Origin of the sequence: Arcobacter sp. CECT 8989, from assembly GCF_004116715.1 — a bacterium.
In the GTDB taxonomy this organism is placed as follows: Bacteria; Campylobacterota; Campylobacteria; order Campylobacterales; family Arcobacteraceae; genus Halarcobacter.
Genome location: NZ_PDKE01000004.1, coordinates 1 through 57,671 on the forward strand (window position 1 = coordinate 1; position 57,671 = coordinate 57,671).

Consider the following 57,671-nt stretch of genomic DNA (forward strand, 5'->3'; position numbering starts at 1 on the left):
AGTATATCCATTTGAGAGTTGTGATGGGACAAAAGGGTATTTGTCTTGTAGAAGAAAACCATCAAGAGAAGAAATAGCTGATGCTGAAGCTTTATATGCTCAGTGGAATAAAGAAGAAGGAAGGTAAATCTTTAACCTTCTTCAATATTAATTGGTAAAATAATAGTAAACTTTGCACCCTTGTAACTTTGCGTATCGTGTTTCATCTCAGAATTTTCAACATTAATAAAACCTTTTAGGTGTTTATTGATTATTTCATAGGTCATATAAAGGCCAATTCCCGTACCTTGACTTTTATATTTTGTTGTAAAGTATGCTTCAAATATTTTATCAATATGCTCTTTAGCAATTCCTCCAGCATTATCTTGAATAGTAATTGTAATATAGCCTTCTTTACCTTGAGAACACTCTTTTATATCACAATTTGGCATTTTACATTCTTTTTGAAATTTAATATCAAATTTGATTATTCTGTTTTTAATCTCTTTATTTTCAAAAGCATCAATGGCATTATTTAGTATGTTCATTAAGCCTTGAAGAAGTTCATTTTCATATGTTACAAAAACTGTACTATCAATATCAGACTTAAGTTCAATCTCTTTTGAAGTAAGTCTTGACGAGATAAGTTGAATAGCTTTATTATATATAACTTGAGTATCAACTTCTTTTTTTACTCTATTTGGATTGAAAAACTCTCTAAAATCATCAATTGTTTGTGAAAGGTGTTTTGTAGTTTTTACAATAGTTTCCATTCCCTTATCAAACTCTTTATCATCAAGCATTCCTAGCTCTTTTTGGATTTTAGTTCCAGAAGCAATAGTTGAAACAGAAGATAAAGGTTGTCTCCATTGGTGAGCTATATTTCCTAACATCTCACCCATTGAAGCCATTTTTGATTGTTGATATAAAACCATATCTTTTTTTCTATTTTCTTGGATTTCATTTTCGATTCGCTCATGATATCTTGTGAAAAAGTTTTTTAATATATTTGAAATATAAAAAGCAAGGGCGATTAAAATGGCACTAAGAATTAAACTTATAATAAGAGTCTTTTTTAGAGACTCATTATTCATAGCTCTTAATTCTTTTTTCTTAGCTTCTAAGTACTTAAGCATATCAAGATTATAAAAGCCAGAACCAATAGCCCAACCCCAATCATCAACACCTCTAATATAAGTTGTTTTATAGGCAGGTTTTCCAGTTTCAGGCATAATTGAACCAATATAACTAATAAATCCTGGTTCTTTTTTTGCTTGTTTTATAATCTCTTTTGTAATCATAAAACCATTTGAATCAACTAAATCAATTCTTTGTTTACCAATATACTCTTTTTTTACGTGTGCAAGTTGGTAACCGTCATAATCAAAAATAAAAATATAGCCATTTTTCCCATATCTTACATTTTGAATGTGTTCTCTTATTATATGGTTTTTTATTTCATTGTTGAAGTCTTCTTTGTATTCCCCTGTACCAATTATAATATCAAGGGGTTTATATAGTTTTATATATGTAACTTTCTCAAACTTCTTATTACCCATATTTGGTTTTACAGCTTTAAGTTCTCCAAAGTACTCTTCTTCAGTTTTAAAATGGTCAATTATCTCTTTATACAAGTAGTTTCCAAAACTATCTTTTAACTTTGATACATCATTGTTTTCATATTCAGGAGTGATAGGATGAAGAATACTAAATCCATTTTTCTTAGCTATATAAAAATAGCCCCTTCCATCATTAAACCGAATAGTTCTAATACTCTCTTTTATAATATTTAAAAGCTCTTTCTCTTCTAAATGAGAGTACTTTTTATGTAAGTTTTCAACTGTTAGATAAACTTCTTGAACTCTTGTTTTTAGTCTATTTTCAAGTCTATGTTCTAGGTTTTCTCTTTCTCTTTGAATATCTTTATAAGCTTTTTCTACTTGAAACTTTGTAAGTCTTTTATTTGATTCTATATAGTTTTTTTTATAAATCTCTAAATCTTTTTCAAAATTTTGTTCATTTTGAATATAGATTAGAGAGTTAATTAATATTGCAATTAATGTAATAATAATTATTGGTGAGTATTTGATAAAGTTTAAAAGTTGTTGTTCACTTTTTATAAGCAACTTATTTCTCCAAATACTCAATTAGAAGAGTTTTTGCTCTATTTGATAAAATATTTTTATATAAAGTTTTATTTACTTTATAAATATTTTTACTTTCATTTTGAATTAAAGTTGCAACAAAATCAGAGTCAACAGATAGTTTTACAAAAAGTCTATTATCTTTACTTAACCAAGAATTTTTAATCTTACTTTTTGCTACTGCTTTTAAAGATATTTGTTCTGCAATATTTTTTAAGTCTTGATCAAAAGTCATAGGGTTATCTAGCTTTTGTTCATACTCTTTATAATACTCAATTGTTTTTAAATAGATTTTCTTACTAAGTTTATTACTTGCAATTAATAGAGTTCTTTTTTTATCAAACTCTTTAACATCTGCATCTTTTATATATGAAAAGGCAACAATAGAAATAGAGTTTTTTTCATTTATTTCTTTTACCCAGATTGGAGCATCTTCAGGCATTTTTGTAGGTTTAACTTCTTTTACTATTTCCTCATCATCACTAAAAGGGTTAAGTGATGATAGAGAAAAACAACCACTAAAGATAAATGTTAAAGATATGATTGCTAAAAGGTTTTTAATCATTATTTATCGCTGTAATTTTCAATAAGCTCTCTTGCTTGTTGTAATGCTTTATCACTACTATCTTTATCAAATGTTAATGCAACTGCCATTCTTCTTCCTTCATGGCTTTGAGGTTTACCAAATACTCTTGCATATGAAGTAGCTGTAAAGGCTTCATCTTTTACTTCTACAACTGGATTAAAAGTATCATTTTTAGCTTTATAAGCTGCACTTGCACCTGCTCCATAATCAATAAAGTCTAAAGGTAATCCTAAAACTGCTCTTACATGAAGTGCAAACTCACTTTGAGATTGAGTAATCATAGTTACCATACCTGTATCGTGTGGTCTTGGGCTTACTTCTGAGAAATAAACTTCATCACCTTTAACAAATAATTCAACACCAAAAATACCTCTTCCGCCTAAACCATCAGTGATAGTTTTAGCTACTTCTTGAGATTTTCTTTTTGCTTCTTCACTCATGTTCATTGGTTGCCATGAGAAAATATAGTCACCATCTTGTTGAATATGTCCAATTGGTTCACAAAATACAGTTTGAGATTCATTTCTAGCAGTTAACATAGTGATTTCATAATCAAAAGTGATAAACTCTTCAACGATTAATTCACTTGCATCACCTCTTGCTTCTTTTGCAAGTTCCCAAGAGTTTTGTAAGTCAGCTTCACTTCTAGCGATACTTTGACCGTGTCCTGAACTACTCATTACAGGTTTGATTACACAAGGGAAACCAATGTTTCCTGCTGCTTTTTCTAAACCTTCAAAAGTAGTTACAAACTCATATTTACTAGTTGGAAGGCCAAGCTCAACAGCTGCAAACTCTCTAATGTTTTTTCTATTCATAGTTTTGTTTACTGCATCTGCATTAGGAATTACATGGCAACCTTCTTCTTCTGCTGTAAAAAGTGCTTCAATATTGATAGCTTCTACTTCTGGTAAAACATATGTTGGGTTTTCTCTTCTAATTACATCTAAAATCTCATTTTTATTTTTCATATTGATTGTATAAGATTTGTTTGCAACTAGTTGTGCAGGGGCATTATTATAAGAATCAACTGCAATAGTCTCTATTCCTAATCTTTGTGCTTCAATAATAACTTCTTTACCTAACTCTCCACTTCCAAGGAGCATAATCTTTATAGAGTCTGATTTAAGAGGCGCTGTAAAATTCATTTTTATTTTTCCTTATTTATTTGTTGTTTTTTCGTAAAATTTTTTATCAAGTTCAGTTAGCTTATATTTTCTAATAATAGATTTTAGGATTTTTACATATTCATAGCCAATAGCAGAGTATTTAGTCATATCTTCACTTAAGATATATCCATTAATAAATTTTCCATCTTTTCTCATTTTTGCTCTGTTTGTTCTAAAGTTTTTATAAGCTCCTGTTCTATTTAGGTTTCTCATATATACTGCAATAGAAGACTCTAAATTAGGGAAGATTCTAACCATATGTTTTTTCCCTGCTTCTCTTCTAAGTGGAACCATTCCTATTTTTTTGTCATAAGTCCAATGTCCAAAAATATTGTTTGCTTGTCTAATAAATCTACTTTTTCCCCAAGCACTCTCAGTTGCAGCTTGTGCAATAGCAAGTGAAGTAGGAATAATATCTACTCTTGTTAAAAATGTTTTATAGTCATAGATGTTTTTAACTTTATATTTTTTTTGTAATCTTTCAAGCTCTTTATACTCTTTTGAATCTTTAGTTAAATCTTTTTTTCCATCTAGTGAAAGAATAAAGTTTCTCTCTTTTAGGATTTTAAGATTTTCAATTTCAACTTTCTTTTCTAAAAAGTTAAAAAAGTAGTCTTTTGCTTTTTGACCATGAAGCTTATAATACTCTTCAGGAAAACCCTTATTTGAAGTGTTTGCTATAGAAAGAGTGCAAAAAAATGCACTCAATAATAAGATTTTAAATAGTTTCATTTGAAGCCTTTAAATTGTAGTTGTGAAGACTTTTTTAACTGCACCTTTAAAATAGATTTTTCCATCTATTTTAGAGATAGTTAGCTCTTCTTGACTTTTTGGATAAACAAGAGCTTTTTCATCTACAAGGTTTAAATCAAGAGCTCTTAAAAAACAAGCAACCATACCTGTTCCACAAGCTTTTGTTTCTCCTTCTACACCTCTTTCATAAGTCCTTACATAAAGTTTTTTATCTTCTACTTTTACAAAATTTACATTTGCATTATGTTCATATCTCATTTTTGCACAAATATCATGGTCATATGCTTTCAAATCATCTACAAGTGCAACTAAGTGAGGAACGCCTGTATCTATTAAGTACCAAGTAAAACCTTCTTGTTCAAAAGGTTCTTTAATGACTTTTGGTTCAGTCATTTGAGTTTGTACAATATTGCTTTCTACAATTGATTCAATAAGTCCAGCTTGTGTTAAAAATTTCATACTAGAAGGCGCAAGACCATTATTATAAGCATAGTGTGCAACTGCTCTTGTTGCATTTCCACACATTGAAGCAACGCTTCCATCACTATTGTAAAACAACCATTTAAAATCTGCTTCCGTACTTGGAACAAGTGCTACTAAACCATCTGCTCCGATTCCTTCTGTTCTATTACATAGTTCAACTGCTTTGTTTGAAAAATCTTGTTCAACAAAAGTGTGAAAAATCACAAAGTCATTTCCACTTGCAGAGTATTTTGTATATGTCATATTATTTCCTCAATAATTCTTTCAACTTCATCTTGTAAGTTTTTTAGATTTTTAGAGTTATCAATTACCATATCAGCTAACTCTTTTTTCTTTTCTATATCCCATTGATTTGAGATTTTTACTAGTGCTTCTTCTTCACTAATATTGTCTCTTTTCATTAGTCTTTGAACTTGTAAATCTTTTGGTGTATAAACAACTAAAGACCTAGGAATAGGGTAGTGCATTTTTTCAAAAAATAGTGGAATATCTATGAAATAAGGTTTATCTTGACTTTCAAATAGTCTTGACCTTTTTACAATTTCATCTTTGATTAGTGGATGAAGTAAACTCTCTAATTTTAGTTTATTATCTTCATTTGTAAAGATGATTTTTCCAAGCTCTTTTCTTAGAACTTTTCCATTTTCAACATATTGACTACCAAACATTTCTGCAATTTTTGCAGAGTTTTCATCAAGTAGTTTATGTGCAATTTCATCTGCATCAATTATTAGAAACCCATGAAGTTTAAAAAGGTTACAAACTGTACTTTTACCTGTAGATATTCCGCCAGTAAGGGCGATTGCATTTTTAAATAAATCATTACTCATAGTAGATATTTTACTATAAAAATGATTTATTTATGATTATTTAATGAGAGATTATCTTCTTGCGATACCAGTTAAAGCTCTGTATTGAGCAGCTGGGAATACAAATGAAGCGTGGTGGATTTCTGTTGAATAGTATTCTAAGTCAACTAATAAATCTGACCTTTGTAAAATAATATCAGCAGTTGGGTGATATTTTTTAGAAGCTAAAATTGCAGTTTCATGTCCAAATTTATATGGCATAGCAATCCAGAAGTTTTGACCAACTAAACTTAAGTCATCTTTTAACTTTTGTTCATCAGATGAGAAACTTGAAGTAGAGAATGAAATAACACCATCATTTTTTAATACTCTTTCAATATTTGCTAAAAGCATTTCATCAAGATTTACGTCAGTAAAAATTATTAAGTCAACATTTTTTTCATCTTTAGAAGTTAAAATTGAAGTGTCACCATACTCAACATTTTTTAGGTTATGTTTTTCAACCTCTTTTTTTAGTTCATCATTTACAGACCCAATTACTAAAACATTTTCTGGTTCTTTATGCGTACAGATAGGAGTATGCACCATCATTTCATTAAAGGCTTGATTATTTTTCATTTTTATAAGTCCTTATATTTTATAAAATTTTAGGTATAATAGCAAAATACTATTAAACTTAATAAATATATCTTTACGGCATAAAAAATTAAGCTGATATTTAACAGATATATTTAAAAACAAAAATAAAGAAGGAAAATAATGTCAACAGTAAGTTATAAAGATGCTGGTGTAGATATTGATGCAGGAAATCAGTTTGTAGAAAATATTAAGCCACATGTTAAATCTACTTTAATCCCAGGAGTACTTGGAGGAATTGGTTCATTTGCAGGTGCATTTGAATTACCAACAGGTTATAAAAACCCAGTTTTATTATCAGGAACTGATGGAGTAGGTACAAAACTTAAACTAGCGATTGACTCGAAAAAATTTGATACTGTAGGAATTGACTTAGTTGCAATGTGTACAAATGACTTACTTTGTAATTTTGGAGAGCCATTATTTTTCCTAGATTACTATGCAACTGCAAAACTAGAAGTTGATGCTGCAACTGATGTTGTAAAAGGTATTGCAGAAGGTTGTATTAGATCTGAGTGTGCATTAGTAGGTGGTGAAACTGCTGAAATGCCTGGTATGTATAAAGAGGGTGATTTTGATTTAGCAGGTTTTTGTGTAGGTATTGCAGAAAAAGAAGAGTTAAATAGAATTGAAAAAATAGAAGAGGGTGATGTATTAATCGCACTTCCATCTTCAGGTGTTCACTCAAATGGTTTCTCTCTTGTTAGAAAACTTCTTTTAGAAAAACTTGGAATGACTTTAGAAGATGAGTTTGATGGAAGAGTTTTAAAAGATGTTTTATTAGAGCCAACTAGAATTTATGTAAAAGAGTTCAAAGCAAATAAAGACAAAATCAATGCTTTAGCACATATTACAGGTGGTGGTATTACTGAAAACTTACCAAGAGTACTTCCAGATAACTTAAAAGCAGTTGTTGATAGAAGTAAAATCAAAGTACTACCAATCTTTGATTATATGGGACAGTTTGTAGAGCAAGAAGAGATGTATAGAACATTTAACATGGGTGTGGGTATGGTTCTTGTTGTTAATCCTGCAAATGTAGATTCTGTATTAGAAAACACTGATGGTTATGTAATCGGTGAAATCAAAGCTGGAAAAGCAGAAGTAGAATATATCTAATCTTTAAAGTTTCAATTATTTAAAAGGCAAGTTTAAAAGCTTGCCTTTTTTTGTACATAATATTTTAAAATCTCAATTGTTTTTGAGGCATATCCCCACTCATTGTCATACCAAAGTAAAAACTTAATCATTTTCTCTTTTTTTACATCTGTATATCTGTGGTCAATAATAGTTGTATAGGCTTGTTTTTTGAAATCACTAGAAACAAGAGGCTCATAGTTATTTAAAACTATAGGATAGTTTTGCTTTTCCTCAAACTCTTCAAAAAGTTTTATAACTTCTTTTTTAGAAGTTTTCTTTTCAATAAATAAGCATACATTGATAGCTCCAACAGTATCTGTAGGAACTCTTAATGAGTTTGAAGAGATTAGTTCATGATTAACTTTGGATTCTACAAAAGAACAAGCTTTTATAGTAGTTGTATTATTTGGAATAATATTTTGTGTAGCAGATCTTCCAAATTCGAAGTTATAATCTACATCTCTAGTTGCACTTCCCACAAAACTTCCATCTAAAACCCTTTGATGATTTAGTAAAGGGTGTATAGTTGAAATATCACCACAAATGATTTTTTTACTTTCATCAATTATCTTTAAAGCAGGAAGTAGTGCCGTTGCATTACAAGAGCTAGTTGAAATAACTTTGTGTTTATTGGTATTAAGTTCTTGTTCATTTACTCCAAGAATAATATTTTTATGGGCATTTTCATTTGCATGGGTCAAAAAAATTGCTTTTACATCAAGTTTTTCAAGGCTTTTTATATCGTGTTTGATACCACTTGCATCAATGATATAGTCAATCTCTTTTAAGTCTATATCAAAGATATTTTGATGGTTTAGAATTTTGATTTTTGTTTTAGAGTTTTTTATAAAGTTTTCATCTTCTATTACAAATCTATCTTCGATATTTCCATATGTTGAGTCATGGTTAATAGAGTAAACAATATTTTTGATATAAGGGTTTATTTCATTTATTGCAACAACCTCAAAGTCTGAATCACTAAGAGATTGTCTAAGAATAGCTTTTCCTATTCTTCCTACTCCATTTAAAAGTATTTTTTCTTTCATTAAGTTAAAGCCTAAAGTTTTTGTTTATTTTATCATATTAACTTTTAGGCAAGTAGTTAATTAGTGACTTTACTCTTAATAAGTTTTTAGATTAAGGGATTTTTCTCTTTCTAGATAGGAAAATTAAATAATTTTCTTAAATGTGTAAATCTTTGTGTATTTATTATAAATAAGTTACAATTGATACACTTATCAATAATTAGGATATAAAATGGATATTTTAAATAGAAAAACAAAAATTTACTTATCAATTTCAGGTGTATGTGCAATGATATTACTTATTTATGCGTATTTTTTGAGTACCAGTATTTTAAAGAAGTCTTATAAAAATCAGATCGAAACACATTATGAAACGACATTATTAAAATTAGAAAGATTTGAAAAAGATAAATACAACCTTTTATATACCATAGTTAATGATAAGAATATTAAAAATATCTTCCAGAATAAGACAAATGATATCTTAGATAATTTCTTGATAAATCTTGTAAAGTCCAATACTTTAATTACGCAGTTAAGAGTTTTAGATTTAAAGGGTAATGAGGTTATTCGTATTAATCAAAAAGGAAGTAGTACATATTTTGAAAAAAAAGAAAATTTACAAAATAAGTTACATAGAGATTATTTTAAAAATTTCTTGAATCTAAAACAAAATGAACTAGGTATTTCAGAGCTTAATTTAAATGTAGAAAACAATAAGATTGAGAGGCCTTTTCTTCCTACATTAAGATTTTCAATGCCTATTTTCAAAGAGCATAAAAAGATAGCAATTCTAATTATTAATTATAATATGAGAAATATTATAAATGACACTTTTAGTTCTTCTTTTTTTGATATATACTTCCTTGATAAAGAGGGATATTTTATAAAACATAGATTGAATAAATATAATTGGTCAAAATATACAAGTAAATTAAAAAAAGATAACTATTTTCGTAGTTCAGAAAAAAAAGAAATTTTTGTTAAGAGTTTAAATCTTTTTGGAGATAAGTATTCACTCATCTATAATCTAAATAATAATTTAGGTATAGATTCATTATTTGACTACTCAATTAAAATAGGTATAATTCTTTTTATAGCAATTAGTTTTTTAATAACTCCTTTACTTTATATAGTTTTTAGAAACTTTAATCAACTAAAAAAACTTAATCAAACTCTTTCACAATCACAAAAAGAAGTTGAATTAATATTTAATAATACTTCTGATTCCATAATTTTAATCAACGATAAGGGCATAATAAAAAAAGCAAATTCTGCCACAGAAAAAAACTTTGGTTATAAGCAAGAAGAATTATTGAATAAAAATGTAAATATATTAGTTCCTCAGCCTCATCACTCTCATCATGACGAGTATCTTAATAAGCATGATGGTAGTATGAAAAGGAAAATAATAAACCAAAATCGTGAGTTATATGGATTGAAAAAAGATGGTTCATTAATTAATATATCTTTAACTGTTACAAAGGTAATAATTTCGGAGAAGGTTTATTTTATCGGTACGATTCAAAATTTAACAGAACAAGAAAAAAGTAAAAAGCTTTTTGAAAATGTTTTTAATGCAACAACAATTGGAGTAGCACTAGTTCTGAAAGATGGTAGTTTTTGGAGACTAAATAGAAAGTTTGCTGACATTATAGGTTACACAGTAGAAGAATTAACAAAACTGACTTTTCAAGATATAACTTATAAAGAGGATTTAGAGAAAGATCTTTCTTTGGTATATAAAATATTAAATAAAGAAATAGATCATTATTCAATAATAAAAAGATATGTAAAAAAAGACAAAGAATTAGTTTGGGTTAAGTTAAATGTGAAAGGTGTTTTTTTAGATAGTAATAATGAAGAACTTGATTACTTTATTGCAACTATAGATGATATCACAAAACAAATTCAGTTGCAGGAAAAATTATCAGAGGCAGAGAGAGTATCTCAATTAGGGCATTGGAGCTGGAATATTAAAACAAATTTCTTATTCTGGTCTGATAATATGCTTGAGCTCTTTGGAAAAACAAAAGATAGTTTTAATAATTGCTATGAAGATTTTATTAATACAGTTATAGAAGAAGATAAAGATTTAGTAAATAATAAAGTTAAAGAGAGCCTTGATAATAAGGCACCTTTTGATATTACCTATAGAATAAAAGCTAATAATAAAATAAAATATATTAGCGCAAAAGGAAAAATTAAATACCAAGGTGGCATTCCTATAGAGTTTTTTGGGACATGTCAAGATATAACTTCTAGGAAGAAACTTGAAGATGAGAAAAAGCAAAGAGATACCCTATTAATGGAGCAATCAAAACTAGCATCAATGGGTGAAATGGTTGGTGCAATTGCACATCAATGGAGACAACCATTAAACTCAATTGGTTTTATTGTTCAGGATATGGTGTCAGCTTATAAACATAATGAGTTAAATGAGGAGTATATTAATGAGATAAAGAAAGAGATGATGGAGCAATTACAATATATGTCAGACACAATAGATGAATTTAGAACTTTTTTTAAAAAAGATGAACCATTAAAAGAGTTTAACTTGTTAAATACTATATTAGAAGTAGAAAGATTATATAAAGCACAATTAACTGCTCATAAATTAAAACTAAATATAAAGGTTTTAAACAAAAGTCTTAACACAATTTCTAAAGAAGAAAAACTTCTATTTAATATAAAAGGTCAAGAAGGCCAATTAAAACAAGTTATTATAAATTTAATTTCAAATGTTAAAGATATAGTAGAATCAAATAAAAATTTAAGTTCAGTACAGAAAGAGATTCTTATTGGGTTTGATTTATTAGAAAATGAATTTAAAATTTATTTTGAGGACTTAGTGGGAGGTATTCCCGACTCAATTATGAAAAGAATATTTGAACCATACTTTACAACTAAAGATATGGGAACAGGACTTGGTCTATATATTTGCAAAACAATTTGTAATAAATCATTAAAGGGAAAAATAGAATATAAAAAAAGAAAAGTGAAAGTAGATAATACAAATTATTTAGGTTCTACTTTTATAATTACACTTCCTAGAAATTTATTTTAGGAGGTGTTTTTTGATAAACTTCTAATTATAATTGTAAATTTTGCTCCCAAATAGGTATGGTCATTTATCTTAATCTCTTCATTTGATACATTAATAGAACCACTAAGATGTGCTTCAATAATTTGTTTTGACATATGAAGACCAATACCTGTGCCAAACTCTTTCTTTGTAGTAAAGAAAGGTTCAAATACTTTATCTTTAATATTTTCAGGAATACCACCTGCATTATCATGAACTGTAATTATAATATCTTCATTCTCTTTTATGGCTTTTATATTAATAGTTTTATTTTTAATATCTTTTTTTTCGAATTCATCAATAGAGTTTTTTAGGATATTAATTAAAACTTGAATTAATTCATTTTGATAAGAACATAAATTAATATCATCAATATCATAGTTTGCTTGAACTTGATAATTAATACATTGTGAAGATGTTAATTTTTCTACTTTACTAAAAGTGTCCTTTAAATAAAAACAACTTTCTAGTTTATTAGGTTTTAAATAGTTTTGAAAATCTGTTATTGTTGTACTCATATATGATACTGAGTTTAATATATTATCAACCATTGAATTTAAAGTATTGTTTTTATCATCAATATTACCCATTTCTTGTTCTAATTGAATATTTGTAGAACAAATGGAAATAGTGTTTAATGGTTGTTTCCATTGATGAGCAATATTTGCTAGCATCTCTCCCATTGCTGCCATTTTTGACTGCATTCTTAACATTCTTTCTCTTTTAATAGATTCTTGAGTATTTGAAAGTTCTGTTTCAAATTGTTTTAGTTCTGATATTAAATCTTGAAGATCAATAGGTTTTACAATAAAATTTTTTACTTTTAATTTAATTGCTTCAATAAAATATTCTGGTTCACTAAATGCAGATGCTAAAATTATAGGAATGTTTATATTTAAATTTTTAAGCTCTTTATACATATCAATACCTGTCATTTCTGGCATTGATATATCAGATATAATAATGTCTGGCTTAAGTTTAGGTATGTTTTTTAAAGCTTCTAAAGGTTCTTTAAATGTGTAAACATTTGTAATTTCTCTTTCTAAAACTTTCTGGATTTTTTTTAATAAGAACTCCTCATCTTCAACAATCACTACAGATAAATTAATCATCTCATATCCTATTTATAATTATATTTATATTATAGTTTTATAATTTTTAAGATAAACTAAAGATAATATCTTATAAGGAAATCTAAAATTGGAAGAAAAATTTTTAGAGAATATAACTATACTTTTAGTAGAAGATAATAAAAACGATCTTGAGATATTAAATAAAACTTTAAGTAAATACTTTAAAAGAATTTATACAGCTTGTGATGGAGAAGAAGCTTATAAAATTTTTAAAGAAAACAAAGATATTGATATAATAATTTCGGATATTGAAATGCCAAAAATGTCTGGACTAGAATTTTTAAAACTAGTTAGACTCTCTAATTTATATATACCATTTATTATAACATCCGGAAAAATAGAAGTTTCATTTTTGCTCGAAGCTATAAATTTAAATGCAAGTTCTTTCTTATCTAAGCCAATTAGTATTAAATCTCTTTTAGAGAAGGTTGATATTTTATGTGAAAAAAAACTTTATGAAACAAGAATAAAATTAAAACAAAATGAAATTGATAAATATCTAGCTTCAGTAGATAAAGTGGCAGTTATTTATAAAATGAATTCGCTTGGAGAGATTTTATACATGAATTCTGCAATGAGAGAAATCTCAGGGTACTCAAAAAATGAATTAAAAGGTTTAAAATTTCAAGATATTATTCATCCTGATATTCCTAGTAAGTATTTAGATAATGCTTGGGATGTTGTTAAAAATGGTAAACTTTGGAAAGGAAATACAAAATTTATTAGTAAAGATAAGGAAACTTTTTATTTAACAAATACAGTATTTAGATTGGATTCAAAAGAAGATGAGTTTATTACAATTGCTTTTCTAACAACTCAAGAAAATTTAGAAAAAAGAAATTTCCATAAAAAACTAATTTCTACATTAAAAGATTTTAATATTAGAGAATACAATTATAAAAATAAAATTGATATCTTAGAAAAAGATTCTAATAGCTTTTCTCAAGTTAGAAATGAAAATGAAGAGCAAATTCAAAACTTAAAAGCAAAGCTTAGAAAGCTAGATTCACAAGTATCAGAATATGAAAATGAAAAGATACAAGACAACATAAAGTATAGTTCAATGTTGCAAAATAAAAAAGAAGAACTTGAAAGGTATGTAAATCTAATTCAAATAGAAAAGGCAAAAGCAGAAAAGTTTGAAGAAGAAAATTATCATTTAAAGAGTGAACTTAAAAAGAATAAAGAACAAGTTGAAGATTTGAAAGATGAAACTTTTAAACTTTATAAAAGAATAAAAGATTTGAGGGAAGTATTTAAAGAAGATTCTCTAAAAAAGTAATAAACAATCAATTATTGAAGTTAAACTTTAATCATTTCAATAAAAAGGAAATGTGAGTTTTCTAAAGCTTTTATTTCAAGGTTTCTCTCTTCAGTAATTTCCATTGCATCACCTTCATTTAGCTCAATATCATTTACTAAAGAACTCCCTTCAATTTGTGCAAAATAGATTTGACGATTTTCATCTATTTTAAAATCTAAAGTTATATTTTTATCTAACTCACTTACATAAAGATTTACATCTTGATGAATTTTTATAGGAGCATTACCATCTTTTGAAGAGACAATATTTAAAAGCTTATTTTCCCTTTGCTCTTTTTTAAATTTTTGTGAACCGTAAAGTCTATTTAGACCAATAGTTGGAGGGATAATCCAAATTTGTAAAAGCCTTAAATCTTCACTTTTATGCAGATTATGTTCACTATGATAGATTCCATTTCCTGCACTTAGATATTGAACTTCACCACGTTTTAAAGTCTCTTCATTTCCCATTGAGTCTTTATGTGTAATTTCACCTTTAACTATATAAGAGATGATTTCCATATTATGGTGAGGATGTTTGTCAAAGCCACTTTTTGGATGAACTATATCATCATTTAAAACTCTTAATACTCCAAAGTTTATATTATCTGGATTTCTATATTCTGCGAAAGAGAAATGAAACCTTGACTCAAGCCAACCAAGATTTGATGTTCCCATATTCTCTTTTTTTAGTTTTTTTAGCATTTTTAGTCCTTTAAATCAAAGGCAAAACATTCCATTGAGATATTTGAATACATAAATTCACTATTAAAGGATTTGCCTTTTTTATTTTTTGCACTTCCAAATATAATAAATAGAGGTAAGAAGTGTTCATCACTTGGATGATTCTGTTTGTAGTTAATAGTTTTTGTTATTTCTAGTAACCTTTTTTGGTTACCACTATGTATTATATTTATTACTTCATCATTAAAATTTTTTGCATAAGTTTTAATTGAATCGCTTACTTGCATATATGAAAGATTATGTGTTAATCCACCACTTCCTATAAGTAAAGCTTCATCTTTAAAGATAGCTAATTTTTCACCTAGGTTTATTAGTTGTTCTTTTGTATATGAGCTTGGAATAGATAGTTGAATAACTGGAATATCAAGCTTTTCATACATCATTGAAAGGCAACTCCATACACCATGGTCATAGTTAACTCTTGTATTATCTATAGAAATATCAATGCCATTTTCTTTAAGATGATTTACAATTTTAAGGCTTATACTCTTATCACTTTTTATTTCATATTCGTACTCATATAACTCTTTTTCAAAACCATAAAAATCATATAATAAATCATTGTTTTCAAAGTTTATGATTTTTAAGTCATTTGTCACATAGTGTGCAGAAAAAATGATTATATATTTAGGTTTTTTTAAACCCTTAGCAAAGCTTTTTATATTTGCTTTACTAAGAGAGTTTTGAAGAATAATATTTGGTGCTCCATGTGAAATAAATAGTGACGAGTACATTTAAATCCTTATTTTTTTAGAATACCTTCTAATTCAACTATTAGTTTTACTTTTTCACCAACTGCTACTCCACCAGATTCTAATACAGAGTTATATTTAATTCCATAATCCATTCTATTAATTTTACCTTCAAGAACTAAACCAGCTCTTGTATTTCCCCAAGGATCTTTAATAGTTCCATTTGTTTCAACATCTAAGATAACATCCTTAGTAACACCTCTCATAGTCAGTTTTCCATAAGCTTTATCATCTTCTACTTTGTTAAGATCAAAAGTAATTTGTGGGTATTTTTCTGCTGCAAAGAAGTCTGATTCTTTTAAGTGTTTGTCTCTTTTTTCATTTGCAGTATTTACTGATTTTACTTCTACAACACCATTTAATGATTTTAAAGTATTTGTTTTTTCATCATATTCAAATGAACCATTGAAGTTATCAAATTTACCAGTAACATTTGAAATCATCATATGTTTTACTTTGAAACCAACATTTGAGTGACTCTTATCTACGTTATATGTTCCACCAAATAGTGCACTTGCTGTTAAAACTGAAGCTAATCCTAGTTTTACTAATTTTGTCATTGTTATTCCTTTTTATTAAATTATTACTAGTTAGTAATATAAATGTAAAATTTTTTTAGTTTGCTTTATAGACCTTATTTAAAAGTTCATATAAAGTATCAAGCTCTTCATCACTTAAAACTTCAAGTGATTTTTTTAGGTTTTTTGCGTGATTTGGAAATACCTTTTCAATTACTTCTATTCCTTTTTTAGTAATAGTTAAAATAGAAGCTCTTTTATCTTCTGGGTCAGAAATTGTTGTAATCCATCCATCTCTTTTAAGATTTCTTACTACAACAGTTATATTACCAGGAGTACTCATTGTAAGCTTTGTAATTGAACCAATATTTAAATCACCTCTGTGATAAAGTACTTCTAGTACTTTAAACTGGTTAAATGTTAAGTCAAATTCATTTAAATAGTTCACTAATCTATTATGAAACTTTGATCTAATTCTCTCTATTCTAATAATAGTTTTCATAGATTTATCTGTTCTTTTTCCATAACTTTTCAGTGATTTTGTATTCATGTATTTAACTCCTTGAATGAAAGTATATTACTAATTAGTAGTAAATGTCAAGTTGCCAAGAGCTTAAAGTAGTACTAGTTAGTAGTAAAATGCTAATAAAAGTTCTATAAAAAGGGCTTTTATAAAATTTGAAAATTTATTAAGCTCTTTTTGTTGTACTCATAAATATAGCTGCCAAAATTAAAAAACTTCCAGTAATTCTATTTTGTACTTTCATAGCTTTTACATCTTTTATTAAAAATTTTAATTTAGATGCCATTGATGAATAACCTGTCATTACAAAGATATCAATTACACATAAAGTTAAGCAAATTATTCCAAATTGAACCCATAAAGAGTACTCAGGATTTAAAAACTGAGGAATAAATGCAACTAAAAATACAGTTGCTTTAGGATTTGTTAGATTTATTAAAGTTGCACTAATAAAGGCTTTTTTTGCACTATATGCTTTTAAGTGTTCTTCTTCATCTATAGTCTCTACTTTCTCAAAGATTTTTGAAAGACCTAAATAAATAAGATAAACAACACCAATCCATTTGATTATATTAAAAAGCATAACTGATTTTGCAATTAATGCTCCAAGTCCAATTACTACTACAAAAGTTTGTATTAGTAATCCAGCTTGTAAACCAAAGATTGCAGCATATGATTTTTTTAGTCCATATTTAATTCCATAGTTCATAGAAACAACAGCTCCTGCTCCAGGTGAAACAGAAATAGCAATAGTAGCAAGTAATAGTGTTAACCAAACATTTAATTCCATAGTGATTCTTTAATTTTAAGATTGTAGAAGATTATATAAAAAGTTTTATTAATAAAAAAAGGCAGTTGGGAAACTGCCTTTTGGAGGGAATAAATTTAATTACTATGCAGCTTTTTTAGCAGCTTTTTTAGCAACTTTCTTAGCCGCTTTTACTTTAGTTGGGTTAGTTTTTAAAACTTTTTTAGTAACTTTCTTTGCAACTTTTTTTACGTCTTTTTTCTTAGCTACTTTCTTAGCTGCCTTTTTAGCGATTTTTGCAACTTTTTTTTCTTTTAATTCTTTTGCCATTTTAAATGTCCTTTAATTGTAAAATTATCTATTACTTATTGAAAAAAGTAATATAATATGGGGATTATATATTAAAAAAACAATAATGTCAAGTGTTATAACTAAAAGAAAGCTTAAAAAATGTTTTTCTTTTGTTTAACCATTTAATTATAAACACTTGGATATAATATCGAGTTTTACTAAAAGCTTATAAGGAAATTATATGTTACTAACACCAGGACCAACGCCTGTACCAGAATTTGTAAGAAAAGCTATGGCAGATGTTACTATTCACCATAGAACACCAGAATTTGAAAAAATATTTGAAGAAACAAGAGAACTATTATTTGAATTATATGGAATGGATGAAGTTGTAATGCTTGCATCTAGTGGCTCAGGTGCAATGGAAGCTTGTGTTACTAACTTAACAAAGAAAAAAGCATTAACTGTTAATTCAGGAAAATTCGGTGAAAGATTTGGAAAAATTTGTAAAGCTTTTGACATCGAATATACTGAAATCAAAAATGAATGGAATACACCTGTTAGTGTAGATGCTATTTTAGAAGCAGTTAAAAATGACAGTGAAATTGATGCAATATTTATTCAACTATGCGAAAGTGCAGGGGGATTAAGACATCCTGTTGAAGAGATTGCTAAAGAAGTTAAAAAACTAAATAAAGACATTACAATAGTTGCGGATGGAATCACTGCTATTGGTGTTGAAAAGATTGATACTACAAACTTAGATGCTGTAATTACAGGAAGTCAAAAAGCACTTATGCTTCCTCCTGGTCTTGCAGTAATTGGTTTATCAAATGATGCAGTTTCTAAAATTGAAGAGAATGCAAAAGGTTTTTATTTTAATCTTGCAACTGAGATTAAAAAACAAAGAACAAATACTACAGCATGGACTGCAGCAACAACTTTAATCATTGGGTTAAAAGAGATTTTAGCACATATTAAAAACAATGGTGGATTTGATGCACTTTATGAGAAAACAGCATTAAGAGCAAAAGCTACTAGAGAAGCTTTAACAGCAATTGGATGTGAAGTTTTCCCTGCAACTCCTGCAAATGCGATGACTACTATCTATACTGAAAATGCACCAGAGATTAGAAAAATTTTAAAAACTAAATACAATGTTAATATTGCTGGTGGACAAGATCATATTAAAAAATTAATCTTCAGAGTAAACCATATGGGATTAGTTGAAGATTTTGAAGCTACATGGGTAGTAAATGCAATTGAGTTAGCAATGGATGAATTAAAACTTAGAGACTTTGATGGAACTGCTTCAAAAGTATTTTCTCAAGCGATGTTTAAAGGAAATTAATAGTTATGGTTTTTGAACACGAAATACCAAAGGGCTCAAGACTATATTTTGGAAAGTTAGCTAAGGCTAAGAGAAACTTAGAAAATAGAGTATGTGAAATTCTTGATTCAAAAGGTTTTGAAGAGATTATCACTCCTAACTTTTCTTACTCTCAGCACCAAGCAATTGAAAATGATAGAAAGCTTATCAAGTTCTCAGATGAAGCAAATGAACAAGTTTCATTAAGAGCTGATTCAACACTTGATGTTGTAAGAATTATTACAAAAAGACTTGGTAGAGCAACTTCTCATAAAAAATGGTTTTATGTTCAACCAGTATTTTCATATCCATCAACAGAAGATTATCAAATTGGATGTGAATGGATAGACCATGATAATATCGTTGATTTAGTAAATATTACTGGAAATATTTTAGATGAACTAGATATAAATCCAGTATTACAACTGTCAAATATCAATATTCCAAAACTTATCTCAAAAGAGTTTAATATAGATATTGACTACTTCAAAAATGGTGAAATAGCAAAACTATTTGAAATTGATGAAGCTTGGTTAAACTCACTTATCAAAGTAAAAGATATCAAAGACTTAGAAAAAGCTATGAAAATTTCACCAGAAGTGATAAAAGCAGAACTTGAAAAACTTTTAGAAGCAGCTAAAAATGTTGAATATAAAAACTTAGTAGTTGCTCCACTTTATCATGGAAGTTTAAAATACTATGATGATGTATATTTTAGAGTTATTCAAGATAATTTTGTAATTAGTAAAGGTGGGAAATATAGTTCTGATGGAATTTCTTCATTAGGTTTCGCACTTTATACAGATAGTTTATTAAAAATTTTAGAGGATTAGGGAAAAGATGAAAGCAGATTTAATAGTTGGTATTCAATGGGGAGACGAAGGAAAAGGTAAGATGGTTGACATGCTTGCCCAAAATTATGACATGGTTTGTAGGTCACAAGGTGGTCACAATGCAGGTCATACTATTTGGGTAGACGGTGTTAGATACGCACTTCACTTAATTCCTTCTGGTGTTTTAAATCCAAAAGCTGTAAATGTAATTGGAAATGGTGTTGTTTTATCACCAGAATCTATTATCAAAGAGATGGAACAATTTGATAATTTAGAAGGAAGACTTTTCATTTCTGATAAAGCACATTTAAACTTACCATATCATGCACAAATTGACCAAGCTAAAGAGAAACTAAAAGGTGACAAAGCTATTGGTACAACTGGTAAGGGAATTGGACCTGCATACGCAGAGAAAATTGCAAGATCAGGATTTAGAGTAGGTGAATTATTAAACCCTACAAAATTAGCTACAAGTATTATTGAGTTCTTTGAGCAAAATAGAGCTATCTTTGATGTATTAGAGATTGATACTCCTTCAAAAGATGAATTAGTAGCACTACTTGAATCATATAAAGAAAAGCTTGCTCCATATATTGCAAATACTACAAACATGGTATGGAAAGCATTAGATGAAGATAAAAAGATTTTATTAGAAGGTGCTCAAGGTACACTTCTTGATATTGACCATGGAACATACCCATATGTTACATCTTCAAGTACAGTAAGTGCTGGGGCTTGTACTGGTCTTGGTATCTCTCCAAAAGATATTGGAGTAGTTACTGGTATTGTTAAAGCATATACTACTAGAGTTGGAAATGGTCCTTTCCCTTCAGAAGACTTTACTGAAGAGGGACAAAAAATTGCTGACATCGGAAAAGAAGTTGGTGTTACAACTGGTAGAGGAAGAAGATGTGGTTGGTTTGATGCAATTGCAGTAAAACACGCAGCTAGATTAAATGGTTGTGACCAACTATCATTAATGAAACTTGATGTTTTAGATGGTTTCCCAAGAATTAAAATCTGTGTTGCTTATGACTTAGATGGTGAAATCATTGATTATATGCCAACTGATTTAGAAAGTGTTAAACCAGTTTATGAAGAGATTGAGGGATGGGATAGTGTAGTTGGATGTAGAGAGTTTGATGCACTACCAGAAAATGCAAAAAAATATATTGAGAGAATTGAAGAATTAACAGGTGTAAAAGTTGGAATCGTATCAACATCACCAGAGAGAGCAGACACAATTATAAGAGGATAGCCCTATGAGAATGAAATTACATCATACGCCATATATCTCAAAGAGAATTTCAAGAGATTTAGTTAATTGCGATTTTGTAGAGATTAGAAAAACAAAAGATGAAATCAGTGCTGAGATTGAAAAAATCTTAGATGCTGATATTGAGCAAGAGCATGAGTTAGATGAAAAAGTTCATGAGTTACTAGATGCACAAGAGGATGAGATTGAGTTCCTAAATGCAGATAGAAGACAACTATTTTGGCTAACTAAGAAAAGACTAGCTAATGACTTTGGTGTAATATTAAACAATGAAGATAGATTTTCTGATATTGCTCATAAAGTATTAGACTATTTATGGGAAGAAGATTATATTCACTATACTTGTTCAGATAACCAAGTTAAGAATGTGATTTTCTCATCTATTGATGAGTTTTTAAAAGGGTTTGAAAAAGCTGACGATGCTGTAATGGAAAAGATTAAACATTATAAAAGAAAGCTTATTGCTGGAACTGAAGAGTATGATATTGTGTATCATAGATTATACGAAGAAGAACTAATTAAAAGAGGGTTAATGTAATGCAAAAAGTATGGATTTATTTAGAAAATGGGACATTTTTAGAAGCTAATTCATTTGGTGCAACTGGTACAACAGTTGGAGAAATTGTATTTAATACATCATTAACAGGATATCAAGAAATCATTTCTGATCCAAGTTATGCTGGTCAATTTGTAACTTTTACAATGCCAGAAATTGGAAATGTAGGTGTTAATGCAGATGATATGGAAAGTAAAACAGCTTACTGTAAAGGTGTTTTAGTTAGAAATTATCACCATGAACACTCTAACTACAGATCTGAAGGTGATTTAGATTCATTCTTAAAAGAGCATGGAGTTCTTGGAATCACTGCAATTGATACAAGATACTTAACAAAGATGATTAGAGATGAAGGTGCAATGATGATGATTGCATCAACTGAGATTTCTTCTAAAGAAGAGCTTGCTGCTAAATTAGCTGAAAGTCCAAGAATTGAAGATATCAACTATATCAAAGAAGTATCTACAAAAGAAGCTTATGTTCATAAAAATGGTGCATGGAACCATGAAAAGAAAGCTTATAACAAAGCTGTTATGAGTGATAAAAAAGTTGTAGTAGTTGACTTTGGTGTTAAAAGAAATATCTTAAATGAATTAGTTGAGTCTGGACTTGAAGTAGAAGTTGTACCTTCAACATTTAAAGCTGATGATTTAATTGCAAGATTTGAAGCAAATGAAATTGGTGGTATCTTCTTATCAAACGGTCCTGGTGATCCACTAACTTTAACAGAAGAAAAAGAACAAGTTCAAAAACTGATTAATGCAAATATCCCTATGTTTGCTATTTGTTTAGGACACCAAATGTTATCTATTGCTCATGGACATGATACATATAAATTACCATTTGGACAACATGGTGGTAACCACCCAGTTGCAAACCCAGAAACAATGATTGTAGAAATCACTGCACAAAACCATAACTACAATGTTCCAGATAGTATTGAGCAAATTGCTGAGATTACTCATAAAAACTTATTTGATGGAACTATTGAGGGTGTTAAATATAAAAATAAAGAGATTTTCTCTGTTCAACATCACCCAGAGGCTAGTCCTGGGCCACACGAAAGTAAATATATTTTCGACGAATTTGCAAAAATAGTGAAGTAATTCACTTTTTTTGCCGAATCTCGGCGTTAAAAACTTCAAATACTTGTAAGCTCCTTACTATTTAAACCTTTTGCCTTGACCTTACAAAAAACAATCACTTTTTTTACAATCTTATAATTAAATATCTCTAATTGTATATTTTGACTATAATAAAGTTTACTTATTTGAAATGGTAGATTAAAAAATATTGATGTAGAGTTTTGTAAAACAAACGAATTTAATCGTCTGTTTTAGATAATAGGTAAGATGTATTTTTCTATTAAGAAGTAAGTTCCACTAGTAGCAATACCAGCAGCAAGTCCAGCTACGATGTCATCACCCATAACACCCCAACCACCTTTTACATTTTTATCGATTCTTCCTATAACAGAAGGTTTCCAAATGTCAAAGATTCTAAAGTATACAAAAGCAATAGGAGCTAAGTAATACATGTTTTCAGTTGTAATACCACAAATAGAAAGGGCAATCCACATACCAGCAAGTTCATCAATAACAATCTCTTTGCTATCATGTTCACCAACTTCTTTTTCATACTTATTTATTTCTCTTACAGCTATAACTGAGATTAAAAAGGCAAGTAAAAACATAGTTGATTCTGGAATATATTGTAATAATAAAACACCTAAGATAAGAGCTACAAAGCTTCCTACTGTACCAGGTGCTTTTGGACTTAAACCACTATAAAAAACAGTTAAAAATAGTTTTCTCATTATTTTTTCTTCTCTATTCCAAGTTTCTTTCTCTTTTCCCAAAGAGATTTTCTTGAGATACCAAGTTTTTTAGAAAGTTCAGTATCAGGGTATTTTGTTTGATATGATAAAACCATCATTTTTACATAATCATTTATTGTCATAATATTGTTTGTCATAAGAAGACTATCTTCTTTTTCAAACTCTAATTTAGTATAAGGGAACTCTTCTTCTTTTTCTAAAGATACAATAATACATTTCTTGTCTTCAATAAGCTTGTTTAGGTTCTCTTTTGCACTCTTTTTAAGACTATGGTAGTCAGTTAAGTATAAAACTCCACTAAACTTTTCATTTACTCTTTTTTGCCAATTATCAGAGCTAAGAGAAACAAATTTCATTTGTAAATCAAGTTTTCTAACTAATTCAAAAGCTAGTTTATCAGCACTAATTTGTGAGTTAGTTTCAATAAGTGTTGGAAATGATGTTGGCAATACATGGCTACTAGTATCCACTTCTTCAAATTGGAAGTTAAGATAGTCTCTTAGTGTTTGCAGCTCTTTTCTAATAGATTTACACTCTCTATAGTGATAGATTTTTCTTACAAGCTCATCCATAATAAATGGCTTCATAATATAATCTTTCGCACCCTCTTTGATTGGGTCAGTAACAGTTTCGTCTGAAATATATGATACAAGAAGTAAAATAATTGAGTCGCTATATCTTCTAATGATTGTTTTACATAAAGCAGCAGGTAGTGAAGTAGAAAGTAAAATAATATCGTAATCTTTTGTAAGATTATCAATGTTTGGTGATTCTACAAAATCACAATTATGTCCGTCATCTAATAGTCTAGAGACAACTTTTTGGGCGAGGTAAATTTCGCTTTCAATAATCAGTATATTCATTTTTTCGTCCAGTCATAGTATTTTAAAGTTGCAATTGATTGTACTGCAACTCCTTCTTTTCGTCCTATAAATCCAAGTTTTTCAGCAGTTGTTGCTTTTATATTCACAAATTGCTTTTCTAAGTTTAGTAAAGAGGCAATAGTTTTTTTGATTTCATTTTTATATGGATTTATTTTTGGTTGTTGAGCAATTATTGTTAAGTCAACATTAACTATCTCATATCCTACATTATAAATAAACTTTACAATCTCTTGCAAAAGAATTTTTGAGTCTATATCTTTAAACTCTTGGTCTGTATCCGGGAAAAATTCACCTATATCTCCAGCTCCACAAGCTCCTAATAGAGCATCAATAACAGAGTGAATTAAAACATCTCCATCACTATGTGCTTTAAAACCATATGGAACATCAATATTTATTCCACCAAGATACATTTTTTTGTTTTCTTCAAAGGGGTGAATATCATATCCAGTACCAGTAAAAAAGTTTTGGCTTGGTGCTTTTAGACATGATAACTCTTTTAAATCATCTCCAAAAGTTAGCTTTTTACTTTTTATTGAACCTTCTACATAAAAAACAGAACCACCATTAGCTTTTATAGCTGAACTATCATCTGTAAACTCCTCTTCTGTTTCTAAAGCAGCTTTTAGAACAGTAGTTTTTGATAGTTGTGGTGTTTGGATAAGTTTAACATTATCTCTATTTATTGTTTCTTCATTATAGATAACTGTATCACTTACTTTTAAAGTAGGCACTATACAATCAGCTTTTTCTTTTGAATCAATTAATGAAGTAATAACATTTTCTGGAATACAAGCCCTAGCCACATCAGTAACCATCACATATTCAGAATCAACATTCTCAAGAGAGTTTTTCATTGATTGTTGTCTAGTGTCTCCACCTGCAACAAACTCATAATCATCACTAAAGTTTTGCATATAATTTAGTTCATTTTTAGAAGACGTGATGATTACCTTATTAAATTTATATAGATTATCGAGTCTTTTTGTAACAAAAAGCCAAAGTGGTTGATTGTCTATTCTAAGCCACTGTTTTTTTGTTTGAAGCCCGAATCTTGTGGAGTTCCCAGCACATAATACTATAAGCGTTACATTCGACACAAGGCCCCTTTGAGTAAAAAAGTTACAAATTATACTTTAATGTAACTTATGAAATCTTAAAGATCATTTTCTAGTTTATATTTAATAGATTCGATTGCTTTTTCTAAAGTTTCTGACTCAAAACCATACTCTTCTGCTTTGTTTAAGGCTCTTTGGATATTAGAGTCTGAAAGAGGATTTTTTATATCAGCAAGTATTTTTATTATCTCTAATATTTTTACTTTTTTAAGATACTCTTTTGGGCAGTTTTCTAAGTCTTCTACAAAACCAATAGAGAAAATAAGGTTATGACTTAAGTTCCAGTGTTTAAAAATATTTGCAGTAATTCTTGCACATGAGTAACCAACAAACTCTTTTTCTACACTTGATAGGTTTTTTGTTATAGCAATTTGTTCTTGGAACTCTTCTTTTTGTTTATTTTCTGTTATAATATCAGAAATAATAAACTTTCCAGTCTCTTGTAAAAATGCTGGTAATAGTAAATCTTCTTTTAAGTCTTTGTCAATTTTCGCAACCCAAGTGTTAATAAGATTTGAAGCTAAGTTACATGAGAACATAAAGTCATCAGTAGAAACTTCATAAGCACTAAGATCAGTTTGGATTAAGTTTTGAATAACAGAACCTAAAGCAATAGAGATTGTAAAATTAACACCTAAAAGTGAGATAGCACGACTAGGTGTTTCTACTTCACTTACAAATCCAAACATTGCAGAGTTTGCAACTCTTAAAACAGTAGTGATAATTAACGGGTCTTTTTCTATTATTTTTAGTAAGTCTAGAGGCTCTTTACTTGGCATTTTTCTAAACTCTTCTAATTCTAAAACCGAATTAGGTAAAGGTGGCAAAGAGTCAATTTTGTCTACTATTAACTGTTTCATTATCAATCCTGGAAATCAATTTTTTTTATGATATCAATTAATTGTTTATACTCATCTGTATCAAGTTCCAATAAAATCAACTTTTCTGTGAGTAAATTATGGTTTGTTATTTTTTTAATATATTTATTACTATCTATAAAATCCCTTAAAAGTAGACTTTCAAGATTTTTAATAGTATCTTTTTTAGTGTCTTTTTCTGTAGAAAAATTATCAGTATAAAATTTAATAATATTTTTAAATTTATTATTCTCTAAATCATCAAAACTCTTATATTTATAAATTTTATGAATAAGTGTAAGAATTAAAAATGAAGCATTGTTCTTTAAAATAGCTAATTCTATGTCTTTATTTGTAAACTCTTTATGTCCAAAATCAGAAGATAAACTTAAATCATAACCATGGAACATCTTTTCTAGATTTAGAAAATATTTTTCAAAAGTATAATCTAATGGATAGGCATTAATATCATGGTAATGAATATGAGAGAAATAGTAAAGTTGTTCTCCTATTAGATTATTTAAGATATTTATATGCTTAACGTCTAAAGGAATAGTTAGTTTTAACATGTTTTTCGATTCTTTTAGAATTTGAAAGAAGTTATCTATATTAGGAATCTTATTCTTATCATTTATAAAAGTATTGCAAAGCTCTGTAAAAACTTTTATAAGTAAGGTATAAAGCTTAAACTCTAGCTCAAATTTTTCTTTATCTTCATTAAAACTTTTTTTCAATAACTCTTCATAAAATCTAAATACCTTAGCTATTTCATCTAAGTTATAATCATCAATCTTTTTAATTGAAAAACTATTATCAAATGTAAGCTTATCTATTAATTCTAAAAGTTTTATATCATCGATAATAGGACTATTAAGTATAGTTTTAAGGTTTGCTTTTGAATGTTCATAAAGTGTTGTTAGATTTTCGCTACTTTTCATGTTAACCTTAAATCGTTAGTTGGATTATTATAATCAAATACACCTTACATAATTAATAAATTAAAATAGTTGTTTTAATTAAGTTTCTATAATATAAATTTGATATAATCACCCTAAATTATTACATAGGATTTTTATATGAGAGACTGGTTAGACAATCATAAAGATGATGAAGTAAGAACACAGATGTATTATGCCAAAAGAGGTATTATTACTCCAGATATGGAGTATGTAGCAAAAGTAGAAAAAATTGAACCTGAACTTGTAAGAGATGAGATTGCAAGAGGAAGATTAATTATTCCTGCAAATATTAATCATAAGCATTTAAAGCCAATGGCTATTGGTATGGCTTCTTCATGTAAGATTAATGCAAATATTGGATCATCTGCATTAGCATCAGATATTGCTGGTGAGATTGAGAAAGTTGATGTATGTCTAAAACATGGTGCAGATACTATTATGGATTTAAGTACAGGTGGAGATTTAGATTCAATTAGAAAAGCTGTTATTGAGCACTCAACAGTTCCAATTGGTACAGTACCAATTTATCAAATCTTACATGATGTAAAAGATAAAATTGAAGATTTATCTATTGATGTTATGTTAGATGTTTTAGAAAAACAAGCACAACAAGGTGTTTCATACTTTACAATTCATGCTGGTTTCCTTTTACAGTTTATGCCACATATTGCAAAAAGAAAAATGGGAATCGTTTCAAGAGGTGGTTCTTTAATGGCTGCATGGATGATGCACTACCATAAAGAAAATCCATTCTATGATGCATTTGATGATATTTTAGATATTTGTAGAAGATATGATGTATCTTTATCTTTAGGTGACTCTTTAAGACCAGGGTGTCTAGCAGATGCATCAGATGAAGCACAATTATCTGAATTAAAGATTTTAGGTGAATTAACACTTAGAGCTTGGGAAAAAGATGTTCAAGTTATGATTGAAGGACCAGGTCACGTTCCATTAAATCAAATTGAAAGAAATATGAAACTTGAAAGAGAGTATTGTCATGAGGCACCTTTCTATATCTTAGGACCACTTACAACTGATATTGCTGCTGGTTATGACCACATCTCTTCTGCAATTGGTGCAGCTGTTGGTGGATGGCATGGAGCTAGTATGCTTTGTTATGTAACTCCAAAAGAGCACTTAGGATTACCAAATGCAAATGATGTTAGAGAAGGTATTATCGCATATAAGATTGCAGCTCACTCAGCAGATATTGCAAGAGGAAGAAAAGGTGCAAGAGATATTGATGATGAAATGTCAGATGCAAGATATGCCTTTGATTGGAATAAACAGTTTGAATTATGTTTAGACCCTGAAAGAGCAAAAGAGTATCACGATGAAACTCTTCCTCAAGATGTATTTAAAGAAGCAGAGTTCTGCTCAATGTGTGGACCAAAGTTTTGTTCATATAAAATCACACAAAAGATTGTAAAAGATCATGGTGATAAGATTGAAGCAACTGCTACAGCTTAGTATTTTTTAATAAAATATGAGATATAAAAAAGGTCAAGTTTTTTTTACTTGACCTTTTTTTATTAATGATTTCAATTAAGACAAAAATTATCCTATTTGAAATATAATATCGTGAAAATTTAAGAAATAAAAATTAAGGTTCCTAAAAAATAGGGGCTATTTATAAGGAAAATATATGGCAAATATAGCTGATATAAAAGCAGAGTTATCAAAAGTTATATATCCAGGTTTCCAAAAATCAATTGTTGATTTTGGTTTCGTAAAAGATATTCAAGTTGATGCTGATGATGCCTGTACAATACTTTTAGATATTACTTCAAGTGCAGAAGATGTTTCTTCTAAACTAGAAGAAGATATTTCAAAAGTTTTAAGTGCAATTGGTGTTACAAATGTAAATTTAAAAATTTCTAAACCAGAAGCTCCAAAACAACAAAGTAATAGTACAAGTGGAAGTAATATCGCTCCACAAATCAAAAACTTTGTAATGGTAAGTTCAGGAAAAGGTGGAGTTGGTAAATCAACTACTACTGTAAACTTAGCAATTGCCGCTGCAATGCAAGGTAAAAAAGTTGGTATCTTAGATGCTGATATTTATGGACCAAATATTCCTAGAATGATGGGTGTAAATGGACTTGAAGTTGAGGTAGTTGGAAATAAAGCTAAACCTTTTAATGCCTTTGGTGTTGCTGTAATGTCAATGGGTTCTTTAATGGAAGAAGGTCAATCTCTAATTTGGAGAGGGGCTATGATTATGAAGGCTATTCAACAACTATTAAGAGATATTCTTTGGGAAGATTTAGACATTTTATTTATTGATATGCCTCCAGGAACTGGTGATGCACAATTAACTCTTGCTCAAAGTGTACCTGTAACATGTGGTATTAATGTTACTACTCCTCAACATGTTGCCCTTGATGATTCAAGAAGATCTTTAGATATGTTCCAAAAACTTCATATTCCTATTGGTGGAATTGTTGAAAATATGAGTGGATTTATTTGTCCTTCATGTAATACAGAATCTGATATCTTTGGACAAGGTACTTGTGAAGATTTAGCAGACCAATATAATACTCAAGTATTAGGATTACTTCCAATTGAACCTGCAATTAGAGAAGGTGGAGATGCTGGTAAACCAGTAGTTTACTTTAATCCTGAATCTGAATCAGCAAAAAGATATATGATAGCTGCAGAAAAACTAATTAGCTTTGTAGATGAAAATGAAGATAAAGCAGAAAATGCTTCTATTCAACCAACTACAAATGGTGTATCTGCTTGTTCTACAAGTGGTGCAGCCGCTTCTCAAACACAAACTCAACAACAATCATCTGGTGGATGTGGAACAGGTTGTGGTTGTCACTAAATAAAAAGAGCTTTTGCTCTTTTTATTCTTTCTTGTCGTTTTTATACAATTAATTAACTTCCTCTTTTTATATACTTCTTAAAAAAGGAGTTTATATGAAAAAAATACTTGTACTACTAGCCCATGATGATTTAGAAAAATCTCTTGTAAATAAAAGAATCAAAGAAGAACTAAGCTGTGAAGAAAATGTTCTTTATAAAGATTTAAATGAACTATATCCTGACTATAATATTGATGTTAAAAAAGAGCAAGAAGACTTAAAAGATATCTCAAAAATTGTATTTCAATTTCCAATGTATTGGTATAGTGCACCAGCACTAATAAAAAGATGGGTTGATTCTGTTTTAGAGTATGGTTATTCTTATATCATAAATGAAAAAGGCGATTTTGAAGCCTTAGCTTTAAAAGGTAAAAAGTTTCAAACTCTTGTTTCAATGGGAGCAAAAGAGGAATCATTTTATGGTGAAGATAGATTGAGTGTGAAAGAGTGTTTAAACTCATATTTTTATACAATGGAAATGTTAGGTACAAAAAAAATAGAACCTTCATTTATCTATGGTTTAGGTTATGGTGATATTGAAGAAGAAAGACTTCAATCTTATATTCAAGAAGTAAAAGAAAAGGTATTAGAAAACTAGTGGCATATTTTAATAAAGAGTTAGATGAAATAGGTTTTAAACTTTATGAACCATGTGAAAAACTAAAACCTTATATTCTAAACTATTGGAAAATAGAAGCAAATCTTACTGAAAAAAGAAGCTTGAAAATACTAACTGACGGGAGTTTAGGATTTGTAATAAATTTTGCAAATCCATTCTCTTTGGAGGTTAGCCAAAAGCAAATGCTATGTAGTTCAACAGTAACTTTAATGGGGCAAACAAAATCTCCAACAATCATGAATTTTAACAATAAAATTGAAGCCTTTGGTATTAGGTTTAATCCAGCAGGAGCATATAGGTTTTTTGATGAAGAGCTTTCTAGTTTTCAAGATAGAAATATAGATTATAAAGACTCTTTTTGGAATTTTATGGAACTTTTTGAGAAGCTAAAAATATGTAGTGAAGAACAAAGGGTCATATTATGTGATGAGTTCTTATTAGAAAGATTAGCTTTATCAAAAAAGGAAAACTCAAAATATACTTTTGAAATTATTGATTTAATAAATAAAAGAAAAGGTGATATTTCAGTTGAAGAGTTAAGTTCGTATTTTGATATTTCTGTAAGACAAATTGAGAGAATATTTAAAAAAGAGTTAGGACTAACTGTAAAACTTTTTATTCGAATAATAAGGCTTCGAAATACAAGGGATAAAATAAGTTCTTTAAAAGTAGATACCTTAACTAATACTGCTTATGATAATGGTTTTTTTGACCAAGCACATTTTATCAAAGAGTTTAAATCTTTTATGAGTGAAACACCAAAAAACTACTACTCAAATAAACTTCAAATGGCAAAAGAGCTTAACTACAAAAAGTATAAAGCCTAGTCGTTTTTTTACAATTAAAAATATACGCTTTTTATTAGAATTCATAAAAAAGGATATTTATGAATTTATTACTAAATGAAAAACTTATTTTACTCTATGCAAGACTATTTTTAGCTTTTAGTTTTTTATCAGCAGTTGCAGATAGGTTTGGTTTTTGGGGAAGTGCAGGAGAAGAGGGAATTGCTTGGGGAGATTTTCAATCTTTTATTGAATATGTAGCTTATTTAAATCCATTTTTATTTGACTCTTTGATTCCTTCTCTTGCATATGTTGTAACAGCTTTAGAAATCATTTTAGCTCTTTTTCTTATCTTTGGTATATATTTAAAGGAAAGCTCTTTTATTAGCTTTATTATGCTTTTATTGTTTGCATTGGCTATGAGTTTTACTTCAAGTATAAAAGTAGCATTTGATTATTCTGTTTTTAGTGCAAGTGCTTTAGCATTGTTACTTTTTTTAGTTTATTACAAAGAAAAGAATAAATTAGCATAAGAAATTTTTAATTTACTCAAAAATTATTATAAACTATAAATAAAGACAAAAGGAGCTAAGAAATGTTTTTAACTGAGATTTTTATATTTGTTGTAGTTGGATTATTAGCTTTTATGGGAGCTAGTTTTGTGGTAAAACACTTTATTAGAAAGAAAGAGAAGAAAGCCTAGCTTTTAGCTTAGGCTTATGATTCTCTTGAGTTTTTTTCTTCAATTCCAGATAATCCAAATCTTCTAGAAAGCTCTTGTTTTACTCTATCTGGATTGATTCCTTTACTTGAAAGGGCAACTAAACTATGATATAGTAAATCAGCTGCTTCATAGATAATCTCTTCTTCATCATTATCCTTAACAGCAAATGTAAATTCACCTGCTTCTTCTACAATCTTTTTAAGCATAGAGTTCTCTTTACCTTGTAAAAGTTTTGCAGTGTATGATTTTGAAGGGTCATCATTTTTTCTTGATTCAATTACATGGTATAAAGTATCAATTACACCATAGGCATTTGTAGTATTTACTTCTACATCAAGTTTAATTTCATCATTTTCTAAATCAGTAAAGAAACATGATTTTCTTCCTGTATGGCAAGCAACACCATTTTGGTTTACTTTTAATAAAATAGTATCATTATCACAATCAACCATTGTAGAAACAACTTCTTGTGTATGTCCAGAGCTTTCACCCTTTTTCCATAGTCTTTGTTTACTTCTACTAAAGTAATGAGCTTGTTTTGTTTCAAGTGTTAGTTTTAATGCTTCTTCATTCATATATGCAAGCATTAGTACTTCATTTGTTTTTGCATCTTGTGTAATAACAGGAATTAATCCATCCATCTTTTGCCAATCTATTTTATCTACCATACTCATTTTCCCTTTTTATCACTAAATATTAAAACTTTTTACCAAGCTCAACTTCTATTTTATCTATAGATTTTGTTTCATTATTTATATCAAAATTACTTTTTATATTGATATCTTCTTCTTTTGAAGGATCAATAGGTTCATTAGTAGGTTTTGAATTATTCTTATAAGTAATGATTCCTTTTTTTACTTTTGGAGCATTATCTATTTTATTTTTAACTTCTTCATATACATTTGAGTTGTTTTGATAGTAGTTATTCTCTTTTGGAAGTTCTGTATTAAGTTCTTTTTTTATTTCTATATTTGAGTAGTCTACATTATTTTCAGCTTTTAAAGCTAGAAAAAGTAAACCTAATAATAATATATATTTCATGTTTGTTCAAAATAAGAAGTAAAAATACTTCTTATTTCCTTTTATTTATTAATTGCGCTATCTCTTGACTTATCTTTAGTGTCAACCCAGATATTTGGAGTTGAACCACCAGGTGTTAAGAAAATCTTAGCATCTTTGTTTTCTCTAAGAGCTTCGTTAAATTTACCTTGAACTTGAATTTGTTGCATTTGAAGTAACTTAGGTGTAAGTGAGTTTGCAATAGCTTTATTAGCAGCCGCTTGTGCTTTTGCTTCAATAGTAACAGCATCTGCTCTACCTTGTGCTTCAATTCTGTTTCTGTCAGCCTCACCCTTTGCAAGTGCAGCTTTTTTCTCAGCTTCTTGTTTTGCTCTTTGAACTTCGTATCTAACTCTTTCAGCTTCTTGGTTAGCAATTTGAACTCTCTCAATTTGCTCTTTGATTTTTGGAGGAAGAACGATTTCTCTTAATTGAACAGACTCAACTGTTACAGGAGTTCCTTCTAAAGACTCAATTTGAGTTCTAATTCCATTTTCAATTAAAGTTGCAATCTCATTTCTCTTTGTTGGTAACTCTTCTGCATTAAATCCACCAACAACGTTTCTTACGATGTTTCTTACAACTGGGTTAACGATTTTATCTTCCCATGCTGGTCCCCAAGTTGCAATAGTAACTGGTGCTCCTGCTGCTGTAAGTCTATATTGAGTAGTTAACTCAATTGAAACTGGTAAACCTCTTGCATCAAGAATATTAATTGCTGGGTTTAATTTGATACTTTGATCAAAACCTGCACTACCACTTGTTTCAACAGATGCATAGTTAATAAGTCTTACTTTTGTATCAACTACAATAACCTTTTGGAATACTGGAATATATAAGTGGAAACCAGGATTTAATGGTCTATCTTCATATTTACCTGTTGTAACTTTGATACCTACTTGACCAGATTCAATAATTACAAATGGTTTAAAAATAAATAGTGCAGCTAAGATGATAATAACTGCGTAAATTAGACCAGCTTTTTTACCAAAGTTTTTAAAAAACTCAGGTGGCTCAAAAGGAGGTTGGTAGTTACCACCTCCACCATTATTAGAGTTGTTACCCTTATTTTGTTGTTGTCTATTTTTAAAATAGTCGTTATCTATTGGCATAAATTACCCTTTTTTGTTTTAGTTAATATAAGTTAAATACTTTTCATACTTTTCATTCTTACCTTGAACAGCATCAAAGTAAGCAGTCTGTAAGGCTTCAGTAATTGGACCTCTTTCACCAGCTCCAATAATTCTACAATCAATTTCTCTAATAGGAGTTACTTCAACAGCAGTTCCTGTAAAGAAAGCTTCATCTGCGATATAAACTTCTTCTCTTGTAAGTCTTCTTCTTACAACTGTATACCCTAAGTCTTCAGCTAAATCAATAACTGTAGCTTGAGTAATAGACTCTAATGAGTTATCGTTTGGAGGAGTAATAATAACACCATCTCTTACGATAAAGAAACAAGCACCAGATGCTTCAGCAATATAACCTTGGTCATCTCTTAATAAAGCTTCGTCATAACCAGCTTCAACTGCTTCAAATTTTGCCATTTGAGAGTTTAAGTAGTTAGCAACAGCTTTTGCTTTTCCCATACCAGAAGTATTTGAGTTTCTAGTCATAGATGCGATTTTAACTCTAACACCTTTTTTAAGACCTTCTTCTCCTAAGTATGCTCCCCATTCCCATGCAGAAACAGAAACATTTACAGGTGCATCTTTATGATACAGACCCATAACACCGTAACCTAGATAAACTAGTGGTCTAATGTATGCTCCCTCAAATAATTCATTTTTTTGTAATAGTTCAACTTGAGCATCATTTAACTCATCTGCTGAAAAAGGAACATCAATAAGAGTCATTTTAGAAGAGTTAATTAATCTTTTAGTGTGCTCTTCTAGTTTAAAGATAGCACATCTTCCATCATGTGTTTTATAAGCTTTAGTACCTTCAATTGCACCATTCCCATAATGCAATGTGTGACTTAATACATGAACTTTTGCGTCATGCCAATCAACAAATTTCCCATCCATCCAGATGTATTTTGCTTCTGTCATTTATCCATCCCTATAAATAAAGTAATTGTTTTCAATTTACTTTTTGATTTTTGTCTGATAGTTTATCCAAGCTTGCTTTAAATTAAAGTGAATGATTGTTTTTACCTCTACAACTAATAATTATATTAAACTAATGTGAATTTAACATGGAGTCTTTTTAAGAATATTTTCTTTTTAATTTGATATTATCCAAATAAAAAATTAAAGGTAATGTTATATGTCTCAACAAGAGTTTTGGAATAGCAAATTTTCAAGAGATGGATATCTTTATGGACTAAAACCAAATAGTTTTATAGCAAGTAAAGTAAAACTTTTTAAAAGAGCTGGAAAGGTTTTATGTTTAGGTGAAGGGGAAGGAAGAAATGCAATTTTCTTAGCCAAAAGAGGTTTTAATGTAACTGCAATTGATGCTTCTGATATTGGTCTTTCAAAATTAGAGCAAAGAGCAAAAGAAGAGGGCTTAAATATTAAGACTATTTGTCTAGACTTAAATGACTGGGAAGCTGAAGAAAAATATGATGCAATAGTTGCTTCTTATTTACATATGTATGAAGAAGATAGAACAAAACTGTTTGAAAATATTGATGAGTCATTAGCTTCAGAAGGTGTATTTGTAGGAGAGTTTTTCTCTGTAAATCAGTTAAACTTTTCAAGTGGTGGACCAAAAGATGAAAAGCTTTTATACAAAGTAGAAGATTTTAAAAACCATTATGCTTTTTCAGATGCAGATATAAAAGAGCAAATCACTATTTTAGATGAGGGAAAAGGTCATCAAGGTGAAGCTAGTGTTATAAGAGTTTTACTTTCTGATAATTAAAAATTTATAATAAACCCTTTAGCTTTAATAAAAAATTTAATATTTAATAACTACAATTATGAAAATTATTATCAATAAGGAAATAGTTATGAATATTAAAAAAGTTCTAATAGGGTTTATTTTTCTTGCAGTTACAAGTTTAAGTGCCCATGAGTTTTGGGTAGACTCACAAAACAATATAACACCTTCTTTTAACATTGGATATGGACACGACTTTCCAAAGCTAGAAAAAATAGCAGAGGATAGAGTAGATATTTTTGAAGCTTTAAAAATAACAAGTGAGAAAAAGACCCTTGAATTAAAAAGAAGTTCTAGTCCTAACTATAATTATGAATTAAATCAAAAACTTGAAAATGGCTCATATATTTTATCAGGGGTTTATAAACCAACTTACTGGACAAAAGATGAAAACTTCAAGTGGTTTAAAGGTAAAGCAAAAGATGAGATTTCTACAAAAGCAACATATTGTGAAAAGGCACACTTAGAAGCTAAGAATATATTTTCTATAGGGAATAAACATAGTGATATTGTTACAAAACCTATTGGACATAAGCTGGAGATAATACCTTTATCTAATCCAAAAGATTACAAAGTAGGAGAACCTTTTAAGGTAAAAGTTTTATTTAAAAATAGACCTTTAAAAGTATCAGTAGTTAAAGCAACTTTAGAAGGATATTTAAAAGGCAAATATGCTTATTATGGAAGAACTGACTTAAGAGGAGTTACGGAAATATTGCCACTTAAAGCAGGTAAGTGGTTAGTAAAAGTAGAAGTAGAAAAAGAGTTAAAAGATAATACAAAATGCGATAAAGAGATAAATGTTGCCACATTAACTTTTGATATAAAAGAGTAAGTTTTAGTTTAAAGAGTTTGGATGTTAGAGTATTATAAAGAGATCTCTTACTATTTACTAAGACTTACAAAAGATAAAGATTTAGCAAGGGATCTTACTCAAGAAACCTATGCTAAAGCTTTGGAAATAGATAAAAAAGCTGAAAAGACTACTATTCAAAAAGCATATCTATATAAAATAGCTTATAGTCTTGTGATAGATAAGGCTAGAAAAAATAAAAAAATATCCTATACAAGTTTCGAAGAAGAACAATATTCAATTCCTAAAAAAGAGTGTCCAGAAGAAATCTTAAGTGATGAAAAAAGAGAACAAAAATTAAAAAAATGTATTAGTACTCTTTCAAAGAGAAATAAACAAGCTTTTGTTTTACACGTTTATAAAGGGCTTACACGAAAAGAGATTTCTGAAATTATGGGAATAAGTGTAAATGCTGTAGAAAAAAACATAACAAGAGCAACATTGAAGATAAAAGAACAAATGAAGAAAGAGTATTAATGGATTTATTAGAAGAGATAGATAAAAAAGCAATAGCTTGGATAATAAAAGAGAAAGAAGGCTTAAATAAAAAAGAAAAAAATGATTTAGAAGTTTGGTTAAAAAATAAAACCCACAAAAAATCATATGATGAAAATAAAAAGCTTCTTTTTGACTGTAAAAGTTTGGATGATAAGTTTATAGATGAGCTTTGTAGTGAGTTTAATGAAAAGCATGAAAAAATAAATATATTTCAAAAAAGTAAATATCTTGTTGCATCTATAGTAGCCTTAGTATTTTTATCATTTTTCTTTTTGCAAGAGAATAATAGAGTACTCTTTTCTAAAGAGTTTATTAGTAAAAATGAAAAGATATTAAATATTGCATTAGAGGACAACTCTTTAATAGATTTAGACGTAAAATCTAAACTAAAAGTTGAATACTATAAAGATAAAAGAGTTGTTGAATTTCAAGAAGGTAAGGCTTTGTTTTTTGTATCAAAGGATAAAACTAGACCATTTATTATTAAAATGAGAAATGCAGAGATTGAGGTTTTAGGAACAAAGTTTGAGGTTATAAATTTAGATGAAAAAGTAACTGTAAAGGTTCTTAGTGGAGTAGTTAAAGTAAGTCATATCTCTGATTTAAAAAAGAAAAAAGACTTAATTCAATTAAAAAAAGAGGAAAGTTTTTCTTTAGATAACAAAGGAAATATTCTAGATTTTAGTAGGGCAGATTTAACTCAAATAGCTAGTTGGAAAAATGATTTTATATATTTAGAAAATAATAGTTTGAAAGATGCTACATCTTTTTTCCAAAGATATGTTAATAAAAAAGTAGAGTTTGACTCTTATGAAATCTCACAATTAAAAATCTCAGGAAAGTTTTCCACAAAACATTTTGATGATTTCCTTGATTCTATAAAGCTTTTATATTCTCTTAAAATAGAAGAAAAAGAAGAAGTTTTAAAAATATCAAAAAAATAAAAAATATTCTGTCCGTTTTTCAAATCTTATTCGTTTAATGTATTAGAGATAATAGTTCTCAAAATCATAAACAAAAGAAGGAAAGAAATGAAGCTACTGAAAAATTCGTTAGTTGCCCCAAGTTTAGCTTTACTTTTAAGTGTAAATCTTTTTGCCCAAGAGTCGTACACCATAAAAGATAAAACTTTAAAAGAGGCATTAGAGATTATATCAAAAAAATCTAAGTTGTCATATATTTCAAAAGATAAGCTTTTAGAGTCACGAAAAGTAAATGATATTAAAGATGTAAAAGAGTTAGAAAAAGCATTAGAAGAACTTTTAGCAGGAACAGGTTTAGAAGCAGTTCTAAATAAAAATACAATTATTATCAAAGAAAAAAAGAGTAATACCTCTTCAAAAGAGTCTGATAATCTAGGTGAAGTAAATGTAACTGAAAGCCTACAAACTAAAATGGCTAATAAAAATTTCTCAAGTGATGCAAATCTAGGATTATTTGGTGAGTCAAATATAAAAGATGTTCCAATGTCAGTGGTTACTTTTACTAAAGATAGTATTAAAAATAATCAAGCTAGACAATTAAGTGATTTGATTACACAAGACTCTTCTGTACGAAGCTCAGGAGCATATGGAGATAATGCTGAATCATTTTATCTAAGAGGCGTTCCTTTAGGAGATTGGAATCAAGGGGAATATGCTTTTGATGGTATATATGGTGTAGCTCCAAACTACAAAGTGCCCACTGATCTTTTTGATGCAGTATCTGTTGTAAAAGGACCAAGTACAATTCTTTTTGGAATGTCTCCAAAAGGAAATACAGGTGGAGCTATAAACTTAGTTCCTAAAAGAGCATATAAAGACTCAAATGAGATTGAGTTAAGATATACAAATGATTCAAGACCAGGAATTGCAACTGATATCTCAAGAAGATTTGGAGAAGATAAACAGTTTGGTGCAAGGCTAAATTTAGCTTATGATAATGGTGACTCTGTAATTGATAATTTAGAGAGTGAAGCATTTAGTGGCTCTTTAAGTCTTGACTATATATCTGATAACTTTATTACAAGTTTAGATTATATTTCAACTTTTGAAAATATTGATGCTCCTTTTAGAAGATTGTATATAGCTGATGGAGTAGATTTAGCAAGTGCACCTGATAATGATTTTAACTTAGCCCAAGATTGGGAATACTCAAAGGCGGATGAAAATCTAGCTTTATATAAGTTTGATTACTTTTTTAACGAAGATACTCAAGTTGGTTTTTATTTAGGTGGTGGTCAATCTGATGTGGATAGATTATTTCAAAAAGGAGCAGTCCTTCAAAACTCAAATGGTGATGTAAAAACAAAGTTTAGTAAAGGGACATTTGATGTTTCAAGGTTTACATATGGAATAAAAGCAAACACATCATTTAAAACAGGAAGTTTAAATCATAGAATCAATTTTGATGCATCTTCATATGAAGGAAAAGTTAAAACTAGAGTAAATACAGATTCAACAAACTATGATAGTAATATTTATAATCCTACAAAGATTTCAAAAGTTGATTTAACTTTACCCGATGAAAAAAGAACAGATACTATTTTAGAGTCTTTTGCTATCTCAGATACTATTTCAAATGAAGCAGAAGATATTAGATTTACTTTTGGAGGAAGATATCAAAATGTAGAATCTATAAATTATAATACTTTTGGTGATAAAACAAGCCATTATGATGATTCAAGGCTTTCTCCTTTTGTTGGACTTGTTTATAAACCTCTTGATGATTTAAGTTTATATGCAAACTATTCACAAGGCTTAAGTGCTGGACAAAATGCTCCTACTGGAAGTACTAATGAAGGTGAATCTTTAAAGCCATATAAGACAACTCAAATAGAAGTAGGTGCAAAATACAACTACAATAATATTGATTACTCTTTAGCTTTATTTGATATGGAAAGAAAAAAAGGTGAATCAGGAGCTGATAATACTTATGCTTCAACTATGAAGTTGCAACATAGAGGTATTGAGATTTCTGCTTTTGGAAAATTAACTGAGACAGTTAGATTCTCTTCTGCATTAACATATATGAAAACAAAAATTAAAGAGACTGAACAAACTTATGCAAATGATGAGGTAGGTGGTGCTCCAGAGCTTTTAGCAAATATAGGACTTGATGTTGATGTTCCTTTTGTAAAAGGCTTATCTTTTGGAAACTATTTAATTTATAGTGATGAACAATATGTAAGAGATGGTTCAACTGTAAAACTTCCTTCTTGGACAAGATGGGATATGGGATTAAAGTATGAAACTAAATATAATGGGAATGATTTAACTGTTATGTTTGATGTGGATAATGTGACAAATAAAGCTTATTATGAAGGTGCTTCTCAATGGGGACATATATCATCAGGAGAGCCAAGAGTATTTAGTTTAAGTCTAAATTACAAATTCTAAAACTAAGAAAGTAGGGCGTTGCTCTACTTTTTTACAACTAAGTTGCATTTCTTTTTTACTTTTATTGCTTAACAACTTTTTAACCATAATTTAAATACACTATCTACTATTTATAAACCAAAAAAACAAAGATAATAAGAAAAAATGATAGACATAAAAAAACTAATAGAAGAAAAAGTTATAATTATTGATGGAGCTATGGGGACACAACTTCAAATAGCAGATATCAAAGATGAGTACTGGTTACATGAAGGTATTAATTTAGAAGGTTGTAATGAGCTTTTAAATTTAACTGCACCTCATGTTTTAGAAGGTATCCATGATGCTTACGCAAAATCTGGAGCTGACTTTATTACTACAAATACTTTTGGTTCTATGCCATGGGTTTTAGATGAGTATGATATTCCACAAACTTCATATGAGCTTTCACGTCTAGGAGCTGAGCTTGTTAAAAAGTCTTGTGATAAGTATTCAACTCCTGAAAAACCAAGATTTGTATTAGGTTCTATTGGACCTGGAACAAAGCTTCCTTCTTTAGGACATATCACATATGATGAGATGTTTGAAGGTTATAAAATCATGGCACAAGGTTTAGTTGATGGTGGAACAGATGTGTTCTTACTTGAAACTTGCCAAGACCCTTTACAAATCAAAGCTGGACTTCATGCTTTAAAAGCAGTAGCGCCAGAAATTCCTATTATGGTATCTGTAACAATTGAGCTTAGTGGTACTATGCTTATTGGAACAGATGCAATGACAATTGCAGCTATTATGGAGCCATTTAATATTTTATCTTTAGGATTTAACTGTGGTACTGGACCAAAACAAGTACATAAGCATGTAAAAACTTTAAGTGAAGTATGTAAGTTCCCAATTTCTGTTCACTCAAATGCAGGTCTTCCTCAAAATAGAGGTGGACAAACTTATTATCCAATGCAACCAAAAGAGTTTACAGAACTAACAAAAGAGTTTTTAGACTTTAATGGAGTATCTTTCTTAGGTGGTTGTTGTGGTACAACTCCTGAGCATATTGAAGCTTTAGTAAAATCAGTTGAAGGAATAGTTCCTAAAAAACCAAGTGGATTTTTAAAAGCATCACTTGCATCACTTTTTAATACAGTTCCTTTAAAGCAAGACCCCGCACCACTTCTAATTGGTGAAAGATCTAATGCAACTGGTTCTAAAGCCTTTAGAGAACTTCTTAAAGCAAATGATTATGAAGGTACTTTATCAGTAGGTCAACAACAAGTACGTGCAGGAGCTCATGTTATTGATGTATCTGTAGGATTTGCAGGTCGGGATGAAACAGGAGATATGGATAAAGTAGTATCTTTATATTCTCAAAAAGTTTCATTACCACTTATGCCAGATTCAACTCAAGTTCCAGCACTTGAAGCAGCTTTAAAACAAATTGGTGGAAGATGTATTATAAACTCAGTAAACCTAGAAGATGGGGAAGAGAAGTTTGATGAGGTTTGTAAGTTAGCTAAAAAGTTTGGTGCAGCACTAGTTTGTCTTGTAATTGATGAAGTTGGTATGGCAAAAAGTTTAGAGCGAAAACTTGAAGTTGCTGAAAGAATCTATGATTTATGTGTAAATAGACATGGATTTAAACCTGATGACTTAGTATTTGATATGCTTACATTTACTATTGGTTCAGGGGATGATGAGTATAGAACGGCAGGTATTGAAACTCTTGAAGCAATTAAGGAGTTCCAAATAAGACATCCAGAAGTAGGAACTACACTTGGACTTTCAAATATCTCATTTGGACTTGACCAAAAAGCAAGAGTTTATTTAAACTCTATTTATCTTGACCATTGTGTAAAAGCAGGTCTTACAAGTGCAATTGTAAATGTTAAGCACATCTTGCCATTAAATAAAATCTCTGATGAAGACAGAAAAGCTTGTGATGATTTAATTTTCAATAATCAAGAAGATGGTGACCCTTTATTTAAATTCATTGAACACTTTGCAAACGTTGGTGATATGGAAGAACAAAGTGATGAAGAGTATCAAAAACTAGAACCAATTGACAAAGTTAAAAAGCTTCTTTTAGATGGTGATAAAGAAAGAATGTTACCACTAGTTGAAGAGTTAAGACATGAAGTAAATCCAGAAATTATAGTAAATGAATGGCTAATTGATGGAATGAAAGTTATTGGGGAATTGTTTGGTTCTGGTCAAATGCAATTACCATTTGTACTTCAAAGTGCAGAGACTATGAAAGCAACAGTTGATGCTTTAAACCCATATTTACCAAAAGAAGAGAAAGCAAGTGAGACTGTACTTGTACTTGGAACAGTAAAAGGTGATGTTCACGATGTTGGTAAAAACTTAGTAGATATTATTCTTTCAAATAATGGATTTAAAGTAATCAATATTGGTATCAAAGCTGATTTAAATGACTTTATCATAGCTGTTAAAGAACACAAAGCTCAAGCAATAGGTATGAGTGGTTTACTTGTAAAATCAACAGCTGTTATGAAAGAAAATCTTGAAGAGTTACAAAAGCAAGGTATAGATATCCCTGTACTTCTTGGTGGAGCTGCACTTACAAAAGGTTTTGTAAATGATTATTGTAGATCAATCTATGATGGCCCAATTTTCTATTGTAGAGATGCTTTTGATGGTGTTGTTTCAATGCAAAGAATTGAAGATGGTGATTTAGAAAATACAGCACTTGCTGCTGATTTAGTTGATGAAGAAGAAATTGCACGAAAAGAAGAAAAAGAAGTAGTTATCAATGAAGAAGATATCGTTCTTCCAGAAGCAGGGCAGTTTACATTCCCCCCACTTTGGGGAAGAGTTGCTTTAGATAGTTCGGCTATTGATAAAGATTTAGTATTTAAATGGATTAATCATAGAGTTTTATTTAGACAAAGATGGGGATATAAAAGAGCAAAACAATCGAAAGAGAAGTTCTTAGACCATGAAAAAAATGTGGTTGAACCTATTTATGAGAGATTAAAAGAAGAGTTTATTGAAAAAGAACTTTTTGACCCAATTGCTATTTATGCTTATTATCCTTGTATTTCAAAGGGTAATAAACTATATATTTTCTCTGAAGAGTATGCTTTCCATTCAGAAGAAGAAGCAAAAAATATACCACCATTAGAAAAAGCTATAAAAGTAATGGAGTTCCCAAGACAAAGAAAAAAACCTCATAGATGTATAGCTGATTTCTTTGCAAATGATAGACTTGATGTAGTTGCCTTTACTTTTGCAAGTGCAGGATTAAAGCTTAGTCCTTATGAAGCAGAACTTTATAAAGATAGTAAGTTTACAGAGTATTATCAAGTACATGGATTAGGTGTTGAGTTAGCAGAAGCCTTAGCAGAGGTTTTACACAAGCAAGTAAGACTTGACCTTGATATTGTTCCAAAAGAAGGAAATACTTTACATGATGTTCAAATGAAGCAGTATATAGGTTGTAGATACTCTCCTGGATATGCAGCTTGCCCTGATTTAGAACAAAGTAGAGATATGTTTGATTTACTAAAACCAGAAGAGTTTGGAATAGAGCTAAGTGAAACATTCCAAATTCATCCAGAACAATCAACGTGTGCAATTGTAGTGCCTCACCATAAAGCAAATTACTACAATGTATAATATAAAGAAATCTTAGATAAAATGATTTCAATTATAAAATAGGAAAACAAATGCCTCATAGAGAAAAAACGATTAAAGATAGAGTATTAGACTTTGTTTATATTTTATCAAAACAACCGATTTTATTAAGAGATTTATTAGATGCAAATAGACAATACAATGAAGGTATGCATGTAGACCCAGCAAGATTAGGTTTTAGATTAAGACTAGGGCGAGCATACTTTGTATATATAATGATTGTATTATCAATTATAGTACCTATTTCAGCAATATTACATAAACCCTTAGCAAATATTGACCCACATATCTCTATCTTAGGGGCAATGGTTATTACTGCTGTGATTTTTATTGGATTTAATTTCTTTAGAGCAAAACTAAGAGATGAGATTACAAAAAGACAAATCAAAAAGTCTTGGAGGCTTAGATTTCCATACTTCTTATATGAAGAGTATAATCAAAAAATCGAAGAAATCTATGAGCAAGCAATCAAAGAAGAAATTTCTAAAAAAGATTTAGAAAGATATATATTAGATAATCTTGTAGAAGATTAATCATAAAGGGCTTTTAGCTCTTTATTTCTTTCCTGTTTTAACTGCATATCAATATACTTAGCTTCCATATCTTTTTTATTTTTAATTGCAATTGTTTGTTTCATTTTTCCAGTAGGATTTACTTCATAAATCTCAAAACCAGCTTCATATAAAGATAGTCTTACATTACTCGCTATTGAATAAGTGGTTACCACTGCATTTTCATTTGTTATAGAAAATAGTTTACTGAAGTACTCAACTGTCCAAAGCTCACCATTAACTTCAGAACTAAAAGCATCTTGAAATATAATATCAAGGTTATCAAGTGTTTTTATGTACTCCCTTGCATCACCTATAAAAAGTTCTATTTGTATATTTTCATCTTTGTATTTTTTTGTTTCAAGAAGTTCTTTTATAATATGAGATATTTTTTCAAACTCTTGTGGAAACTCAAACTCTTTTAATGACTCAATTAGTTCACCACCAAGTTCTGGTGAAAAGATTTCTAGCTTTTTATCAAGACCATTTTCTAATACATAGTTTATAGTAGAAAAGGTGTTGTATCCTAGTCCAAAACAGATATCAAGTATTCTTAAATATTTTTTATCTTTGTGAAAATTAAAGCTAGGAATAACATGTTTTGTCAGTGATTCTTGAATAGCACCTGTTTTTATATCATGAAAGTGTTGATTATATTTTGTAGAATATAGTGTATTTGAGTTATCGTTAGTTTTTACTATCATATTTTAATCTAAGCCCCCAAGGGCTTAGTATTAGTTTCCTAAAGAGTTTAACTTCTCTTCTGAAAGGAAAAGTTCTTTATTTGACATTACACCAATGTTTTGGTTTAAAATATCTTGTGCAATCTCTTTTGCTTCTTCAAGTGAATGCATTTTATAAGTACCACATTGGAACTCATTTAATTCTGGAATATCATTTTGTGATTGTACATTTAATACATCTTCCATAGCTTGTTTCCATGCAGTTGCAACTTGCTCTTCAGTTGGAGCTCCTAATAAACTCATATAAAAACCAGTTCTACATCCCATAGGAGATACATCAATGATTTCTACTGTATCAGAGTTTAAATGCTCTCTAATAAATCCTGCAAAAAGGTGCTCTAAAGTGTGAATACCTCTTTCACCTAACATTTTTTCATTTGGTACACAGAATCTTAAATCAAATACTGTGATAATATCACCAGATGGTGACTTCATAGTCTTTGCAACTCTTACCGCTGGTGCTGGCATAATTGTGTGGTCAACTCTAAAACTATCTAATAATGGCATTTTATAAACCTTTCTTTTGTAATTATTTTTGGATTTTAGCTAAATAAAGTTAAATGGGTGATTAGTATTAAAAAGTAGTATTTATCATATCAAATAGCTTTAGAAAGGACGATGTTAGAAGTAGGAGTACTTGACGGGTAGGCTATTTGATATGATATTGAATTTTAAGAGGCTGCTATCTCTTAAAAACATAATATTAGTATAACAGAATATAAACTATGGGTTTTAGAATAACTGTCTAAAAAATATCCAAAATGGATTTTAGTTATTGTTTATATTGACTTTTGAAATAATATCTTTTAGATAAGCTTCTGCTTTTCTTTTTTGTAAGTATGCAAAAGCAACTACTATAATAACTCCAATTCCATAGGTTAATAAAATTGCTAGAACTATAATAATAGTTAAAAGAAGTGTATCATGTAGTTCTGCATCTACTTGAATCTCTTTTGAGTCAATCAAGACTTTTGTATTAAAGCTAAGAAAAGTATTTAGTCTACATTTATTGATTTCAAAACTATTTTTCCCTTTGATTGATTCGTACTCTTTATTATCTAATAGTTTTGTGTATAAAGAGTCTAAGAACTCATCTTTATCTCTTTTTAGAGTCTCTTTTATTGATATATTAAATAGGCTCATTGCTAACCTTTTTTATTTTAGTATATCAAGTTAGTAAAAAGTCGTGTGAATTTAGTTGTATAGTTTTTAATCTTTTGTATAGACAGTAGACTAAGGTTATTCAACCTTAGCTTCTTCTATAACATTTACTTCTAATTCATCACTATAATCCATAGAAGCCCATCTTTGAAGTTGTCTATATCTATATTGAGCATCTTTTTGGTTTTTATTTAATAGTTCATCAGCATGTTCTGGGTTTAATTTCTTTAAAGATCTATATCTGTTCTCTTTTAGTAAGAACTCCTCATATCTATCCCAATTTGGTTTCTTACCATATATTTTAATAGGATTTTGTCCTTCATCTATCTTTCTTGGGTCAAAAGTATATATAGGCCAGTATCCACAATCAGTTGCAAGTTGTCCTTGTTCAACTGATTTCATAAGTCCACCTTGAATACCATGGGCAATACATGGAGAATAACAGATAATTAAAGATGGTCCATCATAAGCTTCTGCTTCTTTCATAGCTTGTACTGCTTGCTTTTGATTTGCCCTTGAGTTTATTTGAGCTACATAGATATTTCCATATGTCATAGAGATATAGCCTAAATCTTTTTTAGCATTTGGTTTACCATCATTTGTAAAATCAGCAATAGAACCAGCTCTTGCAGCTTTAGATGATTGTCCCCCAGTATTTGAATAAACTTCTGTGTCTACAACTAAGATGTTTACATTTTCACCTGTTGATAAAACATGGTCAACTCCACCATATCCAATATCATAAGCCCAACCATCTCCACCAATCATCCATTGTGATTTTCTTACAAGGTATTTTCTTAAAGATAATAACTCTTTCACTCCATTTTGGTCTTGATTATTTTCAAGCTGAGGCACAAGTTTATCTCTTATCTCTTGAGTTTTAACTCCATTGTTTCTATGCTCTAGCCACTCTTTATAAAGTACTTTTAGAGGATTTGATACTTCATCCATACTCTTTAGCATAATTCTTGCAATTCTATTTCTAATAGTCTCATTTGCTGCATGCATTCCATAACCAAACTCAGCAGTATCTTCAAATAAAGAGTTTGCCCATGCTGGTCCTTTACCTTTTTCATTTTTAGTATAAGGAGTTGAAGGTGCTGAAGCAGAATAAATAGAAGAACATCCCGTAGCATTTGCAATCATCATTCTATCTCCAAACAGTTGCGTTGCTAGAGTGATATATGGAGTTTCTCCACAACCTGGACAAGCTGAGTGGTACTCAAAAAGTGGTTGTGCAAATTGTGAGTTTTTCACATTGTTTTTTTCTACTAAATAGTCTTTATAAGATACGTCATTAAATAAATAGTCAGCATTTTCTTGTTCATTATTTTTATCTTCAACACCATATGGAACCATTTTTAAAGACTTCTCTTTTGTAGGACAAATATCAACACAGATATTACAACCTGTACAATCTAAAATAGATACTTGGATTTTATATTTTAAGTCTTTGCCTTTAAACTCTTTTCCTTTTGCATCAAGTGAGTGTTCTTTTACTCCAGTTGGAGCATTCTCATACTCTTTTTCATCTAATAAAAATGGTCTAATAACAGCATGTGGACATTCAAAGGCACATTGATTACACTGAATACAGGTATCTTCATTCCATTGAGGAACCATAGTTGCAATTCCTCTTTTTTCATATTTTGTTGAACCATTTTCAAAGGTACCACATTCCATTCCAAGTTCTACTATTGTAGAAACTGGTATTTCATCACCTTTTGCAGCATTAACGATTTTTGCAAAGTTTTCTACATATTTAGAACCTTTGTAATCACTATTTATTACAAGCTCTTTAGCTTCATACTCTGTCCACTGTTGTTTTACTTCAATTTCTTCAACTCCATGTTCCCCTTGGTCAATTGCAAGATAGTTCATTCTAACTATCTCTTCACCTTTGTTTCCATAAGCTTTTTTTGCATACTCTTTCATATACTCTTTTGCTTCTTCATATGGAATGATATTTGCTAATTTGAAAAAGGCAGCTTGCATGATAGTATTTGTTCTATTTCCAAGTCCAATATCATGGGCTAGTTTTGTTGCATTTATGATATAAAATTTGATGTTTTTATCAGCAAGTATTTTTTTTACTCTATTTGGAATCTTACTCTCTATCTCATCTTTTGAGTGAATAGAGTTTAATAAAAAAGTACCATTCTCTTTTAGTTTATCTACAACTTCATATTGTTCTAAATAAACCTCTTTTGAACAGGCTACAAAACTTGGATTTGATACAAGATAAGTTGAACGAATAGGGTTTTTGCTAAATCTTAAATGTGACCTTGTGTAACCACCACTTTTTTTAGAATCATAAGCAAAATATGCTTGTGCATAAAGCTCAGTTTTATCACCTATAATCTTTACAGAGTTTTTATTTGCTCCAACAGTTCCGTCTGCTCCAAGTCCATAAAATAGACACTCATTTACATCTTCTACAACTGAGATATTCTCTTTTACCTCAATTGAAGTATTTGTAACATCATCTATAATACCTACTGTAAAGTTGTCTTTTGAATTATCACTTGCAAGATTATCAAATAGTGCAATTATTTGATTTGGTGGTACATCTTTTGAAGAAAGTCCATATCTTCCACCAATGATTTTAGGTTGATTTTTTTGTCCATAGAATAAGGCTTTAACATCAAGATATAAAGGTTCTCCTAAACTTCCTGGTTCTTTAGTTCTATCAATTACACAGATTCTTTCAACACTTAACGGTAAAACATTCATAAAATATTTTGCAGAGAAAGGTCTATATAGATGAACCGTAAGAAGTCCAACCTTTCTATTCTCTTTTTGGTTTAAATAATCAACTGTTTCTTTAATAGTTTCAGTAACAGAACCCATAGCTACGATTACATCAGTTGCATTTTCATCACCATAATATGTAAATGGAGCATAATCTCTTCCAGTGATTTTAGAAATCTCTTTCATATACTCATTTACAACATCAGGTAAAGCATCATAATATCTATTTGAAGCTTCTCTTCCTTGGAAGTAGATGTCATCATTTTGAGCAGTTCCTCTTGTGATTGGTGATTCTGGGTTAAGTGAAGTGTCTCTAAAAGTTTGAACTGCTTCATAGTCAATTAGTCTATCAAACTCTTCATATGGCAATACTTCGATTTTATTTATTTCATGTGAAGTTCTAAAACCATCAAAGAAGTGTAAGAATGGAACTCGTCCTTTTATAGCACTAAGATGAGCAACTCCTGCTAAGTCCATAACTTCTTGAACTGAACCAGTTGCAAGCATAGCAAAACCAGTTGCTCTTGTACTCATAACATCTTGATGGTCACCAAAAATAGATAATGCATGTGTTGCCAAGGCTCTTGCACTAACATGTATAACACCAGGTAATAATTGTCCCGCTACCTTATACATATTAGGGATTTTTAAAAGTAATCCTTGTGAAGCTGTAAATGTTGTAGTTAATGCACCAGCTTGTAAAGAACCATGAAAAGTTCCTGCAGCTCCTGCTTCACTTTGCATTTCAATAACTTTTACAGTAGAGCCAAAAAGGTTTTTCTTGCCTTGTGTAGCCCATTTTTCTACATTGTCTCCCATTTGAGAAGAGGGTGTAATAGGATATACTCCTGCTACTTCTGTAAAGGCATATGAAACATATGCAGCCGCTTCGTTTCCATCCATTGTAGCAAACTGTTTATTCATTATCTATCCTTATAATTCTAGGTCTATATATAGATAATAATTAAATAAAACTTAAAAAAGTATGAATAGTAATTAAGTAAAGTAAATTTAAAAGTAATAAACTAATAAAAGATTACATATCTTTTATTAGTTGTACAGCTTCAAGAGGGTTTTTTACGATAAATGGCGTATGTTCTTTTAGTGAGTCTTCTTTTCCATAACCACAAGTTACACCAACACAGTTAACTCCTGCACTTTGTGCTGCGATTAAATCAAGCTCAGTATCTCCTACCATCCAGATATCACAAGTTTGTTTTATTTGCATTAAATCAAGTGTTCTGTGAATTGGTTCTGGGTGAGGTTTTGGATGTTCTACATGCTCTCTACCTGTGATGTGTTCAAAGTATTGCATCATATCCATGTGCTCTAATAGTTCTTGGCTATAAAGTCCAGTTTTAGTTGTAACAACAGAAAGTCTTGCAAAAGTATTTGCTAACTCAACAGCCTCTTTTGCAAACTCTAATAGCTCTGTTTGTTGTCTTGATATTTGTCTGTATCTCTCTTTATAAGAATCAACAAAGTCCCATACAACTTCTTTGTCAATACCTAGTTCTTGATACATAATATCTAAAGGGTGTCCGATTAAAGATTTGATATCTTCATCTGTTCCTTGAAAATCGTAATTTAGTTCTTTAAATGAGTGATGGAAAGTAGATACAATAGCCTCTGTTGAGTCTATTAAAGTTCCATCTAAATCAAAAAGTATAATTTTTTCCACTAATATTCCGCCCTAAAAATTTTATTTGTAATATAGTATAAAATTCATTACAAGCATATTTAATAAATAAACTAATTTATTAGGGTTTTATCCAGTCTTTTTGATTGTGCATAACTCCAATAAATGCGGGCTCTACATTTTTAATTTCTGAGTTAACTACTGTAATTGAATTTGGAATATATAAAAACAAATAAGGTAAGTCATCACTGATTATTTTAAAAAGTTTTTTATATATCAAGCTTAGTTTTTTTTGTTCAATTGTTAGAGAACCTTTTTCAATGAGTTCATCTACTGTAGGGTTTCTATATCCTGTAAGATTAAATCTTCCAAGTTTATCTGAATCACTATGCCATAGAGGATAAGCATCTGGCATAAGAGCTAAACTCCATCCTAAAAGTACAGTTTCAAACTTTCTTGGATGAAAAACTGTATTTAAAAAAGCTTGCCACTCCATTACTTTGATTTTAGCTTTAACTCCAATCTTTGCAAGTTGGTATTGCATGATAAGAGCTGCATTTAGCCTTATATCATTTCCTGTATTTGTAACTATTTCAAAAGTAAAAGGGTTGTTTTTATCATATCCTGCTTGTTTTAAAAGCTCTTTTGCTTTTTCTTGGTTTTGTTTTATTTGAGTAACCTCTTCATTAAAAGCAAAACTTCCTGGTAAAAAAGGACCATTGCAAACCTTTCCATGGCCAAAGAAAAGAATATCAACAATCTCTTGTCTATCTATTGCAAGAGAGAGAGCTTGTCTTATTCTTTTGTCTTGGAATTTTTTATTTCTAAGGTTAAAGCCCAAGTATGTGTATGCAAAACTTTGTTGCTCTACTATCTTAAAATCTTTTTTAAATTTTTCATTGATTTGTCTATCTATTTGAAGGGGAGTTAATCCTCCTACATCAAGTTTATTTTCTTTAAGCATTAAAAAAACAGTATCAGGACTTGGAAGAAACTTGAAATGAATATTATCAATTTTAGGTTTGCCTTCAAAATAGTCTTCATTTGCTTTTAAAATGATATCTGAAGAGTTTTTAAATGAATCAAGTTTATATGGACCATTTCCTATAGGATTTTTATTAAAAGAGCTTGTCATCAAGTTTTTTTCATCTTTTAATATATGTTTAGGCAAAAGACCTATCATCCAGATGTTTAAAGCTTTAAAATAAGGTTTTTTGTAGATTACTTCAAGGGTATAATCATCTAAGGCTTTTACACTTTTTACTTCTTTAAAGTTTGAAACAATAGAGTTAAATACTTTAGGATCTATAATCTTCTCATAGGTAAAAACTACATCATGGGCAGATACTTTAGCCCCATCATGCCAAAGAACATCTTTTCGTAAAGATATTAGAAGTTTTGTATTATTTTCAAATTTGTATGAAGAAGCAATGTCATTAACTATATTTCCATCTTTGTCATATTTAAATAGTCCATTAAATAGCCACCCAGATACTTGAGAGCTAGCAGTATCATTTGATAAAATAGGATTTAGTCTACTAGGACTTGAAGTCATTGAAAGGTTTAGTGTACTTGCAAAAACATATAGAGAAAAAAAGATTTGAATTAATAAAATAGAAGTAAGCTTTTTCATGAAAAAAATTATATCCTATTAATACTTTTTATACTAGCAAAACATAAATCTTACATCTTTTTTTGATACCATTACAAAAAATAAAGATATTATATGACTGTATTTCTCACACTTTTAAGTAAAATCCTTCCTTTATATATAAGTATTATTTTAGGGCTCTTAAGTACAGCTTTTTTAAATGCTAATAAAGAAACTATAGCAAAGATTTTACTATTTATTTTAGCTCCACTTATTGTTTTTAATGCCACATTAAATGTAAAGCTTGACTTGACTGTAGCTTTTCTTCCTTTGTATTTTTTTATTTTTAGTTCTATTTTGGCTTTTGTATTATTGTTTATTTTTAAAAAAGTTTGGAGTGATAATACAGCAAATTTATTAGCTTTTAGTACTGCTACTGGAAATACAGGGAACATAGGTATTCCTTTAGCTATTTTATTTTTAGAGCCAAACTTAGTTGATATCTTTATCTTTACTGTTTTAGCTTCAATTCTTTATCAAAACTCAGTAGGGTACTATATAACAGCAAAGGGTAATTTTACAGTTAAAGAGAGTATTTTAAAGGTTCTAAAACTTCCTGTTTTATATGCTTTTATTTTAGGGCTAGTATTAAACCTTAGTGGTTTTTCTATGCCTGAGTTATTATTTGATTATTCTAACTATCTAAAAGGAGCTTATGCCATTTTAGGAATGATGCTTCTAGGTATGGGAATGGAAAAGATAAAAGTAGGTCAGACATTTGATATAAAGTTTGTTTCTTTAGCTATGTTTATTAAATTTGTTGTTTGGCCAGCGTCTGTATTATTATTTATATTTTTAGATAGAAATTACTTTATGTATTTAAATGATGGTCTTTATATGGTTATGTTTTTATTCTCAATTGTTCCTCTTGCAGGAAACACAGTTACTGTTGCAACTTTATTAGATGTAAAACCAGAAAAGATGTCTTTTACAGTTTTTGTTTCTACTGTAATATCTTTATTTTATATACCATTTGTGATTTATTTATATATGAGTTAGTATTTTTTAGGCATAAAAAAAGGAGAGACATAAGTCCCTCCTTGTAAAAGCTTTGCACAATTGCAAAAAATAATTTGTAAAGTACAGATTATCTTTTTGAGAACTGTGTAGATTTTCTTGCTTTTCTTCTTCCGTATTTTTTTCTTTCAACAGATCTTGCATCTCTTGTTAATAATCCGTAAGGCTTTAAGATAGCTCTGAATTGCTCATCATAAGCAACTAAAGCTCTAGAAAGACCATGTCTTACTGCGTCAGCTTGTGCAGAATATCCACCACCAACAGTTTTTACAACAACATTTACAGAAGTTTCTTGTTTAGATACTTCTAGTGGTTGCATAACTCTTTTTTTGATAGCTTCGTGTCCACCTAACCATGCGTCTAAAGTTTGACCATTGATTGTAATTTCACCAGTACCGTTTTCTAACCATACTTTAGCTACAGCAGATTTTCTTCTTCCAGTTGCGTATACTTTTGCCATTAGTCTTATCCTTTAATTTGCGCAGTGTGAGGGTGCTCTGAACCTGCGTATACTTTTAATTTTTTTAGCATTGTTTTTCCAAGTTTTGTTTTTGGAAGCATACCTCTAGTTGCTAATTTATATAGTTTTTCAGGGTTGTTTTCTAACATATCAGACATCTTATGTGTCTTAGTGCTTCCAAAGTATCCTGAGTGAGTATAATAGTTTTTATCTTCTAATTTAGCTCCAGTGAACTTTGCTTTTGAAGCATTGATGATAATCACGTTGTCTCCACAGTCAACATTTGGAGTATAGCTAGGTTTATGTTTACCTCTTAATAGTGTTGCAACTTCAGTAATAATTCTACCAAACACTTTATCAGTTGCATCAACTACTATCCAATCTCTTTCGATTTCGTTAGCTTTTGCCATTTGAGTAAATTTCATTTATTTCTCCGATTTTGTTAATGAGGTGGAATAATAGTGTAGATATACTTAAAATATACTTAAATTAAGTATATTTTAATATTTTATTATAAATTCAGAACCCTTTGAAAGTTCGCTTTGTATTTCGAGTGAAAAGTTATGTAAAGAAATGATAGAAGAAACGATAAATAAGCCAAGTCCTAAAGAGTTGTTCCATCCATTTTGTGAAACCCTATAAAACTTTTGTCTAATATTTTTTAAATCGACTTCACTAATACCAATTCCTTTATCTCTAACTGAGATTTGTTTATCATCAAAGCTTATTATTACTTCATCTTCTGAGTATTTTAAAGCATTTTCAACAAGGTTTTCTAAAGCCATACAAAATAGAGTTTCATCAATATTGATTTCATAGTCTTCTTTTACTTCAATAATAATTTCTCTATTTGGATATTTGTCTTTTACATCAGATACTACCCTTTCACATATTTTTGTAATAGAGCATTTTGTTGTAAGGATTTGTTGTTTACCTTCTTCAAGTTTTAAAGTTAGCCTTAACTTATCAATAATATGAGACATTTTTATCCCATTTGAATGAATTTTTCTTAAAAACTTCTCTTTCATAGGCTCTGGTAAATCTTTATCAGAAAGAATAGTTTCACTATATCCTGTAACTACTGCAATAGGATTTTTAAACTCATGGGAAATTGCTGAGATTATCTCATCTTTTTGTTTATTTGCAAGTTTTAGTTTTGCTGTTTGCTTAGACTTTTGTCTCTCTCTTTTAGCTAGTTTAGCTGCAACTTTATTTAGTAATCTTGTGATTTTATAAAACTCTTCAGAAAAGTCTGAGTATATACCTGAGGTTGGTTTTTTATTACTAAGTTCTATTAAGTATCCTAAAATAGCATTTGTTTCATTTCTAATTTTAATACTAATTAAATAAGTAGTAATAAATGCAACAATTATAAACATAGAAATAAACGCAATAATCTGATAAGAGAGTTTTGTAAAGTTTTCAATAATCTTAGTTGTATAATCTGCAAGTCTTAGGTAATAAATCTCATCATCAATAACAATCTTTTTAGCAACATAAAGTAGCTCCTGATTTAGAGTATCTGAAAATCTAATCTTTTTACCATATCCCTCATACTTAGCGTGAATGATTTCAAATCTCGTGGCATGGTTTTCCATTGTAGAAATATCTCTATCACTATCACCTATAACATTTCCTTGTTCATCAATAATCGTTATTCTAAGTCCAGTTTTTCCCTTAAAAGTTTTGATGATGTAATCAAGGTTTTTAAAAGAAGTTAGGTTTAGCGAAAGGGAATCTATATTTTGTGATAGATTCTTTTCAATTTGGTCTAAATAGATATTCTTTGACCAATAGTATGTTGTAGTACTAATTATAATAAGTACAAGCAGAAAGATAATTGAGAAAGTTCTAAAGAATACTTGGTGAAGTTTTAACAAAATAAGTAACCTTCTCCTCTAACAGATTTGATGTACTCTTTTTTATTGTCTGGGTCAATTTTAGCTTTTAATCTTTTAATTGCAACATTTACAGTTTTTAGTTTTTTATCATAAGAGTCTTCCCATACAGTTTCAAGTAAATGTTCTCTTGTCATAAGAATATCTCTATTTTTAATAAACTCTAATAATAAATCATGCTCTAAGTGAGTAAGTTCTATTAATTCATCTTCAATAAAGAACTTTTTATTTGCTGCTTTATATGTAATATCTCTAATCTTTAAAATATCAACATCTTTTGAACTTCTTTTTATAACAGCTTTTACTCTAGCAAGTAGTTCTTGTATTTTAAAAGGTTTTGTTATGTAATCATCTGCATGAGAATCAAAGCCATCTAAAATATCTTCATCTTTATCTTTTGCAGTTAAGTAAATAACAGGAGAGTTATAACCTCTTTCTTTTATTTTATTAATAAATTCAGTTCCATCTATTCCTGGAAGGTTTCTATCCATAAGTATTAAATCAATATGCTCTTCATCTAAAACTTTTTCTAGTTTTTCATTTACACTTAAAAAGCCAATTGTTTCATAACCTTCTTTTTGAAGTGTATACTCTAAAAGTTCTAAAATATCCTCTTCATCTTCAACTATTAATATTAGTTTATTACTCATTTTCTTCTTTTTTTCCTTGGATAGATTCTTTTTGTGGTTTTACAATACCTGGAGAGTATTTTATAGCTAATATTCTGAAAATAAAGAATATAAAGATAACAAAAAGTAAGAATAGTATAGTAAAGTAATCTTTATTTGTATTTGAAGTATAGATTATTACATCTCTAATTAGAAAAATAATAAATATATCAATAACAAATCTAAGTCTTAGTTTCTCTTTTTTTATAAAGTCAGAAATCATCTTTGCTACTTCCATTAAAACTATGAACTCAAGCATTAGAATGATTGTTTTATAAAACTCTAGGTTTGCAACTAAAACTATCGTAAAGATAATTAT

Annotated in this window: 56 protein-coding genes (1 of these 56 running past the window's edge); 21 read left to right on the forward strand and 35 right to left on the reverse strand. The window is 29.2% G+C overall.

The annotated features are described in order from the left end of the window. Nucleotides 1-131 precede the first annotated feature (131 nt). The 7 genes from CRV02_RS04795 to CRV02_RS04825 are packed head-to-tail and all read right to left on the reverse strand — an operon-like array spanning nt 132 to nt 6,541. Complete coding sequence (locus tag CRV02_RS04795) at nt 132-2,105, reverse strand: cache domain-containing protein (RefSeq protein WP_164968961.1); 1,974 nt, start codon at nt 2,103-2,105, stop codon at nt 132-134. 1 nt (nt 2,106) lies between these two features. Further along, nucleotides 2,107-2,688, reverse strand: a complete 582-nt coding sequence (locus CRV02_RS04800; protein WP_129089387.1) for a hypothetical protein — start codon at nt 2,686-2,688, stop codon at nt 2,107-2,109. After that, nucleotides 2,688-3,857: a formate-dependent phosphoribosylglycinamide formyltransferase gene (gene purT / locus CRV02_RS04805; RefSeq protein ID WP_129089388.1), complete on the reverse strand. Its 1,170-nt coding sequence runs from the start codon at nt 3,855-3,857 to the stop codon at nt 2,688-2,690. Before purT ends, CRV02_RS04800 begins: the two co-directional genes overlap by 1 nt. 12 nt (nt 3,858-3,869) lie before the next feature. Beyond that, nucleotides 3,870-4,610 carry a glucosaminidase domain-containing protein gene (locus tag CRV02_RS04810; protein WP_129089389.1) on the reverse strand — a complete coding sequence of 247 codons (741 nt, stop codon included), beginning with the start codon at nt 4,608-4,610 and terminating at the stop codon, nt 3,870-3,872. 9 nt (nt 4,611-4,619) lie between these two features. Next, nucleotides 4,620-5,357: a diaminopimelate epimerase gene (gene dapF, locus CRV02_RS04815; RefSeq protein WP_129089390.1), complete on the reverse strand. Its 738-nt coding sequence runs from the start codon at nt 5,355-5,357 to the stop codon at nt 4,620-4,622. Next, nucleotides 5,354-5,944, reverse strand: a complete 591-nt coding sequence (gene coaE / locus CRV02_RS04820) for a dephospho-CoA kinase (protein ID WP_129089391.1) — start codon at nt 5,942-5,944, stop codon at nt 5,354-5,356. The genes dapF and coaE overlap by 4 nt, the downstream gene beginning before the upstream one ends. A gap of 51 nt (nt 5,945-5,995) precedes the next feature. Continuing rightward, the gene (locus tag CRV02_RS04825; protein ID WP_129089392.1) at nt 5,996-6,541 is read right to left on the reverse strand and encodes a spermidine synthase; all 546 of its coding nucleotides are present in this window, start codon (nt 6,539-6,541) and stop codon (nt 5,996-5,998) included. 141 nt (nt 6,542-6,682) lie between these two features. On the opposite strand from CRV02_RS04825, the gene purM reads away from it, so the two are divergent. After that, entirely contained in the window at nt 6,683-7,678 is a 996-nt protein-coding gene (gene purM / locus CRV02_RS04830) for a phosphoribosylformylglycinamidine cyclo-ligase (RefSeq protein WP_129089393.1), read from the forward strand. A gap of 32 nt (nt 7,679-7,710) precedes the next feature. On the opposite strand, the gene CRV02_RS04835 is transcribed toward purM, so the two are convergent. Beyond that, nucleotides 7,711-8,745 carry a glyceraldehyde 3-phosphate dehydrogenase NAD-binding domain-containing protein gene (locus CRV02_RS04835; protein WP_129089394.1) on the reverse strand — a complete coding sequence of 345 codons (1,035 nt, stop codon included), beginning with the start codon at nt 8,743-8,745 and terminating at the stop codon, nt 7,711-7,713. Nucleotides 8,746-8,956: 211 nt separating this feature from the next. On the opposite strand from CRV02_RS04835, the gene CRV02_RS04840 reads away from it, so the two are divergent. After that, a complete protein-coding gene (locus CRV02_RS04840) occupies nt 8,957-11,791 on the forward strand; it encodes a PAS domain-containing sensor histidine kinase (protein ID WP_129089395.1) in 2,835 nt (944 codons plus the stop codon). Here CRV02_RS04840 and CRV02_RS04845 read toward each other — a convergent pair. Next, entirely contained in the window at nt 11,788-12,921 is a 1,134-nt protein-coding gene (locus CRV02_RS04845) for a response regulator (RefSeq protein WP_129089396.1), read from the reverse strand. The genes CRV02_RS04840 and CRV02_RS04845 overlap by 4 nt on opposite strands. Nucleotides 12,922-13,009: 88 nt before the next feature. Here CRV02_RS04845 and CRV02_RS04850 point away from each other — a divergent pair, with 88 nt between their 5' ends. After that, the gene (locus CRV02_RS04850; protein ID WP_129089397.1) at nt 13,010-14,224 is read left to right on the forward strand and encodes a response regulator; all 1,215 of its coding nucleotides are present in this window, start codon (nt 13,010-13,012) and stop codon (nt 14,222-14,224) included. A gap of 20 nt (nt 14,225-14,244) precedes the next feature. Here CRV02_RS04850 and CRV02_RS04855 read toward each other — a convergent pair whose 3' ends face one another. The 6 genes from CRV02_RS04855 to CRV02_RS04880 form a co-directional block, all read right to left on the reverse strand. Further along, nucleotides 14,245-14,949, reverse strand: a complete 705-nt coding sequence (locus tag CRV02_RS04855; RefSeq protein WP_129089398.1) for a pirin family protein — start codon at nt 14,947-14,949, stop codon at nt 14,245-14,247. A 2-nt stretch (nt 14,950-14,951) separates the two neighbouring features. After that, a complete protein-coding gene (locus CRV02_RS04860) occupies nt 14,952-15,722 on the reverse strand; it encodes a class III extradiol ring-cleavage dioxygenase (RefSeq protein ID WP_129089399.1) in 771 nt (256 codons plus the stop codon). Between the two features lie 8 nt (nt 15,723-15,730). Then, nucleotides 15,731-16,300, reverse strand: coding sequence for a YceI family protein (locus CRV02_RS04865; protein ID WP_128983843.1), 570 nt, complete (start codon nt 16,298-16,300; stop codon nt 15,731-15,733). Nucleotides 16,301-16,355: 55 nt separating this feature from the next. Next, on the reverse strand, nt 16,356-16,808 hold the full coding sequence (locus CRV02_RS04870; RefSeq protein WP_129089400.1) for a MarR family winged helix-turn-helix transcriptional regulator: 453 nt from the start codon (nt 16,806-16,808) through the stop codon (nt 16,356-16,358). A gap of 139 nt (nt 16,809-16,947) precedes the next feature. Then, nucleotides 16,948-17,571, reverse strand: a complete 624-nt coding sequence (locus CRV02_RS04875) for a LysE family transporter (protein ID WP_129089401.1) — start codon at nt 17,569-17,571, stop codon at nt 16,948-16,950. A gap of 102 nt (nt 17,572-17,673) precedes the next feature. Beyond that, complete coding sequence (locus CRV02_RS04880; RefSeq protein WP_129085676.1) at nt 17,674-17,859, reverse strand: hypothetical protein; 186 nt, start codon at nt 17,857-17,859, stop codon at nt 17,674-17,676. Nucleotides 17,860-18,061: 202 nt separating this feature from the next. Here CRV02_RS04880 and CRV02_RS04885 point away from each other — a divergent pair, with 202 nt between their 5' ends. From CRV02_RS04885 to carA, 5 genes are read left to right on the forward strand one after another with little or no spacing between them, the layout of a single operon-like run. Further along, nucleotides 18,062-19,171: an alanine--glyoxylate aminotransferase family protein gene (locus CRV02_RS04885; RefSeq protein ID WP_129089402.1), complete on the forward strand. Its 1,110-nt coding sequence runs from the start codon at nt 18,062-18,064 to the stop codon at nt 19,169-19,171. A gap of 5 nt (nt 19,172-19,176) precedes the next feature. Next, nucleotides 19,177-20,022: an ATP phosphoribosyltransferase regulatory subunit gene (locus tag CRV02_RS04890; protein ID WP_129089403.1), complete on the forward strand. Its 846-nt coding sequence runs from the start codon at nt 19,177-19,179 to the stop codon at nt 20,020-20,022. Between the two features lie 7 nt (nt 20,023-20,029). Beyond that, on the forward strand, nt 20,030-21,280 hold the full coding sequence (locus CRV02_RS04895; protein WP_129089404.1) for an adenylosuccinate synthase: 1,251 nt from the start codon (nt 20,030-20,032) through the stop codon (nt 21,278-21,280). Between the two features lie 4 nt (nt 21,281-21,284). Further along, nucleotides 21,285-21,836 (forward strand): DUF507 family protein, encoded by a 552-nt coding sequence (locus CRV02_RS04900; RefSeq protein ID WP_129089405.1) that lies wholly within the window; start codon nt 21,285-21,287, stop codon nt 21,834-21,836. Then, nucleotides 21,836-22,960: a glutamine-hydrolyzing carbamoyl-phosphate synthase small subunit gene (carA, locus tag CRV02_RS04905; RefSeq protein ID WP_129085681.1), complete on the forward strand. Its 1,125-nt coding sequence runs from the start codon at nt 21,836-21,838 to the stop codon at nt 22,958-22,960. Before CRV02_RS04900 ends, carA begins: the two co-directional genes overlap by 1 nt. A 230-nt stretch (nt 22,961-23,190) precedes the next feature. Here carA and CRV02_RS04910 read toward each other — a convergent pair whose 3' ends face one another. From CRV02_RS04910 to CRV02_RS04930, 5 genes are read right to left on the reverse strand one after another with little or no spacing between them, the layout of a single operon-like run. Continuing rightward, nucleotides 23,191-23,670 (reverse strand): phosphatidylglycerophosphatase A, encoded by a 480-nt coding sequence (locus CRV02_RS04910; protein WP_129089547.1) that lies wholly within the window; start codon nt 23,668-23,670, stop codon nt 23,191-23,193. Then, nucleotides 23,670-24,554, reverse strand: a complete 885-nt coding sequence (locus CRV02_RS04915; protein WP_129085682.1) for a response regulator — start codon at nt 24,552-24,554, stop codon at nt 23,670-23,672. The genes CRV02_RS04910 and CRV02_RS04915 overlap by 1 nt, the downstream gene beginning before the upstream one ends. After that, nucleotides 24,551-25,675, reverse strand: a complete 1,125-nt coding sequence (locus CRV02_RS04920) for a bifunctional 2-C-methyl-D-erythritol 4-phosphate cytidylyltransferase/2-C-methyl-D-erythritol 2,4-cyclodiphosphate synthase (RefSeq protein WP_129089406.1) — start codon at nt 25,673-25,675, stop codon at nt 24,551-24,553. The genes CRV02_RS04915 and CRV02_RS04920 overlap by 4 nt, the downstream gene beginning before the upstream one ends. A 56-nt stretch (nt 25,676-25,731) precedes the next feature. After that, nucleotides 25,732-26,553: an HDOD domain-containing protein gene (locus tag CRV02_RS04925; protein WP_129089407.1), complete on the reverse strand. Its 822-nt coding sequence runs from the start codon at nt 26,551-26,553 to the stop codon at nt 25,732-25,734. 2 nt (nt 26,554-26,555) lie between these two features. After that, the gene (locus tag CRV02_RS04930) at nt 26,556-27,488 is read right to left on the reverse strand and encodes a hypothetical protein (RefSeq protein WP_129089408.1); all 933 of its coding nucleotides are present in this window, start codon (nt 27,486-27,488) and stop codon (nt 26,556-26,558) included. Between the two features lie 138 nt (nt 27,489-27,626). Here CRV02_RS04930 and thiC point away from each other — a divergent pair, with 138 nt between their 5' ends. The 5 genes from thiC to CRV02_RS04955 all read left to right on the forward strand — a co-directional run bounded on the left by thiC (nt 27,627) and on the right by CRV02_RS04955 (nt 32,319). After that, complete coding sequence (thiC, locus tag CRV02_RS04935; RefSeq protein WP_129089409.1) at nt 27,627-28,982, forward strand: phosphomethylpyrimidine synthase ThiC; 1,356 nt, start codon at nt 27,627-27,629, stop codon at nt 28,980-28,982. Nucleotides 28,983-29,157: 175 nt separating this feature from the next. Further along, nucleotides 29,158-30,342: an Mrp/NBP35 family ATP-binding protein gene (locus CRV02_RS04940; RefSeq protein ID WP_129089410.1), complete on the forward strand. Its 1,185-nt coding sequence runs from the start codon at nt 29,158-29,160 to the stop codon at nt 30,340-30,342. 95 nt (nt 30,343-30,437) lie between these two features. Further along, nucleotides 30,438-30,980: an NAD(P)H-dependent oxidoreductase gene (locus CRV02_RS04945; protein ID WP_129089411.1), complete on the forward strand. Its 543-nt coding sequence runs from the start codon at nt 30,438-30,440 to the stop codon at nt 30,978-30,980. Then, nucleotides 30,980-31,828, forward strand: a complete 849-nt coding sequence (locus CRV02_RS04950) for a helix-turn-helix domain-containing protein (protein ID WP_129089412.1) — start codon at nt 30,980-30,982, stop codon at nt 31,826-31,828. Before CRV02_RS04945 ends, CRV02_RS04950 begins: the two co-directional genes overlap by 1 nt. Before the next feature lie 59 nt (nt 31,829-31,887). Next, nucleotides 31,888-32,319: a MauE/DoxX family redox-associated membrane protein gene (locus CRV02_RS04955; protein ID WP_129089413.1), complete on the forward strand. Its 432-nt coding sequence runs from the start codon at nt 31,888-31,890 to the stop codon at nt 32,317-32,319. A gap of 184 nt (nt 32,320-32,503) precedes the next feature. Here CRV02_RS04955 and hisIE read toward each other — a convergent pair whose 3' ends face one another. The 4 genes from hisIE to CRV02_RS04975 are packed head-to-tail and all read right to left on the reverse strand — an operon-like array spanning nt 32,504 to nt 35,620. Then, nucleotides 32,504-33,184 carry a bifunctional phosphoribosyl-AMP cyclohydrolase/phosphoribosyl-ATP diphosphatase HisIE gene (gene hisIE / locus CRV02_RS04960; RefSeq protein WP_129089414.1) on the reverse strand — a complete coding sequence of 227 codons (681 nt, stop codon included), beginning with the start codon at nt 33,182-33,184 and terminating at the stop codon, nt 32,504-32,506. 22 nt (nt 33,185-33,206) lie between these two features. Further along, nucleotides 33,207-33,551: a hypothetical protein gene (locus CRV02_RS04965; protein ID WP_129085692.1), complete on the reverse strand. Its 345-nt coding sequence runs from the start codon at nt 33,549-33,551 to the stop codon at nt 33,207-33,209. A 41-nt stretch (nt 33,552-33,592) separates the two neighbouring features. Beyond that, nucleotides 33,593-34,681 carry an SPFH domain-containing protein gene (locus tag CRV02_RS04970; RefSeq protein WP_129089415.1) on the reverse strand — a complete coding sequence of 363 codons (1,089 nt, stop codon included), beginning with the start codon at nt 34,679-34,681 and terminating at the stop codon, nt 33,593-33,595. A gap of 18 nt (nt 34,682-34,699) precedes the next feature. Beyond that, on the reverse strand, nt 34,700-35,620 hold the full coding sequence (locus CRV02_RS04975) for a branched-chain amino acid transaminase (RefSeq protein ID WP_129085694.1): 921 nt from the start codon (nt 35,618-35,620) through the stop codon (nt 34,700-34,702). 217 nt (nt 35,621-35,837) lie between these two features. On the opposite strand from CRV02_RS04975, the gene CRV02_RS04980 reads away from it, so the two are divergent. The 7 genes from CRV02_RS04980 to CRV02_RS05010 all read left to right on the forward strand — a co-directional run bounded on the left by CRV02_RS04980 (nt 35,838) and on the right by CRV02_RS05010 (nt 45,346). Continuing rightward, nucleotides 35,838-36,437, forward strand: coding sequence for a cyclopropane-fatty-acyl-phospholipid synthase family protein (locus tag CRV02_RS04980; protein ID WP_129089416.1), 600 nt, complete (start codon nt 35,838-35,840; stop codon nt 36,435-36,437). Nucleotides 36,438-36,525: 88 nt separating this feature from the next. Further along, nucleotides 36,526-37,290, forward strand: a complete 765-nt coding sequence (locus CRV02_RS04985) for a DUF4198 domain-containing protein (protein ID WP_164968962.1) — start codon at nt 36,526-36,528, stop codon at nt 37,288-37,290. 21 nt (nt 37,291-37,311) lie between these two features. After that, on the forward strand, nt 37,312-37,785 hold the full coding sequence (locus CRV02_RS04990; protein ID WP_129085697.1) for an RNA polymerase sigma factor: 474 nt from the start codon (nt 37,312-37,314) through the stop codon (nt 37,783-37,785). Then, a complete protein-coding gene (locus CRV02_RS04995) occupies nt 37,785-38,750 on the forward strand; it encodes a FecR family protein (RefSeq protein WP_129089418.1) in 966 nt (321 codons plus the stop codon). The genes CRV02_RS04990 and CRV02_RS04995 overlap by 1 nt, the downstream gene beginning before the upstream one ends. 87 nt (nt 38,751-38,837) lie before the next feature. Further along, nucleotides 38,838-41,183 carry a TonB-dependent siderophore receptor gene (locus CRV02_RS05000; RefSeq protein ID WP_129089419.1) on the forward strand — a complete coding sequence of 782 codons (2,346 nt, stop codon included), beginning with the start codon at nt 38,838-38,840 and terminating at the stop codon, nt 41,181-41,183. Nucleotides 41,184-41,327: 144 nt separating this feature from the next. Continuing rightward, on the forward strand, nt 41,328-44,795 hold the full coding sequence (metH, locus tag CRV02_RS05005) for a methionine synthase (RefSeq protein ID WP_129089420.1): 3,468 nt from the start codon (nt 41,328-41,330) through the stop codon (nt 44,793-44,795). Nucleotides 44,796-44,845: 50 nt separating this feature from the next. Continuing rightward, complete coding sequence (locus tag CRV02_RS05010) at nt 44,846-45,346, forward strand: hypothetical protein (RefSeq protein ID WP_129089421.1); 501 nt, start codon at nt 44,846-44,848, stop codon at nt 45,344-45,346. Here CRV02_RS05010 and CRV02_RS05015 read toward each other — a convergent pair. The 6 genes from CRV02_RS05015 to CRV02_RS05040 all read right to left on the reverse strand — a co-directional run bounded on the left by CRV02_RS05015 (nt 45,343) and on the right by CRV02_RS05040 (nt 53,291). After that, the gene (locus CRV02_RS05015) at nt 45,343-46,068 is read right to left on the reverse strand and encodes a tRNA (5-methylaminomethyl-2-thiouridine)(34)-methyltransferase MnmD (RefSeq protein WP_129089422.1); all 726 of its coding nucleotides are present in this window, start codon (nt 46,066-46,068) and stop codon (nt 45,343-45,345) included. The genes CRV02_RS05010 and CRV02_RS05015 overlap by 4 nt on opposite strands. Nucleotides 46,069-46,098: 30 nt before the next feature. Then, a complete protein-coding gene (gene luxS / locus CRV02_RS05020; RefSeq protein ID WP_129089423.1) occupies nt 46,099-46,614 on the reverse strand; it encodes an S-ribosylhomocysteine lyase in 516 nt (171 codons plus the stop codon). Nucleotides 46,615-46,875: 261 nt separating this feature from the next. Next, complete coding sequence (locus CRV02_RS05025; protein ID WP_129089424.1) at nt 46,876-47,250, reverse strand: hypothetical protein; 375 nt, start codon at nt 47,248-47,250, stop codon at nt 46,876-46,878. Between the two features lie 96 nt (nt 47,251-47,346). Continuing rightward, nucleotides 47,347-50,943 carry a pyruvate:ferredoxin (flavodoxin) oxidoreductase gene (gene nifJ, locus CRV02_RS05030; protein WP_129089425.1) on the reverse strand — a complete coding sequence of 1,199 codons (3,597 nt, stop codon included), beginning with the start codon at nt 50,941-50,943 and terminating at the stop codon, nt 47,347-47,349. A 112-nt stretch (nt 50,944-51,055) separates the two neighbouring features. Next, on the reverse strand, nt 51,056-51,700 hold the full coding sequence (locus CRV02_RS05035; RefSeq protein ID WP_129089426.1) for an HAD family hydrolase: 645 nt from the start codon (nt 51,698-51,700) through the stop codon (nt 51,056-51,058). A gap of 79 nt (nt 51,701-51,779) precedes the next feature. After that, complete coding sequence (locus CRV02_RS05040; RefSeq protein WP_129089427.1) at nt 51,780-53,291, reverse strand: peptide-binding protein; 1,512 nt, start codon at nt 53,289-53,291, stop codon at nt 51,780-51,782. 93 nt (nt 53,292-53,384) lie between these two features. Here CRV02_RS05040 and CRV02_RS05045 point away from each other — a divergent pair, with 93 nt between their 5' ends. Continuing rightward, on the forward strand, nt 53,385-54,308 hold the full coding sequence (locus tag CRV02_RS05045; protein WP_129089428.1) for an AEC family transporter: 924 nt from the start codon (nt 53,385-53,387) through the stop codon (nt 54,306-54,308). An 88-nt stretch (nt 54,309-54,396) separates the two neighbouring features. Here CRV02_RS05045 and rpsI read toward each other — a convergent pair whose 3' ends face one another. The 5 genes from rpsI to CRV02_RS05070 all read right to left on the reverse strand — a co-directional run. After that, nucleotides 54,397-54,786 (reverse strand): 30S ribosomal protein S9, encoded by a 390-nt coding sequence (rpsI, locus tag CRV02_RS05050; protein ID WP_129084533.1) that lies wholly within the window; start codon nt 54,784-54,786, stop codon nt 54,397-54,399. Between the two features lie 5 nt (nt 54,787-54,791). After that, nucleotides 54,792-55,211 carry a 50S ribosomal protein L13 gene (gene rplM, locus CRV02_RS05055; protein ID WP_129006395.1) on the reverse strand — a complete coding sequence of 140 codons (420 nt, stop codon included), beginning with the start codon at nt 55,209-55,211 and terminating at the stop codon, nt 54,792-54,794. A 75-nt stretch (nt 55,212-55,286) separates the two neighbouring features. Then, nucleotides 55,287-56,666 (reverse strand): ATP-binding protein, encoded by a 1,380-nt coding sequence (locus CRV02_RS05060; RefSeq protein WP_129089429.1) that lies wholly within the window; start codon nt 56,664-56,666, stop codon nt 55,287-55,289. Beyond that, a complete protein-coding gene (locus CRV02_RS05065) occupies nt 56,660-57,334 on the reverse strand; it encodes a response regulator transcription factor (RefSeq protein WP_129084535.1) in 675 nt (224 codons plus the stop codon). Before CRV02_RS05065 ends, CRV02_RS05060 begins: the two co-directional genes overlap by 7 nt. Next, nucleotides 57,327-57,671 carry the 3' portion of a phosphate-starvation-inducible PsiE family protein gene (locus CRV02_RS05070; protein WP_129084536.1) on the reverse strand. It continues 60 nt past the right edge of the window, so the window shows 345 of its 405 coding nt (coding positions 61-405); its start codon lies off the right edge, out of view; its stop codon occupies nt 57,327-57,329. The genes CRV02_RS05065 and CRV02_RS05070 overlap by 8 nt, the downstream gene beginning before the upstream one ends.

Bases quoted from the DNA above. Each gene is read 5' to 3' on its own strand.
- metH (WP_129089420.1), top strand. From the start codon at position 41,328: ATGATAGACATAAAAAAACTAATAGAAGAAAAAGTTATAATTATTGAT.
- dapF (WP_129089390.1), bottom strand. From the start codon at position 5,357: ATGACATATACAAAATACTCTGCAAGTGGAAATGACTTTGTGATTTTT.
- coaE (WP_129089391.1), bottom strand. From the start codon at position 5,944: ATGAGTAATGATTTATTTAAAAATGCAATCGCCCTTACTGGCGGAATA.
- CRV02_RS05045 (WP_129089428.1), top strand. From the start codon at position 53,385: ATGACTGTATTTCTCACACTTTTAAGTAAAATCCTTCCTTTATATATA.
- CRV02_RS04965 (WP_129085692.1), bottom strand. From the start codon at position 33,551: ATGAAATATATATTATTATTAGGTTTACTTTTTCTAGCTTTAAAAGCT.
- CRV02_RS04855 (WP_129089398.1), bottom strand. From the start codon at position 14,949: ATGCTAAAAAAACTAAAAAAAGAGAATATGGGAACATCAAATCTTGGT.
- CRV02_RS04875 (WP_129089401.1), bottom strand. From the start codon at position 17,571: ATGGAATTAAATGTTTGGTTAACACTATTACTTGCTACTATTGCTATT.
- CRV02_RS04845 (WP_129089396.1), bottom strand. From the start codon at position 12,921: ATGATTAATTTATCTGTAGTGATTGTTGAAGATGAGGAGTTCTTATTA.
- CRV02_RS04955 (WP_129089413.1), top strand. From the start codon at position 31,888: ATGAATTTATTACTAAATGAAAAACTTATTTTACTCTATGCAAGACTA.
- CRV02_RS04980 (WP_129089416.1), top strand. From the start codon at position 35,838: ATGTCTCAACAAGAGTTTTGGAATAGCAAATTTTCAAGAGATGGATAT.
- CRV02_RS04885 (WP_129089402.1), top strand. From the start codon at position 18,062: ATGTTACTAACACCAGGACCAACGCCTGTACCAGAATTTGTAAGAAAA.
- CRV02_RS04825 (WP_129089392.1), bottom strand. From the start codon at position 6,541: ATGAAAAATAATCAAGCCTTTAATGAAATGATGGTGCATACTCCTATC.
- hisIE (WP_129089414.1), bottom strand. From the start codon at position 33,184: ATGAGTATGGTAGATAAAATAGATTGGCAAAAGATGGATGGATTAATT.
- CRV02_RS04925 (WP_129089407.1), bottom strand. From the start codon at position 26,553: ATGAAACAGTTAATAGTAGACAAAATTGACTCTTTGCCACCTTTACCT.
- CRV02_RS05025 (WP_129089424.1), bottom strand. From the start codon at position 47,250: ATGAGCCTATTTAATATATCAATAAAAGAGACTCTAAAAAGAGATAAA.
- CRV02_RS05065 (WP_129084535.1), bottom strand. From the start codon at position 57,334: ATGAGTAATAAACTAATATTAATAGTTGAAGATGAAGAGGATATTTTA.
- CRV02_RS04945 (WP_129089411.1), top strand. From the start codon at position 30,438: ATGAAAAAAATACTTGTACTACTAGCCCATGATGATTTAGAAAAATCT.
- CRV02_RS04930 (WP_129089408.1), bottom strand. From the start codon at position 27,488: ATGAAAAGTAGCGAAAATCTAACAACACTTTATGAACATTCAAAAGCA.
- rpsI (WP_129084533.1), bottom strand. From the start codon at position 54,786: ATGGCAAAAGTATACGCAACTGGAAGAAGAAAATCTGCTGTAGCTAAA.
- CRV02_RS04970 (WP_129089415.1), bottom strand. From the start codon at position 34,681: ATGCCAATAGATAACGACTATTTTAAAAATAGACAACAACAAAATAAG.
- CRV02_RS04835 (WP_129089394.1), bottom strand. From the start codon at position 8,745: ATGAAAGAAAAAATACTTTTAAATGGAGTAGGAAGAATAGGAAAAGCT.
- purM (WP_129089393.1), top strand. From the start codon at position 6,683: ATGTCAACAGTAAGTTATAAAGATGCTGGTGTAGATATTGATGCAGGA.
- CRV02_RS05010 (WP_129089421.1), top strand. From the start codon at position 44,846: ATGCCTCATAGAGAAAAAACGATTAAAGATAGAGTATTAGACTTTGTT.
- CRV02_RS04910 (WP_129089547.1), bottom strand. From the start codon at position 23,670: ATGAGAAAACTATTTTTAACTGTTTTTTATAGTGGTTTAAGTCCAAAA.
- CRV02_RS04975 (WP_129085694.1), bottom strand. From the start codon at position 35,620: ATGACAGAAGCAAAATACATCTGGATGGATGGGAAATTTGTTGATTGG.
- CRV02_RS04915 (WP_129085682.1), bottom strand. From the start codon at position 24,554: ATGAATATACTGATTATTGAAAGCGAAATTTACCTCGCCCAAAAAGTT.
- CRV02_RS04870 (WP_129089400.1), bottom strand. From the start codon at position 16,808: ATGAATACAAAATCACTGAAAAGTTATGGAAAAAGAACAGATAAATCT.
- CRV02_RS04890 (WP_129089403.1), top strand. From the start codon at position 19,177: ATGGTTTTTGAACACGAAATACCAAAGGGCTCAAGACTATATTTTGGA.
- CRV02_RS04840 (WP_129089395.1), top strand. From the start codon at position 8,957: ATGGATATTTTAAATAGAAAAACAAAAATTTACTTATCAATTTCAGGT.
- luxS (WP_129089423.1), bottom strand. From the start codon at position 46,614: ATGCCATTATTAGATAGTTTTAGAGTTGACCACACAATTATGCCAGCA.
- CRV02_RS05015 (WP_129089422.1), bottom strand. From the start codon at position 46,068: ATGATAGTAAAAACTAACGATAACTCAAATACACTATATTCTACAAAA.
- CRV02_RS04880 (WP_129085676.1), bottom strand. From the start codon at position 17,859: ATGGCAAAAGAATTAAAAGAAAAAAAAGTTGCAAAAATCGCTAAAAAG.
- CRV02_RS04940 (WP_129089410.1), top strand. From the start codon at position 29,158: ATGGCAAATATAGCTGATATAAAAGCAGAGTTATCAAAAGTTATATAT.
- CRV02_RS04895 (WP_129089404.1), top strand. From the start codon at position 20,030: ATGAAAGCAGATTTAATAGTTGGTATTCAATGGGGAGACGAAGGAAAA.
- CRV02_RS04810 (WP_129089389.1), bottom strand. From the start codon at position 4,610: ATGAAACTATTTAAAATCTTATTATTGAGTGCATTTTTTTGCACTCTT.
- carA (WP_129085681.1), top strand. From the start codon at position 21,836: ATGCAAAAAGTATGGATTTATTTAGAAAATGGGACATTTTTAGAAGCT.
- CRV02_RS04800 (WP_129089387.1), bottom strand. From the start codon at position 2,688: ATGATTAAAAACCTTTTAGCAATCATATCTTTAACATTTATCTTTAGT.
- CRV02_RS04985 (WP_164968962.1), top strand. From the start codon at position 36,526: ATGAATATTAAAAAAGTTCTAATAGGGTTTATTTTTCTTGCAGTTACA.
- CRV02_RS04860 (WP_129089399.1), bottom strand. From the start codon at position 15,722: ATGTACTCGTCACTATTTATTTCACATGGAGCACCAAATATTATTCTT.
- purT (WP_129089388.1), bottom strand. From the start codon at position 3,857: ATGAATTTTACAGCGCCTCTTAAATCAGACTCTATAAAGATTATGCTC.
- CRV02_RS04995 (WP_129089418.1), top strand. From the start codon at position 37,785: ATGGATTTATTAGAAGAGATAGATAAAAAAGCAATAGCTTGGATAATA.
- thiC (WP_129089409.1), top strand. From the start codon at position 27,627: ATGAGAGACTGGTTAGACAATCATAAAGATGATGAAGTAAGAACACAG.
- nifJ (WP_129089425.1), bottom strand. From the start codon at position 50,943: ATGAATAAACAGTTTGCTACAATGGATGGAAACGAAGCGGCTGCATAT.
- CRV02_RS05000 (WP_129089419.1), top strand. From the start codon at position 38,838: ATGAAGCTACTGAAAAATTCGTTAGTTGCCCCAAGTTTAGCTTTACTT.
- CRV02_RS04865 (WP_128983843.1), bottom strand. From the start codon at position 16,300: ATGACAAAATTAGTAAAACTAGGATTAGCTTCAGTTTTAACAGCAAGT.
- CRV02_RS05040 (WP_129089427.1), bottom strand. From the start codon at position 53,291: ATGAAAAAGCTTACTTCTATTTTATTAATTCAAATCTTTTTTTCTCTA.
- CRV02_RS04900 (WP_129089405.1), top strand. From the start codon at position 21,285: ATGAGAATGAAATTACATCATACGCCATATATCTCAAAGAGAATTTCA.
- CRV02_RS04990 (WP_129085697.1), top strand. From the start codon at position 37,312: ATGTTAGAGTATTATAAAGAGATCTCTTACTATTTACTAAGACTTACA.
- rplM (WP_129006395.1), bottom strand. From the start codon at position 55,211: ATGAAATTTACTCAAATGGCAAAAGCTAACGAAATCGAAAGAGATTGG.